The sequence below is a fragment of the Pseudomonas sp. PvP027 genome, from assembly GCF_017833005.1.
Lineage (GTDB): Bacteria > Pseudomonadota > Gammaproteobacteria > Pseudomonadales > Pseudomonadaceae > Aquipseudomonas > Aquipseudomonas congelans.
The window spans coordinates 5,302,856-5,360,526 of sequence record NZ_JAFIBK010000001.1; the positions used below are offsets into that span (position 1 = coordinate 5,302,856).

Here is a 57,671-nt window from a genome sequence, read left to right on the forward strand (position 1 = left end):
TAGGCACCGGCCAGCGTCCGTACCGACACGACCGACCACATCAGCGCCAGCAGCGCGACGAGCCACGTGCCAAACACATCAAACAAGCCCAGATGCAGGGTAGCGCCGAGTTTGAGCGTTGCCAGCGCATACACCCCGAGCGGGAAGGTGAAGGCCCACCAGCCCAGATTGAAACCGATGCCCTGTTTCACGTAGCGCACCGTAATCAGCACGGCCAGCGCCATCCACCACAGACCCAGCCCCCAGAACAGCGTACCGACCAGCACACCGATGCCTGCTGCCACCGTGCCGATGGATGCGAGGCCGTGGGCGGCGAAGATGGCCGGGGCGTCGCTGCCCATCACCAGCATGCCCAGTGCGCCCGTACCGATGGGACCGAGTGCCAGCCAGCTGGACGCCGCCATGCTTTCATGGGGCAGTTTGTGCAACGCCAGGCGCAACAGCAGAATCACCAGAATGCTCAACGCTACGGGCACCGAGTAGGCCCACAGTACGTAGCTGGTGATCAGCACGGTGAACTGCGAGTCCGCGGCCGCAAGATGCGTCGTCAGCGATCCCCCGCAGGCTGCGGCGACTTCTGCCGCCACCACCGGTAACAGCCAGACAGCGGTCATCTTCTCGATGCTGTGTTCCTGACGGGTGAACATCATGAAAGGAATCAGCACGCCGCAGGCCATGGCCATTGCCACGTCCAGCCACCACAAGGCTTCGGCAACCGGGACTATGGCACTGCCCCAGCGCGCCGGCCCGAACACCAGCAAGCCATTGATGATGGTTGCCAGGCCCATGGGGATGGTGCCGAAGAACATCGACACGGTGGAGTGCCCGAAGACCTGCCGTGCTTCATCGAAAAACAGCAACCAGCGGCTGGCGTACATTACGCTGAACAGCGTGAACAGGGCGATGTTCAGGAACCACAACGCTTCGCCCACCGCGCGCAGCGAAGCAGGGCCACCCGGCAGTTGAGCCAGCGCCAGCGACAGAATCCCGGTACCCATGGTGACGGCGAACCAATTGGGAGTGAATTGTCGAATCGCTTCCAGCGGGCTGGTCAGTGCTGCGAAAGGGGCTTTGCCCTTGATGAGGATTGCGAGCCTGCTCATGACAGTCTCCCTGCTGATGGTTTCGGGACGTGCCATCAGTCTACGGATCGACAGTCAATCTTCTAAACGGGTAATCTCTCTCATCGTTACCTGTTTTGCAGGTAGGTTTGCTCCGTGAGAGAAGAAGGCCTTGAGAATCAACCTGCGGCAATTACAGATTTTTTGCGCGATCACCCGCTGTGGCAGCACCACCAGCGCAGGCAGCGCTCTGGCGCTGTCCCAGTCAGCGACCAGCGCGGCATTGAACGAGCTGGAAAGCGCACTGGGTACGCGTTTGTTCGACCGCGTGGGCAAGCGGCTGGTGCTCAATGACAGCGGGCAGACACTGCTGCCCCGTGCCATGAAAATGCTGGAAAACGCCCAGCAGATCGAGGACAGCTTTCTGTTGCCCGACGCGGCGCTGAACGCTCGCCTGCGCATCGGCAGCAGTAGCACCATCGGCAACCACGTGGTGCCGCAGATCGTCGGGGCACTGCGCGGCTCGACGCCGCACCTGCGAATCGATGTGGACATCGGCAACAGCGCGCTGATTGCTCGCAAGGTCGCGCAGTTTGAAATCGACATGGGCCTCATCGAGGCACCTTGTCATCTGCCGGAGCTGATCGCCGAGCCGTGGCTGGTGGATGAAATGGTCATCGTCGCCGGCTGCGCCCATCCGCTGGCCGGTCAGGAACACGTATCACTGGGCGAACTGCAGAGCGCCGAGTGGCTGCTGCGTGAGCAGGGTTCCGGGACACGTGAAGAGGTCGAACACTTGCTGCTCAGACATTTGCATGACCTGCAGGACATGCGCCAGGTAGGCAGTTCGGAAGCGATTATGCGCACTCTCGCGCAAGGCATTGGTATCAGTTGCCTGTCCCGTCGTGTGGTCGCCGACCTATTGGCGAGTGGGCAGTTGCGCACGCTTGCCAGCCCGTTGCCGCCGCTCAATCGTCGGTTCTTCATGATCAGGCACCGCGACAAGTTCATCTCGCCGAGCCTGGAGCGCTTCAGGGAAGCCTGCCGCCAGGCCGCCGATCAGGCGGACACGTTGCGCCACGGTTTGAGCCACAGTGCCAGCCCGACCAGCAGTAGCGCGCCATAGACACAGCTAAGGGTCAATTGCAGCCAGGTGTCGTGCAATGGATGCAGCAGCAGGGCGGCGATAGCCATCAGCAGGGCGGCCAGCAACCAGTGACTGCGCCACGGTAAGACATTCAGCAATGCCTGGCGGCGCATCAGCAGCACGCCGGTGACCAGCGCGCCGCCCAGCGCGGCGAGGGCAATGCCGGTCAGGCCGACTGTAAAAGGCAACAGGCCGAGCAGCAGCGCATTGCACAGACTGCCGATCAGCTCGCAGTTGAGCGGCAGGCGCGTGTCACCGGCCGCGTAGGCATAGCGCGCCAGCAAGGCATTCCAGGCACCGAACATCAGCGGTACGGCAAACCAGGCCAGCAGCCCCGGTAGCGGCCCGCCCTGGGTCTGATCGGGCAGCAACAGTGTCACCAGCGCCCCGGCCGCGCCGATCAGCCCGGCCACCGCCGGCAAGGTCAGCAATGTCGCGCTGCCCAGTCCGCGTTTCAGCAGCGACAGGCGCTGATCGCCGGCACTGCCGCTCATCAGACCGAGCAACACCTGATTCAGGCTCATCAAGGCAATCAACGGCAGGTTGATCAGCTTGCGCGCCAAGTTGACCCAGGTCACCGCGCCCTCGCCGAGCAGCGAAGCCACCATGCGCTCCAGCAAGGCGAGACCCTGGCTGGCCAGGTTGCTGCTCAGCAGCGGGCCGATACGCTGCAACAGCTCACGTATTGCGCCAGCTTCCGCTTGCCACTGCCAGGGCCGCCAGCCCGAACGATACAGGGCTGGCAACAGCAAACCCGGCATCAGCACGCTACCCAGTACGCACGCGCTGGCCAGCCCGGTCGACGTCGAGGCATGGCTGAATGTGGCGAGGTAGATCACCGGCGGCATGTTGAACAGCAGCGAGCCGAGCCCGGCCAGGACGAAGCGCGAACGAGCCTGCAACGGTATGCAGAACAGCGCATGCAGCATGAAGCCCGGTGCGCACCATGCCAGCCAGCGCAGGCCGCTGGCAGCCTGCGCGTAGCCATCGGCGTCCAGCCCCGGACCGATCAGCCGCACCAGCCCTCCGGCGCCCAGCAGCAGAACGACGCTCACTGCCACGCCGGTCAGTAACAGACGCGGTGCCATGCCTCCCAGCCAGCGCTGTTGCCGTTCAACGCTACGCTGCTGATAAAGGGGCAGGGCGGCAGCGCTGAGCAAGCCTGCCGCCAGTGACATGCGCAGCGCTTCGGGCAGGAACATCGACACCAGAAACGCGTCGCTCTGGCCTCCGGCACCCCAAGCCGCCACCAATAGCCATTCGCGGGCAAATCCGGCAGCCAGCCCGGTGAGGGTGGCCAGTGTCAGCCAGAGTGTCGAACCCAGCATCGCCTGCGCTTCTGATCAGTGAAACAAGGTGAACAGGCCTTTGCCGCCCACCTTGTAATTGAGTCCACGGGCGCGCTCGCCCTTGATCTCCGCGTTCGGGCCACTGACGATGGCGTACGGCGGAACCGGTTTGGAGACCACGCTGTTACCGCCCACGACTGCGCCTTCGCCGATGTCGGCGCCGAACGAAAGCAGCGCGCGGCTGCAGATCCAGGCGTAGTCGCCGATCAACACCGGTCCGCCTACTGCCCAGAATTCGGGTTCGTTGAGATCATGTCCGCCGGCGATGATCAGCACATGCGAAGCGATGGTGACGTGATCGCCGATCACCAGTCCGCCACGTGCGTCCAGCTGGCAGTGCCAGCCCACTGTGCTGTCATTGCCGATGCGCAGGCTGTCGACGCCCAGTACTTCGGTATTGCGCCAGACCGTCGACCCCTTGCCGATCTTCGCGCCGCCGATGCGCAACCACAGCAGGCGCAGGGTATGACTGGGAATCTTGCAGATCAGGATGTTGTAAGCCTGCTCCCAGGTGCGCAACATGCGGTCGCGCAGGGTCGGCCAGTTGATCCCGTACAGCGGAATAAGCGCGCCTTGAGTCTCGCTGGCCAGCAGCTTGTAAAAGCGTCGTGCCAGCGGGTGTTCGATTCTCGGCTCGATATTGAGGTAGCAGATGAACGACAGGGTGCGTTCCTTGATACGCGTTTCGAAGCACACTTCGTTGTCCAGCATCCATTGGTAGGCGGCTTCCAGCTCTTCGAGCGGCACCGCCATCTTGCGCGCGTAATCGGGCAGTGCCTCTCTGAGATTATGAGAATGCATCATGCGGTGTTTCATGAGGAGGCTCCCGGCTCGGGTGAGGCGTCAAGGTATCTGGATGGGGTGTCGGGCCTGGCGCGCAGGCGTCGGGTTTCCTGCAGGCTGATGCCGAGCAAGAGCCAGAACACTGCAACCAGCACATTGGTGAAACTGAAGTAATGGTCGAACAGACCGCTGAACAGCGCCGCCAGCACACCGGTGGTGCAGCCCAGCGCGATGGCGTTATCGCGAGTCAGTACGACCCGGCCGCTCGCGGGGCGCACTTCTTTCCACCAACTGAGGGTGATGGCGATGAACAGCAGCATGCCGGGTACGCCGATCTTGTAGATGTAGTTCAGCCACAGGTTGGAAATGCCGAACTCGGTGTAGCCCAATACCGGTGGGTCGGTCTTGAAACCGATGCCGAACGGGAACGTGGCAACTGCGTCGGGGAAATGGCTGTATTCCAGAAAGCGAATCGCGGTACTGGCGTCGTCGTCGCTGAACAGCCCCATCAGCCGGTCTTGCAGAGGCGGATAGAACATCAGCAGAACAATGCCGGCCACCATGCCACCCATCAGCAGCCGTCCCAGGTGCGGAATGCGTCGCCGGGCCATCAGCAGCATCATCGCAATGAGGCTCAACAGCGCGCCGCGTGAGCCGGTCAGCAACAGGCCTACCGCGCCAAGTGCGGCCACCGTGAGGCCCAGCTTGCGAGCCGCGCCGCTGCGCGTCATACCGAAGCAGAAGGCCAGCGGCAGCAGCATCGCCAGCGCACCCCCCGCCACGTTGGGATGCATCCACGGTGAGCCCATGCGACTGGCGAGCGAACGCAGGCTCTCGCTCAGGATGTCGGCACCGCTGTAGCCCAGGCTGCCGAGGATAGGAATGATGGCTGTGGCCGAGCCTTTGGTGACGTAGACCCCGATCGACAGCATCAGCATCAGCAGCGTCCCGCCGAGCAGCGCAATGATCGCGTCTTCCAGCGTCTTCAGGCTGGTCAGCAAGCGTGGCACCAGAAACAGGATCGACAGGTTGAACAGCCAGCGTATCCAGTTGATCGGGCCGTTACCCTCGGCGACGACGGTCAACTGGCCGACCAGAAACGGAAACGCACTGAACAGCATCAGCGCCACCAGCAGCCGTTCGGGGCGCAGCATGTTGGGCAGACGATGGCGTTCCTGAAAGACTGCGTGCAGCAGATAACTTGCCCAGGTCAGCATGATCAGCGCTTCGGACACCGTGGTGCGAATGCCGATCTGAACCGTCGAGTAGGGCAGGAAGGTTCCTAGCAGGCAGAACAGCAGCAGCCCGCGCACCGGCCGACGCATGATCGTGGCAACCGCCACGATACCGATTGCTGCCGCCACCACGAAGGGCGCGGGCAGCATCCAGATCATCACGCCGAACAGCAGGCTGAACAGCAGCCCCAGGGGCAAGGCCAGTGGCATCAGCGCAATTCCTCCAGCGCCGCGTGCACGCGCTCGCAAAAGGCTTTCAACTGGTAGCGCTGCGTCCAGTCCCTGGCAATCGCAGGATCCTCTTCGGGGGCCTGCGACAGGGTGCCCATCAACCTGATCAGATTGCCGCTGTCGACCGGCGAAAAGCGCGGGCTGTCGGGCGGAGCGACTTCGTCCAGCGAGGAGCCCGTGGCCACCGCAACCGGTGTGCCGGTATTCAGTGCCTCAATCACCGGCAACCCGAAACCTTCGCTTCTGGAGGGTTGCCAGAGCCGTTCGGCATTCTTGTAGAGTGCATGCAGTTCGGCGTCGCTCAGGCCGCTGAGCACATGCAGACCCGGTAACTGGCGCTGGGCCTCGGTCAGCGGATCATCGCCACCGACCAGTACCAGCTCCGGAGTATCGACGAATTGCATGCGCGCGGTCTGCCAGGCATCCACGAACCACTTGATGTTCTTGCGCGGTTCGCGGGTGCCCACGCACAGCCAGTAACGCAGCGGCAGTCGCAGGTGAACAATGTCGGCCGGCTCACCCTTGAAGGCTTCCACCAGCAGCGGTATGACGCGCAGCTTGGCCTTGATTCTGGGGAACAGACGCGCTGCTTCGTTGGCAGTGAATTGCGAAGGCACCCAGATCTGGTCGGCAACCTTCAGCGACCAGGCAATCGACAGGTAGTCGGTCATCCGGTAGATCCTGGCTTTCAGTTGCGAACCGTGACTGTTGTGCTGCGTGAGCTGAAACAGATCGTGCAGTTGCAATACGTAGCGCATACCGGCCGGTTTGCGCCCCAGCGGCAGGCCCATGTTGATATTGGCCACGTAGATCTGAATACCGGCGTCGCGCAGGGCAACAGGCAGGAACTGGCCTTCGAAGCGCAGGCGATCCGGCAGCCGCTGCACCGAATTCAGTGGGGCGGCCCAGCGTGGGGTATGTATCAGGCGGCGCACCGGGTGATCGTAGGGGGCTATGCCGAACAGCTGCAATTGCACGTCCGGATGTTCACGAAACGCCTGTTCCAGTGCCAGGTTCTGGCGACCGATGCCGCTGGTGGGGTAACCGGCTGCCGCGCGGTAGTCGAGTCCTATACGCATGAGCGCAATCCTTGCTTGGAGAACGAAAAGCGGGTGTAGATCACTTCCAGCTGAGCGGCCGAAACGGACCAGTCGTGCCGGGCGCGAACATAAACGCGGCCGGCTTCGCCAATCTGCTCGAGCTGCAGTGGTTTGTCAGTGTATTCAGCGATCAGTGCCGCCAGGCCTGAGGCATCCTCGCTGCCCAGGTAATGTTCGCCATGCTTCACCGCCAAGCCGGAAACCCCCTGTGCGGTGGTCACGACCGGCAGGCCGGCGGCCATGGCTTCCAGCGTCTTGAGCTTGGAGCCGCCACCCTGGCGCAGGGGCGCGAAGAATATCGAGGCAGTGGCCTGCAAGGCACGCAGGTCAGGTACAAAGCCCAGCCATTCGATACGCGGGTCAGGCCAGCGCTCGCGCCAGGCCGAGGGCATACCGAAGCCGCCGATGGCAAAACGTACATGGGGTGCCTGAGCCCAGACCTTCGGCATGATCTCGTCCAGCGCCCATTCGATGGCGTCGACATTGGGGCCGTATTCATAATTGCCGATGAACAGCAGGCGATGGCTGTGACGGTCCGCGTGGACGCTGGCGTAGTAATCGCAGTCGACACTGTTGACGACATAGGACGTGGCCCTGCCGCTCAGGCGCGAAAGCGCCTTGGCATCGTCCTCGGTGACGGCGATCAACTCGCCGGTCTGACGAAACACGCGGGTTTCCCAGCGCCGGTAGCGCCAGCGGTCATAGACCGCGAAAGCATTGGCCCAGCGCGGCAGACGGTCGTAGCTGGCGGCACCCAGGTCCGATTCGACATTGTGTTCGGTCAGTACGAAGGGTTTGCCGGAACGCTTGAGCGCGCGCTCGAAGGGCTGAAAGGCATAGGTGTGCTGCAACTGAATAATGTCCCAGTCCTCCTCCAGCAACTGCTCGAAGACTTTTTCAAGGTGCGGCGCGTAGCCGTTCACGCTGGCCAGCATCGGTGGCGCTGCGAACGCCACGGCCAGCACCGTACGCAGGCTGAGCAGCGGGCGGCGGTCGATCACGATCAGGCGTTCCAGCCAGGGCTCCAGCGCCGCGCGTGCGTCGTCGTCCAGCGGGTTCTTGGACTGCACCAGCAGCGTGATGCGATGACCACGCGCTGCCAGGTTGCGCAGCAAATGGTATTCGCGGGTCTTGCCGCCACTGGTGGTGGGCCAGGGCAGGTAGGGTAGCGTCCACAGGATTCGCATGGCTCAGGGCTTCCATTCCAGAATTTGCAGAGTCGGCTTCAACAGCAGGGTGATGCCCCGGCTGCCGGTCAGCGGGGTGCTGCTACCGGTCAATGGGTCGTGGACCACAGCATCGGTGATAGTCGGGAAATTCAATGACGTGCCCGCTGCGCTCCAGAACATCAGTAAATGCGAGCCATCTGCGCGCGTCCACGGAACGGCATAAAGGTCGTCCGGTACGCTGCTCACGGCTGGTGGCTCGGCGGGTTGCAGGCGCGGGCCGGTGATTTTCAGAAAGTTCTGCAGCGCGGTGTAGGCCGGCTTGGGGCTGGCTTGCAGGTCAAGCAGCCCATAGCCCTGATCGCGGGCCGAGGCACGCTCGTCCAGATCACTGAGGTTGAACAGGAAGATGCGCTGGAAATCCATGGCGCTCATCAGCGCCAGACGCCGCAGGGTGTAGTCAGCCTGGCCGGAAGTGCCAATCAGGTGCTGCATCTCCACCGGCCCTGCATAGCTCGACCAGCCCCATTCGGTGGCCCACACCTGCTTGACGCCATTGCTGTGCAACAACTGATTCATCGCATTGGCGCGCACCAGAAAATCGCGATCCGTTGTGGAGTCGCCTTCCGGGTACTCGGAGTAGGGGTGATACGCCGCGACGATATTCTGCTGGCCCAGGCCGTTATCTAGCAGGGTCTGCAGCATGTAGCCGGAGGTGCTGTGCATCTGACTGTAATAAGCCATGCCTGCGGTGACGATCGTCTTGCTCGGCAGGACCGCACGAATCGCATTGGCAGTGGTGGTCAGCAAACGGCCATAGGCAGCCGGGTCCTCTTTGGGCAGCCAGACGATGTTCGGCTCGTTCCAGACCTGCCAGTTGTTGACCTGCGGATAGCGCTGGGCCAGGGCGGTCATGCGTGCGGCAAACACGTTGAAATCCGTCGGCGGATATTGATCGCGGCCCTTTGCATCGGCCGGTGCGCTGCTGGCGAAAGGCGCTGACCCGACCAGATACGCCAGGGTGTTGTAATTGTGCGCCTTGATCGCGGCCATGGCGGCGTCCAGCTCGGTCAGGGCGTAGCGATCCTTTTGCGGCTCGATCAACGGCCAGTGAATGGTCAGTCGCACCCAGTTCAGGCCCAGTTCGTCCAGACGGCTCATCTGCTGTTGATAGATGTCCGGGGCAAAATACTGGAACTGTACGTTGACGCCCAGAAAGTCCGCCCAGACCACTTCGCGGGGAGCCTTGAGGACCGTTGCCGCCTGCGCGGCGCAGCTCAGCGCTGCGCCGAGCAGTACGGTGGTGACGAGTTGCCCGAATCTGGATGGACGCTGCATGTCACTTCTCCTGGCAGGCCTGGCGGAATACATCCCGAAAATGTTCTGCGGTGTGGCTCCAGACTCTGGCCTTGCCCATCTGCGCGGCGTTCTCGGCCCATTGCCTGACCAGCTCCGGTGTTGCGCAGGCACGTGCCAGTGCGCGTGCCAGTCCGTCGACGTCGCCTTGCGGGTAGATCGTGCCGTTGCCATGCGAGACTTCTTCGGCAAACGAGCGTGCATCCGAAGTGATCACGCCTCTGCCACAGGCCACCGCCCACGACAGCGCGCCGCTGGTGCCGCGTAGCTTGCCGAGAATCTTCAGTTTGCTCGACTCGCGATAGGGCAGGACCATGACGTGGTGCGCCTGGATAACCTGCGGAATCTGTTCGGCAGGCAGGTCCAGTTGCCAGTCGATCAGATCGACAAGGCCCAGTTGGCGGATGCGCAGTCGCAGTTGTTCCAGATAACTGCCGGATGGGCCGAAGGCCATTTCCGGCTCGCTGCCACCGGCCAGGGTCAGGCGCACGGTCGAGCGCAGCGCAGGCTGGGCAGTGAATACCCTGGACAGCGCATCCAGCAGGTCCTCGATACCCTTGCCGCGATAAATGAAACCGAAATACAGCAAACGCAAAGGCTTCAAGGGCGGCAACGGCGCGGGGGCGATGTCGAGGTTGCCGTGATTGATGACGGCCATCTGCGCCGCTGTCAGGCCCATGCGCTGGCGCAGGCTCTGGCTGCCCGCCTGGGTCAGCGTCACCAGCCGGGTTATGTGCCGCGCCAGTTGCCGTTCTTCATGCAGGCACAGTGGGTCGGCCAATACCGTGGCGATTTCCGGCAGTGGCGAGCGCATGCCGCTGACGATCGATAATGGCCAGGGCAGCTTCTCGCGCCGCCAGACCAGCCGCTCGGGATCGTGCACCGTCGCGGTCAACGGCAGCTTGGGGAAACGCCGACGCAGTGCGCGCAGGGCTTGAAACTCCGCCAGTCTCCCGCCGCCCAGTTCGGCGTGGACCAGATCGATGCCGCCCCAGTCGGTTTCGGCCACTCGCTGTTCTGCCGCGCGTGGATCGTTGCCGACTCCCTGCAGGGGGGTACTGACCTGCACACCCAGGCCCTCGAGCGCATGCCGCAGATGTCCGGCGTAATCAGCGATGCCATTCTGCTCGGGTGGCAGCGGCGCAAGCAAAGCTATTCGCATCAGCCTCGGCTCCCGATCCGCTTGAGAAAACTCAGGACCTTTTCAGGCACTTCGAAGCGACGACGGTTGATGATGATGCCGTCGACTTTCTTGAATGCGGTGTTGAGGTTGGTCAGCGTGTCTTCCAGCATCGGCACGGTGGTGTCCTGAGCGCGAACCACCAGCACGATCAGGTCAGCCTTGCGCAACAGCACGAAGGCGTCCTGATTCGCCGAAAGTGCCGAAGCGTTGATCAGCACAATTTCGCCCGCAATGGCCGGACTGCGGCCTTCGGTGCGTACCCGATGGCCCTGTTCGATCAGCAGCGCGCTCAACCGCGCGATCACGAACGACACGCCGGCGCCGTACTTGACCGAGGTAAAACCAATGGTCAAGCCGCGCTCTTCCACCTGGTCCAGCGGCAGAATGCCGTACACCCGATGCAGATTCGAGGTGAGGGCTGCACTGCGTTCCTGAGCACGTTCCAGGTCGGGGAGGCTGGTCCAGACCGGAACACCGAAGCTGCTCTCGATCTTGTCGCCGTCGTGAATGCGCTGGTCCAACAGGTAGAAGAAGTACAGCGCCACAGCACCGACCACGACGCTCAACGGGAACGCCAGAAACAGCATCAGCAGGCTTTTCGGAAACACCCGGCTGGGGTTGAAGGTCGCTTCCTCAATGGTCGCGATATTGCTGATCTGGCTGTTGTCCAGTTCACGGTCGATACGCGATTTTTCCAGGCTGTTTTTGTACAGCGCATAACTTTTCTCTGCCGCATCCAGCTCGTTCTGCAGGCGTGAAAGTTCCGGCTCCAGATTCAGTGCCTGCTGGCGGTCGCGTTCCAGTTGCGCGATTTGCTCGTTCTGCTGGATGAACTGGGTTTGCAGGCGTGCGTAGCTGGTCTGCTGGTCGGCATACACGTTCTGCATGCGGTTGTAGATCGGGTTGGGCGTGATGCTTTCGGAACGCTGTACGGTTGCCTCCTGTTCCTTGAGCAGCTTTTTGAGGTTACTGACTTCCTCATTGATCGCACGAATCGGCGGCGCCTCGTCCTTGAACGAGCGGAGCATTTCCTGACGCTCTACTTCCTTGCCGTTGATGCGGTTCTGCAGGTCCTGGCGATTGGGGTTGAGGGCCAGTTCGCGGCCTGCCGAGACGGTCTTGGGCTGCTCTGCCAGTTGTTTTTTCAGCAGGTCCAGACCTGCCTTGGTCGAGGCAATCGAACGGGTGGTGTTGTTGCGCTCGGTGCGCAGGTCGTTGAGCGCCTGCGAGGTGTCCGCCAGGCGCTGGGCGATGCTCACTGCGCTCAACTGATTCAGGTAGTTCTGGATCTGCTTCTTGTACTCGATGATGTTCGCACCGGTGGTCTTCACTTCCCCTTCGTAGAATGCGTACAGGCTGACCCGCCCCAGCGTCTTGGTGCGTTGTGTCTGGTACTCGGTGATCCAGGTCTTGAGCACCGTCTGCGCGACTTCCGGGTCGTTCCAGGTAAACCTCAGCTCCATCACCGATGAGCCAGGCTCATGGCTGACCTTGAAGTTTTTCTCCAGATCCTCGGCCAGACGCTCGGCCTGGGAGCGGTGCTCCACCAGTCCGATGAATTGCAGAACGCTGCGCACGCCGTTGACGAGCGCACCGACAACAGTCTTGATACCGTTCTTCACCGAGGCCAGGGCGCCGGTTTCGGGAGGCACCATGGATAGCTCGGCGAGGTACTTCTCGGACACGGCACGCATGATCGGTCGCCCGCTGAGCATGCGCTCCTCGTCGAGCAGCGGATCGCGCAGGCCGCTCGGAATCACGATGGCCTGACGATCGGACAGCTCGATAGGCACAGTGCTGCTGTCGCGGCCGGGCTTGACTAGCAGCAGGGCGGTGGATTCATAGCGGTTGGGGAGCAGAAACGCACCCAGAAGAATGATGACGAACGTCGCCAGCACGGTAATCCTGACTTCGCGCTGGAAGATGAAAAGCAGGCGCAGCAAGTCGCGGAATGAGCGGATGTTGATCATGTCTGTTTCCCTGACAATTAATTGTTGTTGCGCAGCTCGTAATTCAGGCCCAGGCCGATCGACTTCGCGAAGGGGATCAACTGGTTGAAATACAGGGACACGCCGTCAACCTTGTTGCCGACCGATGACTTGGGAACGAACACGATATCGCCGCGTTTCAACAGTACCGGTGCGGTGGGGCCTCCTGCGCCTCCGGCCCAGAGAAACTTGCTGTAATCGAAGAAGTAGGTCTTGTAGAGCCCGTTTTCTTCCTGACGCAGAAGCGCGACCTGGCCGGCATCGGCATCGAGCGCCACGCCGCCGGCGCCGACAATGGCCTGGTCGAGGTTGGTGGCGACGTTGACCGGCAGGGTGACCGAGTTGCGCACCGCGCCACCGACGAACACCGTATTGCCCGGTGACTGGGAAATGTTGATGGTCAGCGCGGTCTCGCGGTAGACATTCTGCAGCTTGCTTTCCAGCAGGTCGTTCAGTTGCTGGAGGGTCAGGCCTGCGGCTTTGACGGTGCCGATGTAAGGGTATGAAAAGGTGCCGTCGTTGAGCACCTGAAACAGGGTCAGTTCATAGATGGAGTTGGCGGTGAACGCCGAAATCGACGGCGCTTCGCCACTGTTGCGCACGATGCGCAGCGTGTCGCCGGGGCGGATTCGCTCCGGCGGCAGCGGTTTGCCAGCCAGCGCGCGGCCTGCAGCCTGGCCAGCCTCGATTTGCGCACGGTCATCGGGCAGGCCCACCCTGGAAGGGGTATTGCACGCACTCAACAGCAATAAGCTGGCAATCAGCATCATGCTTTTCATTGTTCCTGAACTCCTGTCATGCACAAATACAGCTCCCTCGCGGGTAATAAATTCATGTTGGCGGGTCGTGCCTGTTCCGGGTGCTGTCGATTGCGTGCCGCTTGAATCAAGCGGCGCTTATTGCTGCGCCGATCAGTTCTTCGCGGCCTTGTCGGGTGCACGTCCATAAATATCGGTAAAACGCACAATGTCGTCTTCGCCCAGGTACTCGCCGCTCTGGACCTCGATCATCACCAGATCGATGACACCGGGGTTGACCAGACGGTGCGTGTGGCCCGGTTTGATGAAGGTCGACTCGTTGGTATCCAGCATGAATTCACGTTCGCCGTTAGTGACGCGGGCCATGCCGCTGACCACGATCCAGTGTTCGCTGCGGTGATGGTGCATCTGCAGCGACAGGGACGCCTGCGGGCGAACCACGATGCGCTTGATCTTGAAACGCTTGCCCTCTTCGAGGACGGTGTATGTGCCCCAGGGACGGGTGACCGTGCGGTGCAGGCGGTAGGCATCATGGCCTTGGCGCTTGAGCTCCTGAGCGATGATCTTGACGTCCTGACTGCGACGACCGTCGGCGATCAGCAAGGCGTCAGGGGTGTCGATGATGATCAGGTTGTCGAGGCCGATAGCGCCCACCAGACGCTTGGGCGAGTCGATGTAGCAGTTGCTGACGTCGTGCAGCACGGTTTCGCCATTGCAGTAGTTGCCTTGAGCATCGCCTGGGGACAGTTCACGCACTGCCTGCCACGAGCCGATATCACTCCAGCCAATCTGGCAGGGCACCACGGCGACTTTGTCGGAGCGTTCCATTAGCGCGTAGTCGATGGAAATATCCGGTGTCAGGGCAAACGACTCACTGTCCAGTTCGACTTGCAGCTCACGGTTGCCTTCCTTGCGCGGGCTCGACTCCAGGCACGCGCTGACGGCGCTGAGGACGTCCGGCGCATGGGTGCGCAACTCGCGCAGCACGGCGTCGGCGCGCATGCAGAACATGCCGGCATTCCAGAAATGCTGGCCACTGTCCAGATAGCCCTGGGCGGTGATCGCGTCGGGTTTTTCGACAAAGCGGGCGACCTGACAGGCTTCGGCAGTGAGCGCGGGGCCTTTCTCGATGTAGCCGAAACCGGTTTCCGGCGCGGTCGGCAGGATGCCGAACGTCACCAGCCAGCCTTCTGCGGCCAGCTTCTGTGCGGCGCTCACTGCTCTGGAGAATTCCGCCATGTCGGTAATCAGGTGATCGGCCGGCAACACCAGCAGTTGCGCATCGTCGCCATACAGCTGGCTGACATGCAGTGCCGCAGCGGCGACGGCAGCGGCCGTATTACGGCCGAAGGGTTCGAGGATGAAATCCAGGCGGGCATTGCCTTTGTTCAACTGGCGGTAGTCGTCCACCGTGCGGAAGTACACTTCCCGGTTGGTAACCGTCAGCAGACGCTCGACGCCGGGCAGACCGACCGCACGCAGAAAGGTCTTCTGCAACAGGCTCTGACCGTCCGGCAGGCGCATGAACGGCTTGGGCATGGCTTCACGCGAAACCGGCCACAGGCGAGTGCCGGAGCCGCCGGCAATAATGCAGGGAATGAGAGTGCTCATCAGTAAGCCTCACGGGTGAATAGCACTGCAGGCACAGTGCGCATAAGGATGTAGAGGTCGAACCAGACGGACCAGTTTTCTATGTACTCAAGGTCGAACTCGACGCGTTTTTCGATTTTTTCAACGGTGTCGGTTTCACCCCGATAGCCGTTGATCTGCGCCAGCCCGGTAATGCCTGGTTTGACGCGATGCCGTGAGGTGTACTCCTTCACCGCCTGCTCGAACAGAATCCCGGCAGCCTTGGTTGCCGTGGCATGCGGGCGCGGCCCGACCATCGACATGCTGCCCGCCACCACGTTGAACAGCTGTGGCAGTTCATCCAGGCTGGTTTTGCGAATGAAGCGACCGACTCGTGTGATTCTGGCGTCGCCGCGGGTGGTCTGCCGTTCGGCGGTGGCATCGGCCTGGTGCTGATGCATGGAGCGGAACTTGAATACTTCGATCAAACGATTGTTGTACCCGTAGCGCTTCTGACGGAAAAACACCGGGCCTGGCGAATCGAGCTTGATCGCCAGCGCGACCAGCAGCATCAAGGGTGACAGTGCGAGCAATGCCAGCGATGACAGCACGATGTCTTCAGCACGTTTGATAAACGGCGACCAGCCATTGAGCGGCAGATCCGAGGCGTTGAACATCGGCAGCCGGGCGACTTCGGTGATGCGGTTGTGGGTGTGCCGGAAGGCGATCATGTCCGGCACCAGCAACACATTGACCGGCAGCCTGCGCAATTCGCGGATGATGTAGTCCATGCGGTTTTCTGCCGTCCAGGGCAGGGCGACCAGCACCTGAGTCACTTTCTCTTCGCGGATCAGCCGTTCCAGATCGCTGGTATTGCCCAGCAGCGGCAGGTTGGCCACGGTCTTGGGCATGCGGCCGATACGGTCGTCGATAAAGCCGGTCACACCTGAACGAATGTCCTGATGCTCAAGCAGGTATTCGGCCAGACGCTGACCATTCTCCGTTGCGCCGAGAATCACGGCGTGCTGCAGGAAGACGCCCTTGCGCATCTGACGTTTGAACAGCATCAGCAGCAGCAGGCGGACAATGCCGAACAGCGCAAGGCTGGTCAGGTACCAGATCAGCAGTTCTTCGGGTGGGAGGTAGCCGAACAGGCCCATCGCCTGCTGCATGAACAGCAGCAGGCCGAAGGCAGCGGTCCAGGCCAGCGCCATCGCGCCCATGCGCAGATCGTTGCTGAACAGCGCTTCGGAATAGACGCCCATGGCCTGAAACACCAGCACCCCGACGAAGCCGAAAAACAGCAGCATGGTCAGGTAACCCTGTTGTGTTTCGGCGCCGCCGTTGTTGACCAGCAGCATGATCACGAAGCCCGGCAGAATGCAGGCGATGCCGTGAGCCAGGCGGATGCCGAAAAGAAAATATTCGACCAGGCTGGTGCGGGTCAGCGAAAGACTGTCGACGGGCTGCAACCTCATAGAAATCCCTTACTCCCTGTATGCGCCTGAATTCTTCTGATCCTGGACGTCTTTCTATTGTCTGCCTGCAACACCCTTGAGGTGTTTCTATGTGGGCTGTATCCAAGCGTAGCCAGTTACACGTCGTGCTGATGAGGAATCCGGACCGTCTTTTGTGAATATCACTTTATATGTGTCGTCCCTTACCGGATTTTATTTAAGCCTTTTCAATCATTTGTGAAGGAAATTTCCCTCAAGTGAGGGTGGTGCTGTCAGTAAAGCTCATGAAACGAATAGCGACAGCACAAAAGTGCTTCAGTCCTGGCGCAGGCATTGATCCGTACAGCCCGTTGCGTGCTTCTCCCCAGTACCGGCGGGGGCGAATGAGCTGTTGCCAGGGTGAAAAAAATTTCCGCAACAGATGGGCTTTTTCCGGCTGACCGGGGTCACAGTCATGCGTCGTGCGAAATGTGTGCGGACGCCGATTACACAAAGAGCGTTGCTCGCAGGCTTCAATTCGTAGGGTTCGGCAGGGGAGGTGTCATGACACAACGCAGGGCAATGCTCATTCTTCACGGTAAACAGGCACTCAACGAAGACGTGCGTGATGCGGTGACAGACAAGCGCAAGCAGGGTTGGGAACTGGACGTGCGTCTGACCTGGGAAGCTGGCGATGCTCAGCGCCTGGTCAACGAAGCCCTGGCCGCCGGCCATCGGCACATCGTTGCGGGTGGCGGCGACGGCACCTTGCGGGATATCGCCGAAGCCCTGGCACTCGCTGAAACCAAGGCCAGCCTGACTATTCTGCCACTGGGGACTGCCAACGACTTTGCCCGTGCGGCCGGCGTGCCTCTGGAGGTCTCCAAAGCCCTGCAACTCATGGACGTGGCTCCGCGTGCCGTCGATCTGGGTGAGGTCGGCGGCAAGCTGTTCCTCAACATGGCGACCGGCGGGTTTGGCAGCCAGGTCACGGCGAACACCTCCGAGGACCTGAAGAAGGTCCTGGGTGGGGCTGCCTACCTGTTCACCGGCCTGACCCGATTCAGCGAGCTGCATGCGGCCCATGGCGAGCTCACCGGGCCGGATTTTCACTGGCGCGGTGATCTGCTTGCACTGGGTATTGGCAATGGTCGGCAGGCGGGTGGTGGACACGAGCTGTGCCCGACCGCGCTGGCCGATGATGGTCTGCTCGACATCAGTATCCTGCCAGCGCCTCAGGAGGTGGTCGGCACACTGAGGAGCCTTCTGGAGGGTGGCCTGGGTATCGATAACATGTTCATTCGAGCGCGCTTGCCGTGGGTAGAGCTCAAGTCCGCCCAAGGCCTGGATATCAATCTTGACGGTGAGCCGCTGTCGGGCGAGGACCTGCGTTTCGAGGCCCGGCCGGGCGCGCTTCAGGTGCACCTGCCAGCGGACTCGCCGGTACTGGGCGGCGCACCGAAGCTCAATCGTCCAGACTGATAATCCGTTCGCGAACGCAGAACAGCACCAGTCCGGCCACGTCGAATATCTGCAGGCGCTTCATGACCTGGGCACGGTGAGTCTCGATGGTCTTGACGCTCAGCCCCAGGCCATCGGCGATCTCGCGCGTGGACTTGCCGCGTACGATCAGGCGCAGGATTTCGAGCTGGCGAGCGGTCAGGCGATAGCGCTCTTTCGCCGCCCAGGCTCTGTCCGAAGGTGTACCGCGCAGTGCGCACTCGATGACCATCTCTGCGATGGCCGGGCTCAGATAGCGCTCGTTGTTACGCAACGCCCCCAGTGCCTGTTCGAGTTCCGCAGCCGTAGTGTCCTTGAGCAGGTAGCCATGCGTGCCGATGTCCAGCGCACGCATGATCATGTCCGGATCATTCTGCATCGACAGGATCAGCACCTTGCAGCGCGGTTGCATCTTCAACAGGTGCTCGAGTGCATCCAGGCCGTCGATGCTTTTCATGCAGATGTCGAGCAGGATGATGTCGGGCTTGAGCTGCTGAGCAAGGCTCGCCAACTGCGTACCGTCAGCCGTTTCGCCGAGGATGGTGTATCCAGGCATGTCTGCAACCAGCGCTCGCACGCCGGCTCTGATAAGGGAGTGGTCGTCGACCAATAACAGATTGCAGGTCATTGTGATTTCTTGTGCAAATGGGACGCGCTCAAGCGCGTGTGCAGTCTCTGGTCAAGCTCGAAGACGATGTTAACGGCATTAAAGACAATGAACGGAAAATGCTGACGCGACAACACTGCCTCAATGACATCGCGATGCGATTCTCAGCGGCCTGACGTGATGGCGTGTTATTGGCGGGTTGCATCTTTCGGCAAGGCCGATTGCGCGGAGACGCTGGCCAGTTTTTCCAGCAGCTCAAGCTGTTCGTGGTCGTCCATCGTCAGCTCTCCTGTTTGCGGATCGAGAAGCTCGACTTGCCAGTACATCAGTGTCAGGCAGTTCTTGACTGCCAGCAGAGCTTCCTGCGAAAGCTCACTGGTCTGGCTGCCGGTTTTCAACAGCTGGCACAGCTGGCGGGAAAAATCGGCAATGCACGGCACAGGAACGGCCTCTGCCTCTTGCGCGAGTTTGCGAAGGGTTGTCAGCAGGCAGCCGGTAGCGTCCTCGTCGTTGGGGATCAGTTCCAGATGCGAAAGACATTCTTCCGACTTGTGCAGAAGTGCCTGAGACAGGCTCAGAAACTCGTCGTGCTTGTGCTGCCAATCGTTGTGACTCAGCATCCTTTGTCTCCACTGATCATGGATAGCGAACTTCCGCCCGCGGCGAATAGCTGACAGTTAATGTCGATTTCAAACAAAAGTATGTAGGGCGTTTCTGAATGTTGCCAGCGCCGCTCGATTGCAAGGATTGGAAAGCGGACACAAACCTGACGCCATTCATATAATGAGAATGGCGTCACGATAGTGGCAAAGAGATGTCGATCATATCAGGTTATCCCTGATTGACTTTTTGCGGTTGTTTGATCTGGCTTTGGGCGCAAAGAGGCACCGAGGCATTTTCGGTGCTGGTTTGTGGCTGCATCTGCGTGTCTGGAAAGCGACATCAGTAAAGCATGATGCTAAAGTGACATCAATGCTTGAGGGTGGCCGTTTATCGCCATTAAGGTCCGGCTGATTTCAGCCGATACAGGCTCAACAGAATCAACGCGACCATCGCTTCAGGAGCTAATAATGGCAGGCATTCTCGACACAGTAGATCAGCGCACACAACTGGTGGGCGAGAATCGCCTGGAAATCCTCATGTTTCGCCTTGCCGGTCGGCAGTTGTTTGCGATCAACGTGTTCAAGGTCCAGGAAGTATTGCAGCTACCCAAGCTGACCCTCATGCCGCAACGTCATTCGTTTGTGTGTGGCGTGGTCAATCTGCGCGGCCAGACCCTTCCGGTGATCGACCTTTCCCAGGCCATCGGCATGCGCCCGCTAGTGCCGGGCCCGGGCAGCACGATCATCGTCACCGAGTACAATCGGTCGGTTCAGGCCTTTCTGGTCGGTGGTGTCGACCGCATCGTCAACATGAACTGGGACGCGATCATGCCGCCGCCGGTCAGCGCCGGTCGTCAGCATTACCTGACCGCCATCAGCAAAGTCGATGATCAACTGGTTGAAATCATCGACGTTGAAAAGGTGCTCGCCGAGATCGTGCCGTACAACGCCAAGGTGTCCCGCGAAAAACTCGAAGACCCGGTACTGGAAAATGCCCGTGGTCGCGAAGTGTTGCTGGTCGACGACTCCAAGGTCGCGCTGGCGCAGCTGCGCGACACGCTGTCCCAGCTGGGCCTCAAGCTGCACGTAGCCAGTGACGGCCTCAAGGCGCTGAACATGCTCAAGGCCTGGGCGGATGCCGGCGAGAATGTGCATGAGAAGCTGTTGATGGTGTTCACCGATGCGGAAATGCCGGAAATGGACGGCTACCGTCTGACCACAGAGATTCGCAACGATGCGCGCCTGCGTGGTCTGTACATCGTCCTGCATACCTCGTTGTCCGGCAGCTTCAACGAGTCGATGGTCAAGAAGGTCGGCTGTGACAACTTCCTCTCCAAGTTTCAGCCCGACAAGCTGGTCGAGGTCGTGCGCGAGCGTCTTTTGATGATTGTCTGACACCGCGCTCGATTCTTCATCGCGAGTGCCGCCGGCTTCGGCTTCGGATAAGCTTTGCTGTCTGCATCAAAGCTTATCCAGCCCTCAAAGGAATCGGCGCCCATGTTACGTCTCAGCTCGCTCTATCGTTTCCCCCTCAAATCCTGCAAGGCCGAGTCGATGCAGCGCGCATCCTTCGATGCGTTGGGGTTGGCGGGCGATCGACGCTGGATGCTGGTCGACGCCAGCAATGGCCGGTTCTTCACTCAGCGTGCTCTGCCGCACATGTCCCAACTGTCGGTGTTGTGGAGCGCCAGCGGCGGTGTGACGCTTTCGGCACCTGGCTTCGAGCCTCTGGATGTCGCGATTCCGCTGGATATCGACGTGAACCTGCGTGGTGTGACGGTCTGGCGCGACTCGTTGCAGGTGCCGGATGCAGGCGATGAGGCCGCCGAATGGGTCAGCCGGTTTATCGGCAAGCCCACGCGTATGGTCTACCTGCCGGCGGAGCGTGCGCGCTGGATCCCTGGCGGCTATCAGACGGTCAATGATCGGGTGAGCTTTGCCGATGGTTTTCCATTGCTGCTGATCGGGCAGGGTTCGCTCGACGACCTGTCAGCGCGCATGGGCAGGCCGCTGGAAATGCTGCGTTTCAGGCCCAATCTGGTGATTGAAGGCGCCGAGGCCTTTGCCGAGGATGGCTGGAAGCGCATCCGCATTGGTGACATCGAGTTCCAGCTGCTGACGCCTTGCGCGCGCTGCATCCTGACTACCGTCGACCCGGCAACCGGCGAGCGCAGCGCAGACCGCGAGCCATTCGCCACGCTCAAGACTTATCGGGAAGTGGAAGGCAACGTGCTGTTCGGTCAGAACGTGGCAAACGAGGGGTTGGGCGAGCTTGAAGTGGGGATGTCAGTCGAAGTGCTGGAGTAGGGGCGGGCATCGCTGTTGTCCGGCAGGAGTGCTGTACGCAGCACTCCTGCCGACCGGTCACTGGTCGTCGAAAAACCGCTCGTGCCAGTCCACCAGAGGCTGCGGCGAGTTGAGTTTCTGGCCGTAGATCACCGAGTACGACAAGACGTTCTGCACGTACTGACGGGTTTCGTCGAACGGAATGCTCTCTACCCACACATCGAAGGCCAGATGGTTGGCGCCTTTGAGCCATTGGCGTACGCGCCCCGGCCCGGCGTTATAGGCCGCTGAGGCTAGCACACGGTTGCCGTTGAACTGCGCGTGCACTGAGCTCAGGTAGGCGGCGCCCAGCTGAATGTTGGTGTCCGGGTCCAGCACCTGCTGAGGCGAGGCCAGCGGGATGCTGTACTTGCGCGCGGTCTCCTTGGCGGTGGCAGGCATCAGTTGCATCAGCCCGCTGGCACCGACGCCCGAGCGGGCATCGTCCATGAAGGCGCTTTCCTGGCGCGTGATGGCGAACACCCAGCTCGAATGCAGGCCACGCACCTTGGCTTCGCGTACCAGGGTGTCGCGGTGCGCCATCGGGAAGCGAATATCCAGGTCGTCCCAGTATTGCGCCTGGCTGATGGTTCGGATTGCCGGGAAATACCATTGCATGTCGTAGGCCAGCTTGGCCTGCGCAACCATCTCGTCACGATTGAACAGACGGCTCACGTGATACCACTCTCGTCGACCATTGACGATCTCGCCGCGGTCATGAAACTCCAGTGCGCGACGCACGCCGGGTGTGTTGCGCACCTTGTTGATCAGTGCCTGGCTCAGCACCAGCGGCTTGTTGTTGAGCTGGTACGGGCTCTGGGTGCGGTCGGCGGCCAGAAACCCATAGAAGTCACGTTCCTTGGCTACATCCTTGTACAGCGCGGCAATCAGCGGGCTATTGGGTTGCGCCAGTTCCAGAGAACGGGCTTCCCAGTAGCGCCAGCGATTGGTGGCTGCGAGGTCCTTGGGCAGTCGGCGCGCGAGCTCATAGGCGTCCTCCCAGCGACCCAGGCGCAGCAGCAGGCGCAGGCGCCATTCGGTCACGGTGTCGTCACGCAATTCAGGGTCGTATTTGGTCATGACCTCCAGCGCGCGGTCGTCATAACGACGTGCCAGGGTCAGACCGATTTCCTTGGCAATCTCGACCTGCTCTTCGCGGGAGAAATGCATGGTCGCGGCATAGCCATCGAGCATCGACAGGGCTTTCTGCGGGTCCTGCTTGGCGAGCCGGCGCAGGCCGAGACCGACCACGTCGGACATCGCTTCGTCTACCGGGGCAAATTGCGACGGATTGTTGACCATCTCCGGTTTCTGCGCGACAGCCAGCAGCAGGCGTCCTTGCGGTGCCAGCGAGTTAAGGCTGTCGACCAGCGTGCTGGCCAGGCTGTAATTGCGCGTCTGCGCCGCCAGCTTGGCGCGCTGCCAGCGCTTCTGTTCAGTCAGCTGGCCAGCGGCCGCCCACTGGGCAAAGAAACCGTCACAGGCGGCGGGTAATGTCTTGCCGGTCATCCAGAGCTTTTCGGCACTGGCGAAGCCTTCGGCGCGTTTGTTGCTGTTCAACTGGTACTGCCCGTACAGGCAGTCCAGCTCGACGAACTTCATCTTCGGGTCGTAATACTTGACGAAGGTCTGCCAGTCGCCACGCTCGGCCAGCCAGCGCAACCAGCGCAGCTTCATCCAGTTGGCTTGCGGCAGGTCGCCGTGTTCGGCAAGAAACTTCTCGATCTCGGGATTGCTTGCCGTTTTCAGGCGCGCTGTCAGTTCGTCGTATTCGAGGTAAGGCTCCAGCGGATAGTCGGCCAGGGCCGTGGCGTACATCTGGTAGGGGCCTGAATCGCCCTTGGCCAGTGCGCGCTTCGCTTCGTCGTAATACTTGCGTTGTTGGTTGAGGTCTACCGCATGAGCAGTCTGGACGGCGGTGGCGGAGAGGAGCAGGCACGATAAAAAGCTGAACAAACGACTGCGCATGAGACTTCCGAGCAGATGAGTCGGTGAAAAGTATTGCTAGCTTAGCCTTTTGCCAGCTCTTGGTGAAAGCATTGCCGACGAGCTTGTCTCATATGGAAATAATTGGCGGTCATAAAGTCTTGTCGAGGCGCGGGGCGGTGCCATGAATGCCGACATCCGCCTGCTATCTCAGGTAGAATGCGCGCCCGGTTTTTGGAGAAGCTCATGACCCTGCTCAAATTCAGCGATGTGTCCCTTGCTTTCGGCGCCATGCCGTTATTGGACAAGGTGTCCTGGCAGATCGCCCGTGGTGAGCGGGTGTGCATCATCGGCCGTAACGGCACAGGCAAATCCAGCATGTTGAAGCTGGTAAAAGGCGTTCAGAAGCCTGATGAAGGCGCCGTCTGGCGCGCGCCAGGCCTCAAGATCGGTGAATTGCCCCAGGAATTGCCGGTAGCCGACGAACGGACCGTGTTCGACGTGGTGGCCGAAGGTCTGGACGGCGTCGGTGCCTTGCTTGCTGAATATCATCACCTGGCACAGAACTGCGTCACCGAGGAAGACCTTAACAAGCTGATGCATGTTCAGCAGGACCTCGAAGCCCGCGATGGCTGGCGCTTGCAGCAGCTGGTCGACAGCACCCTGAGCCGCTTGCAGTTGCCTGCCGACAAGACCCTCGCCGAATTGTCCGGCGGCTGGCGTCGTCGCGTCCTGCTGGCCCAGGCGCTGGTTTCCGAACCGGACCTGCTGCTGCTCGACGAACCGACCAACCACCTGGACATCGGCGCCATCGCCTGGCTTGAAGAAGCCCTCAAGGATTTCCAGGGTGCGGTGTTGTTCATCACGCACGACCGGGCATTCCTGCAAAACCTCGCCACCCGCATTCTCGAACTGGACCGTGGTGGCCTGATCGACTGGAACGGCGATTACGCAAGCTTCCTGGTTCACAAGGAAGCTGCACTGGCCGCCGAAGAGACCGCCAACGCACTGTTCGACAAGCGTCTGGCTCAGGAAGAAGTCTGGATCCGTCAGGGCATCAAGGCTCGTCGTACCCGTAACGAAGGTCGCGTGCGGGCGCTCAAGGAGCTGCGTGTAGAGCGCAGCGAGCGCCGTGAACGCACCGGCAAGGCCAACATTCAGCTGGACACTGCCGAGAAATCCGGCAAGCAGGTCATGATCCTTGAGAACGTCAGCTTCGCTCATCCGGGCGGGCAGACCCTGATCAAGGACTTTTCCATGGTCCTGCAGCGTGAAGACCGTATCGGTCTGCTCGGTGCCAACGGTACCGGCAAGACCACGCTGCTCAAGCTGATGCTCGACAATCTGCAGCCGACTGCCGGCAAGGTTGAAGTCGGTACGCGTCTGGACGTGGCCTATTTCGACCAGTTGCGTCACCAGCTCGATCTGGAAAAGACCGTGATCGATAACGTTGCCGAAGGTCGTGATTTCATCGATATCGATGGCCAGAGCCGTCATGTCCTGAGCTACCTGGGTGACTTCCTGTTCAGCCCGCAGCGTGCCCGCACACCGGTCAAGGCGCTGTCCGGTGGCGAGCGTGCACGTCTGTTGCTGGCCAAGCTGTTCAGCAAGCCGGCCAACCTGCTGGTACTCGACGAACCGACCAACGACCTGGACGTCGAAACCCTGGAGCTGCTTGAAGAGGTTCTGCTGACCTTCAAGGGCACCGTGCTGATGGTCAGTCACGACCGGGCATTCCTCGACAACGTCGTCACCAGTACTCTGGTGTTCGAAGGCGAGGGCAAGGTTCGCGAGTACGTGGGGGGTTACCAGGACTGGTTGCGTCAGGGCGGTTCGCCGCGTCTGCTGGGCGTCGCCGACACCAAGTCGGGCAAGGCCGAGCTGGCCAGCGCTGTGGCGCAGGCCGCACCGGTTGCCGCTCAGGACATGCCGGTGGCGAAGAAGAAGCTCAGCTACAAGCTTCAGCGCGAGCTGGAGGCGTTGCCTGCGCAGATTGATGAAGTGGAAGGCAAGATGGCCGCGCTGAATGCGGAAATGGCCGAGCCGGGCTTCTACCAGCGCTCTGCAGAGCAGACTGCGGCCGTGCTGGCGCAGCTGGAAAACCTGCAGGCCGAGCTGGACAAGCTGCTGGAGCGTTGGGCCGAGCTGGACGAGTAATCGCCCGGCGCGTTCCTGACATGCACAAAAGCCCGGGTTAACCGGGCTTTTCGCTGTAGCGGGCCAGCTTACTCGGGTTTCTTGAGGCTCACTGCCAGCACATCGCAGGGTGCGCCGTGCAGAACGTCGTTGGCTGTCGATCCGAGCAGCAGGGCCAGGCCGTGACGGCCATGGCTGCCGACGACGATCAGGTCGCACGCTTCGCTCTTGGCCAGCTTGTGAATTTCCTGGCGGGGCTGGCCGAACACCATGTGGCTTTCGCTGTTCTCCAGTTGCGGATACTTGAGTTTCAGCTTATCGAGTTTATCCCGGGCCTGATCGATCTGTTGCTGTTGCAGCTGTGAAAGGTCCATCGGCACGTCGCCGCCGAACGCCATCGCGATCGGTTCGACAATGTGCACGACCGACAATTTTGCCTCGCTGGCCTTGGCCAGCTTGCTGGCGCGACGGATGACCGGGTCACACTCATCGGTGAGGTCGATGGCAACCAGAATGTGTTCGTACGGCATGAGGGTGTCCTCCGGGAGAATGCAATGATGGGAGTATGGCTCTTTCGTTCGCATCTGGGCAGGCCCATGTGCAAGTCATTGTTTTCAAGAATGTTGTAAAGAGCCTGAAATCGGGTGGGGGCAAGAAATATGACGTTCTGGATAGTCCTGTCAATCATTGGTGTGATGCTGAGTCCGCTGGTATGGTTACGTCCCTCACGTCAGCAGAGCGGCAGGATGGCGCTGCGCATGCAGGCGCGGCGCCTGGGCATGGGCATGCAACTGACCCCGCAGGAATGGCCGCACTGGCTGAGCAAGGAGCCGCCCAGTCCTTGCGCGCAGTACCATCGTCCGCGTCTGGGCTCGCATGCAGATGCCTGGGTGTACTGGCAAAGCGAGCCGGGCGTGTGGCGCAACCGCTGGCGCGAACCTTGCGAAGACGCAAAGCTGCTGCCTTATCTGCAAACGCTGCCCGGGGATGCCTACAAGGTCGAGGCTGACGGGCAGTTGATTGCGGTTTACTGGGCCGAGCGGGGCGAGGCAGAAGTGTTACAGCGTATTGACGCGGTGCTCAAGGCGCTGGCCTGACCCTGAATCGCAGGCATTAAAAAGCCCGATAACAACATCGGGCCGGGGTTGGCCAGGCAGGCCGATAATTCGTCGCGTGCCGACAGGCTTTCGCCGCCATGTCGGCTTTCGCTGTTGCGCACCCGCAAATCAGCTGCATTGCGAGCCTCTTGTGGCGCAGTGTTGCGACTCTAGACCTTTTGCTCCTTTTTGTCGCGATTCCTGCAAATATTTTTTGCGCGTGCCCTCGTGCGGTGCGTTCCTGGCTGATTTTTCCCTGTACCTATCGAATGTCACGCGGTGTGGCTATCGTCATGCAGATGCCCGCCAGGCCTTGCGTGGCAGCGTATTATGGCGTGCCCCGTGCGGCAGCTGCAGGGCATTCGAATGGCCACTATCATTGGTGCGAATGATGGAGGATCGTAGGTCTACGTGGGCATTATGAAGCCTGCGCATGCTCCTGTTAAAACGACGATTTTCAGACGTTTTGTCGAATTGACAATCGTGTGGTTATGCCTGATGGTGTGCGTACCCAAATCAAACGGGCGTATGAAATGAGCGTTTGGTCGTCAGAGGGCTCTGACAGAATCCCGACTACCACGTCGCGGCGGTAAGCGTGTGATTTGGCGTGTTCATCGACGGCGACGTCGTAGCCCCGTCGGACATTGAGGTCCGGCGGGTATTGTTCAGCTTCCATATTGTGGAGATCAGTTGATGATTTACGAAGGTAAAGCCATCACGGTTAAGGCTCTTGAAAGTGGCATCGTCGAATTGAAATTCGACCTCAAGGGTGAGTCCGTCAACAAGTTCAACCGTCTCACCCTCAATGAGCTCCGTCAGGCAGTCGATGCGGTCAAGGCTGACGCGTCGATCAAGGGCGTGATTGTCACCAGTGGCAAAGATGTATTCATTGTCGGCGCGGATATCACCGAATTCGTCGAAAACTTCAAGTTGCCGGAAGCTGAACTGGTCGCCGGCAATCTGGAAGCGAACAGGATTTTCAGTGATTTCGAAGACCTGAACGTGCCGACTGTCGTGGCAATCAACGGAATCGCGCTGGGCGGCGGTCTGGAAATGTGCCTGGCCGCAGACTATCGAGTCATCGCCAGCAGCGCTCGTGTCGGTCTCCCCGAGGTCAAGCTGGGCCTGTACCCGGGTTTCGGCGGCACCGTGCGTCTGCCACGCATCATCGGCGCTGACAATGCAATCGAGTGGATTGCCTCGGGCAAGGAAAACGCTGCGGAAGATGCTCTCAAGGTCGGTGCCGTGGACGCGGTGGTAGCGCCCGACAAGCTGCAGGCTGCTGCCCTTGATTTGATCCAGCGCGCCATTTCCGGCGAGTTCGATTACAAGGCCAAGCGCCAGCCGAAGCTGGACAAGCTCAAGCTCAATGCCATCGAACAGATGATGGCATTCGAAACCGCCAAGGGCTTCGTCGCAGGTCAGGCCGGCCCGAACTATCCGGCCCCTGTCGAAGCTATCAAGACCATCCAGAAAGCCGCCAACTTCGGTCGTGACAAGGCGCTGGAGATCGAAGCCGCCGGTTTCGTTAAAATGGCCAAGACTTCTGCCGCGCAGAGTCTGATCGGCCTGTTCCTGAACGATCAGGAACTGAAAAAGAAAGCCAAGGGCTACGACAGGATCGCCAAGGACGTGAAGCAGGCTGCCGTACTGGGCGCCGGCATCATGGGCGGCGGCATTGCCTATCAGTCGGCAGTCAAAGGCACGCCGATCCTGATGAAGGATATCCGCGAAGAAGCCATTCAACTGGGTCTGAACGAAGCGTCCAAACTGCTTGGCGGTCGCCTCGAGAAAGGTCGTCTGACCGCTGCGAAGATGGCCGAAGCGCTTAACGCCATTCGTCCTACGCTGTCCTACGGCGATTTCGGCAACGTCGATCTGGTAGTGGAAGCGGTCGTCGAGAACCCCAAGGTCAAGCAGGCGGTACTGGCCGAAGTCGAAGCCAACGTGGGTGAGAACACCATTCTGGCGTCCAACACCTCGACCATTTCGATCAGTCTGCTGGCCCAGGCCCTCAAGCGCCCGGAAAACTTCGTCGGCATGCACTTCTTCAACCCTGTGCACATGATGCCGCTGGTGGAAGTGATCCGTGGCGAGAAGTCCAGTGAAGAAGCAGTCGCCACGACTGTTGCCTATGCCAAGAAAATGGGCAAGAACCCGATCGTGGTCAACGACTGCCCGGGCTTTCTGGTCAACCGCGTGCTGTTCCCGTATTTCGGCGGCTTCGCCAGACTGGTCAGTGCGGGCGTGGATTTTGTGCGCATCGACAAGGTCATGGAGAAATTCGGCTGGCCGATGGGCCCTGCCTACCTGATGGACGTAGTCGGTATCGACACCGGCCACCATGGTCGTGATGTCATGGCCGAAGGCTTCCCTGATCGCATGAAGGACGATCGTCGCTCTGCGATCGACGCGCTGTACGAAGCCAAGCGCCTCGGGCAGAAGAACGGCAAGGGTTTCTACGCCTACGAGACCGACAAGAAGGGCAAGCCCAAGAAGGTCAACGACCCGGCGGTGCTGGATGTGCTCAAGCCGATTGTCTACGAACAGCGCGAAGTCAGCGATGAAGGCATCGTCAACTGGATGATGATCCCGCTTTGCCTGGAAACGGTCCGCTGCCTGGAAGACGGCATTGTCGAAACCGCTGCCGAGGCTGACATGGGCCTGATCTACGGCATCGGTTTCCCTCCGTTCCGTGGCGGCGCGCTGCGCTACATCGATTCCATCGGTGTTGCCGAATTCGTTGCCCTGGCTGACCAATACGCCGAACTGGGTGCCCTGTATCAACCGACCGCGAAGCTGCGTGAGATGGCCGCCAATGGCCAGAGCTTCTTCGGTCAAGCGTCTTCCGAGGAATGAACCAATGAGCCTTAATCCAAGAGACGTCGTGATTGTCGACTTCGGTCGCACCCCGATGGGCCGCTCCAAGGGCGGTATGCACCGCAACACCCGCGCCGAAGATATGTCCGCGCACCTGATCAGCAAATTGCTCGAGCGCAACAACAAGGTTGACCCGGCTGAAGTCGAGGACGTGATCTGGGGCTGCGTCAACCAGACCCTGGAGCAGGGCTGGAACATCGCGCGTATGGCGTCATTGCTGACCCAGATCCCGCACACCTCGGCCGCGCAGACGGTAAGCCGTCTTTGTGGTTCGTCCATGAGCGCACTGCACACCGCTGCTCAGGCAATCATGACCAACAACGGTGACGTGTTCGTCATCGGCGGTGTCGAGCACATGGGCCATGTCAGCATGATGCATGGCGTTGACCCTAACCCGCACATGTCCCTGCACGCCGCCAAAGCCTCCGGCATGATGGGCCTGACCGCTGAAATGCTCGGGAAAATGCACGGCATCACCCGCGAGCAGCAGGACGCTTTCGGTCTGCGTTCCCACCAGCTGGCTCACAAGGCGACGCTGGAAGGCAAGTTCAAGGACGAGATCATCCCGATGCAGGGTTATGACGAAAATGGCTTCCTCAAAGTCTTCGACTACGATGAGACCATCCGTCCGGACACTACTCTGGAAAGTCTGGCGGCACTCAAGCCTGCCTTCAATCCAAAAGGTGGCACCGTGACCGCCGGTACGTCCTCGCAGATCACTGACGGTGCGTCGTGCATGATCGTCATGTCGGCCCAGCGTGCCCAGGACCTCGGTATCCAGCCCATGGCGGTGATCCGCTCGATGGCCGTGGCCGGTGTCGACCCCGCAATCATGGGCTATGGTCCGGTTCCGGCGACCCAGAAAGCGCTCAAGCGCGCCGGTCTGAGTATTGCCGATATCGACTTCTTCGAGCTCAACGAAGCCTTCGCTGCACAGGCCCTGCCGGTGTTGAAAGATTTGAAAGTGCTCGACAAGATGAACGAGAAGGTTAACCTGCACGGCGGCGCCATCGCTCTGGGGCATCCTTTCGGGTGTTCCGGTGCACGCATCTCCGGCACTTTGCTCAACGTCATGAAGCAAAATGGCGGCACCTTCGGTGTGTCGACCATGTGTATTGGTCTGGGTCAGGGTATCGCGACCGTTTTCGAACGCGTCTGACTTCCCGAGTGTGATGCGAGCCGGGGCTTGGTGCCCCGGCTTTTGTTTTTTGAAAAAATGGTTTCAGGCAATTTTTTTGGACGTGTTACAAAGGGGACCGCAACATGCAGCTGCAACCAGGGCTCTATCGCCATTACAAGGGCCCGCACTACCGGGTTTTCAGCGTTGCAAAACATTCCGAAACCGAAGAGGAGGTCGTGTTTTATCAGGCTTTGTACGGCGATTTCGGGATGTGGGTACGTCCCTTGGACATGTTTCTCGAGTCGGTCGAGGTTGACGGCGAGCACGTCCCGCGCTTTGCTCTGGTTGAGGCTGAACCCAGCCTGTTTTCCCGAACATGAGAGGGGATTGCACAACAGGCTGTGCTTGACCTCACCTTGTAGCCACTATATATAGCGTGGCCTTTACAAGCTCCTCACTGTCTTTCATCTAGTATTCAGGAATTTTCTGATCCATGGGCAAATCGCTGGTCATCGTGGAATCCCCGGCTAAGGCCAAGACCATCAACAAGTATTTGGGCAACCAGTACGTGGTGAAGTCGAGTATCGGCCATATCCGAGACCTGCCCACCAGCGGTTCGGCTAGTGCCGCCAAAGATCCTGCCGCCAAGCGTGGCAAGGCTGCTGCGGGCGAAGGCCCGGTACTGACGCCGAAAGAAAAGGCGCAACGCCAGCTGGTCTCACGCATGGGAGTCGATCCGGAACACGGCTGGAAAGCCAAGTACGAGATCCTCCCTGGCAAGGAAAAGGTCATTGAAGAGCTGCGCAAGCTCGCCAAGGATGCCGACATCATCTATCTCGCGACGGACTTGGACCGCGAAGGGGAAGCCATTGCCTGGCACCTGCGCGAAGCCATCGGTGGTGATGACAGCCGCTACAAGCGCGTGGTGTTCAACGAGATCACCAAGAAAGCCATTCAGGAAGCGTTTTCCAAGCCTGGCGAACTGGACATCGCCCGGGTCAACGCCCAGCAGGCGCGCCGCTTCCTCGACCGCGTCGTCGGCTACATGGTCTCGCCGCTGCTCTGGCAGAAAGTTGCCCGAGGCTTGTCCGCCGGACGTGTGCAGTCGGTCGCAGTAAAGCTGGTGGTCGAGCGCGAGCGTGAAATCCGTGCGTTCAACCCTGAAGAGTACTGGGAGATCCACGCCGATCTGGGCACCGCGAAGGGCGCCAATGTGCGTTTCGAAGTGGCGCGGGAAAACGGCGAAGCATTCAAGCCGCTGAATGAAACCCAGGCCATGGCCGCCCTTGAAAAGCTCAAGGCGTCCAGCTATAGCATCGTCAAGCGTGAAGACAAGCCGACCAGCAGCAAGCCATCGGCACCGTTCATCACTTCGACCCTGCAGCAGGCGGCGAGCAATCGTCTGGGCTTCGGCGTAAAGAAAACCATGATGATGGCGCAGCGCTTGTACGAAGCGGGCTACATCACTTACATGCGTACTGACTCTACCAACCTGTCGGCTGACGCAGTCAGTATGGCGCGTGACTACATCGAAACCGAGTTCGGCAAGAAGTACCTGCCGGAGTCGCCCAACGTTTACAGCAGCAAGGAAGGCGCGCAGGAAGCGCACGAAGCGATTCGTCCTTCCGACGTCAACACTCATCCGAGCAAACTGGCAGGGATGGAGCGTGACGCCGAACGTCTTTACGAGTTGATCTGGCGTCAGTTCGTGGCCTGCCAGATGCTGCCTGCGCAATACCTGTCGACCACTGTCACGGTCGCCGCGAGCGACTTCGAGCTGCGCGCCAAGGGCCGCATCCTGAAATTCGACGGCTACACCCGTGCGTTGCCGCAGATGGCCAAGCCGGGCGATGACGATGTTTTGCCGGACATGGCGCAGGGTGAAACCCTGAAACTGAACAAGCTCGACCCAAGTCAGCACTTCACCAAGCCGCCTGCGCGTTACTCGGAAGCGAGCCTGGTCAAGGAGATGGAAAAGCGTGGCATCGGCCGTCCGTCGACCTACGCAGCGATCATCTCGACCATCCAGGACCGTGGCTACGTGGCGTTGCATAACCGCCGCTTCTACTCGGAAAAGATGGGCGACATCGTCACCGGACGTCTGTCCGAAAGCTTTTCCAACCTGATGGATTATGGCTTTACCGCCGGGATGGAAGAAAACCTCGACGACGTTGCTCAGGGTGAGCGCGACTGGAAAAACGTACTGGACGAGTTCTACGGCGATTTCCGTAAAAAGCTCGACGTGGCCGAGGCTGCCGATGGCGGCATGCGCGCCAACCAGCCGGTGATGACCGATATCCCGTGCAAGGTGTGCGGCCGTCCGATGCAGATCCGTACCGCCTCGACGGGCGTTTTCCTGGGGTGTTCCGGTTACAGCCTGCCGCCCAAGGAGCGCTGCAAGGCGACCGTCAATCTGACTCCCGGCGACGAAATTGCCGACGATGATGAGGGTGAGTCCGAGTCGCGGGTTCTGCGCGGCAAGCATCGTTGCCCGATCTGCAGTACTGCGATGGATGCCTACCTGCTGGATGAGAAGCACAAGCTGCATATCTGCGGCAACAACCCCGATTGCACCGGCTACGAGATCGAGGAAGGCACTTACCGCATCAAGGGCTACGAAGGTCCTAGCCTGGAGTGTGACAAGTGCGGCAGCGAGATGCAGCTCAAGACCGGCCGTTTCGGCAAGTTCTTCGGCTGCACCAACCCGGACTGCAAGAACACCCGCAAACTGCTGAAAAGCGGTGACGCGGCGCCGCCGAAGATGGACCCGGTGAAAATGCCGGAGCTCAAGTGCGACAAGGTTGACGATACCTACATCCTGCGTGATGGTGCTTCGGGTCTGTTCCTGGCCGCCAGCCAGTTCCCGAAGAATCGCGAAACCCGCGCACCGCTGGTCATCGAGATCGCCCCGCACAAGGACGAAATCGATCCCAAGTATCACTTCCTTTGCGAAGCGCCGAAGAAGGATCCGGACGGTCGTCCAGCAGTGATCCGCTACAGCCGCAAGACCAAAGAGCAATACGTCCAGACCGAAGTAGAGGGCAAGCCTACCGGCTGGCGTGCGTTCTACGACGGCAGCGCCTGGAAGGTTGAAGACAAGCGTTGATCGCAAGCGCCCGGCTCAAGAGAGTCGGGCGCTGTTTTCGATAGGCATCCGCCTGTTTCGCCGGACTGTCCAGTCCCCGCAGGCTATGCTGTTCTCTATCCCATCGTTGTGGAGAGTGTCGCCATGGCTCATGAGCTCTATACCCGTACCAACCAGAAACTCTATTTCGCAGGGCTCTCGCTCGAAGCGTTGGGGAGGGCGGAGAAGGGGCAGGCGGTGAACTCTCCTGCGTTGTTGCAGGCAGAGCGCGAGTCCGCGCTGTTTCATCTGTATGGTGCGCTGCTGGGCCTGTGCCACGAGATCGCGGGCTACTACCGTCTGCCGCAAGCCGGTGCGCGTCGTGCGGAAGAATTGTTGACGCAGGAAGTGCTGAACGCCATCGCCATTCCCGAAATGGCCGAGCTGGTAGAGCTCGCCCAGAATCGCCAGACGTGGCTTGCGCAATTGCTGGCGGCCTATAACGCGCTGTATGAGCCACCACGTGCGCCGAAAAAGCTCAAGGGTGATGTTACGCAGCCGATGATACAGGCAGTGAACCTGGACGCCGAGCCGGAGTCTGAACTCTCACGTGAAGAGCTAGAAAATTGGCGTCAACAACTCAAAGGGTTGGCCATCCGTTTTCGTGAAGGCCTGAGCGAGTGCTGAAAACCAATGAAGTAAGGGCTGGCAGGCTGTTACAATGCCGGCTTATCGCGGAGTAACTGTACCAATGCCTACCTCTTTCCTGGAAATTGTCGAACTACCTGACGGACGTATCGAGCTGCGTCGTGCCGATGACGAGGGTTCCCTGGTAACGCTTGATTTCTCTGCGGATGCCAAGGCGTTCATGCAAGGTCAGCATGTCGAAGTCGCCAAAGCCATGTTGAGTGTGGGTGTGCAGATGGCTGGCCGCCTGGCTGAAGGCGAAATCGAAAAGGATGATGTGCCACACGTTCTGCACTGATCGACGACTGGGCTTCAGCCCAGCCGGATGTTCAGGCTCTGTGCTTCCCCGATTTTTGCTGCACTGATCAATTGCTGACGCGCTATGGCGCCCAGCGGGTTGATCCAGCTCACCACCGTATGACTACGGCCCAGTCGAAGTGCTTCGCGAGTCAGCTCCAGTACGCTTTGTGCGCCGCGTGGCTGCAGCAGCAGAATCCGCTCCCTGTTGAGTCCCGCATCGCGCAGCCATGTCTGCGTCAGGCTGGATGGCGGTGCGATCAGTGTCAGCCAGCGTGCATCCAGCTCCTCGCTCAGTTCCCGAAGGATGGGCGCAAGAAGATTGAGGCAGTTCCCGGCGGCGCCGCGCAATGACAGTTCACTGAAGGGCTCTGGCTCATCGCTCCACGGCGTTTCGACTGCATCTGTGAGCAGTGGGGCGATGGGCTGCGCCAGAAATGCCTCGAACAACGGCAATTGCGAATGCGGTGCTTGATGGAACTGCATAACGTCTCCTTAGCGGCGAATGACGCCGACGCTCAAACCTTCGATCACCAGTTCCTGATCCTTGAGATCGACCTCGATGGGTGCGAAATCAGGGTTCTCCGCCAGCAGCCAGACCTTGCTGCCTTCACGCTTGAAACGCTTGACGGTCACTTCATCGCCTATCCGGGCCACCACGATCTGGCCGTTGCGGGCCTCGCGTGTGGTGTGCACGGCGAGCAGATCGCCATCCAGAATGCCGACGTCCTTCATGCTCATGCCATGAACGCGCAACAGGTAGTTGGCGCTGGGGTGGAAGAAGGAGGGGTTGATGTTGCAGGACTCTTCGATGTGTTGCTGGGCCAGGATCGGTGCACCTGCTGCAACGCGGCCGATGACTGGCAGGCTGCTGTCATCCGGCCGCGCTTCGAAGCCGGGGATGCGAATGCCGCGTGAAGCACCCGGAGTCATTTCGATGGCGCCTTTACGGGCCAGGGCCTTGAGGTGCTCTTCCGCCGCGTTGGGCGACTTGAAGCCCAGCTCCTGAGCGATTTCCGCACGTGTCGGCGGGAACCCGTTGTCTTCCAGGCAGCGTTTGATGAAACCCAGGATTTCAGCCTGGCGTGGCGTCAGTTTGATCATGAGGGGCGCTCTGGCTTTTTATACAGTGACTGGGATTATATACAGTGAAGGCGCGTTGGCAATCATCCATTTCATTTTCGTCGCCGGACGGTGGTCAACCCAGACAGCGCCTCTCGTCAAAAACCGCAGCAATATTCACGTTTTGTCATTTAACATCCATTAGCGTGACTGTTCGGCCACAAAATGAACGGCCTGGCTTGACAATCGAGGCGTTTGATACGTATGTTTCAAACGTTCGTTTGTTAGGCAGAGAGCCATGGCCCAGTCAGAAACCGTTGAACGCATTCTTGATGCTGCAGAGCAGTTGTTTGCAGAGAAAGGCTTTGCCGAAACGTCCTTGCGTCTTATCACCAGCAAGGCGTCGGTCAACCTGGCTGCGGTGAATTATCACTTCGGCTCGAAGAAGGCGTTGATTCAGGCCGTGTTCTCGCGTTTTCTGGGACCGTTCTGCATCAGCCTCGATCGCGAACTGGAGCGTCGCCAGGCAAAACCCGAACACAAGCCAAGCCTTGAGGAACTGCTGGAGATTCTCGTCGAGCAGGCACTTGTGGTGCAGCCGCGCAGCGGTAACGACCTGTCGATTTTCATGCGCTTGCTGGGGCTTGCCTTCAGTCAGAGCCAGGGCCACCTGCGCCGCTACCTCGAAGACATGTACGGCAAGGTGTTCCGTCGCTACATGACGCTGGTCAACGAAGCGGCCCCGCGCATTCCGCCCATCGAGCTGTTCTGGCGTGTGCACTTCATGCTCGGTGCTGCCGCGTTCAGCATGTCCGGGATCAAGGCCCTGCGCGCCATTGCCGAGACCGATTTCGGCGTCAATACCTCCATCGAGCAGGTCATGCGCCTGATGGTGCCGTTTCTGGCCGCTGGCATGCGCGCTGACACCGGCGTCAGCGACCCCGCGATGATCGCCGCCCAACTCAGGCCGCGGACCAAAAGCAGCACCAGCACACCTGCGGTCGCCAAGGCCTGAAGCCTCTGCCGTTAATCAGCCTGCTCTGAATCAGGCTGCACCGGCGTGTCGGATTGCGTCGGGCTTCAGGATCAAGCACCATGCCCGGATTGTGAACGAGCACTGGTGTGTAAGGGTTTTTCTATGAGTTCTGGCCTGCAAGGCTCCCTGATGGTCGATGTCGCCGGCACCTGGCTGACCAGCGAAGACCGTCAGTTTTTGCGTCAGCCCGAAGTGGGCGGTTTGATCATCTTTGCCCGAAACATCGAGCATCCCCGTCAGGTTCGTGAGTTGAGTGCGGCTATTCGTGCCGTGCGCCCGGACCTGCTGCTGGCCGTCGATCAGGAGGGCGGCAGGGTGCAGCGTCTGCGTGAGGGTTTCGTACGCTTGCCGCCTATGCGCTCGATCGCCGACAAGCCTGAAGCCGAGCTTCTCGCCGAACACTGTGGCTGGCTGATGGCGACCGAAGTGCTGGCGGTCGGGCTGGACCTGAGTTTTGCCCCGGTACTGGACCTCGACTACCAGCGCAGCGCTGTGGTCGGCACGCGTTCGTTCGAAGGCGATCCGCAGCGCGCGGCGTTGCTGGCAGGGGCGTTCATTCGTGGGATGAACGCTGCCGGCATGGCTGCCACCGGCAAGCATTTCCCTGGCCACGGCTGGGCTGAGGCCGACTCTCATGTGGCTATCCCGAATGACGAACGCAGCCTGGAAGAGATCCGCGCCAGTGATCTGGTGCCGTTTGCACGCCTGAGTCAACAGCTGGCCGCAGTGATGCCAGCTCATGTCATTTACCCGAAAGTCGATTCGCAGCCCGCCGGCTTTTCAAAGCGCTGGTTGCAGGACATTCTGCGCGACGAACTGCAATTTGACGGTGTTATTTTCAGTGACGACCTGTCGATGGCCGGCGCTCATGTCGTCGGCGATGCGGCCAGCCGTATCGAGGCGGCGCTGACAGCCGGATGCGACATGGGCCTGGTGTGCAACGACCGGGCGGCCGCAGAGCTTGCGCTTGGCGCTGCGCAGCGCTTGAAGGTCAAGCCTTCGCCACGTATCGCGCGCATGCGCGGTCAGGCGTCTGCCAGTACTGACTATCGGCAACACCCGCGCTGGCAGGCCGCGCTCCAGGCTCTACGTGCTGCTCAACTGATCGATTAAGGATTTGCGATGACTGTTTACGCGATTATTGGCGGTACTGGCCTGACCCAGCTCGAGGGCCTGAGCATTCGGCAATCCCTGCCGATGAACACCCCTTATGGCGCACCTTCCGGCGAAATCCATATCGGCGACTATGCCGGTCGCGAAGTGATGTTTCTGGCGCGCCACGGCCACCCGCACCGCTTGCCGCCGCATCAGGTCAACTACCGGGCCAATATCTGGGCACTGAAGCAGGCGGGTGCCGAAGCGATTCTTGCGGTCAACGCAGTCGGTGGCATTCATCCCGCCATGGGCACCGGGCATTTCTGTGTGCCGCATGATCTGGTCGACTACACCAGCGGTCGTCAGCACACGTTCTTCGCCGATGACCTGGAAGAGGTCACGCACATCGACTTCAGTTATCCATACAGCGAAGCGCTGCGTGCCCGGCTGATTGCTGCGTTGGCCGCCGAGGGATGCGCGTTCTCCGACCGTGGTGTCTATGCCTGCACTCAGGGACCGCGTCTGGAAACTGTTGCCGAAATCATCCGCCTCGAGCGTGATGGCTGCGACATTGTCGGCATGACCGGCATGCCCGAGGCCGCGCTGGCTCGAGAGCTGGAACTTGAATACGCCTGCCTGGCGCTGGTGGTCAACCCGGCAGCGGGCAAGTCGACGACCGTCATTACCATGGCGGAAATCGAACAGGCCCTGCGCGAGGGGATGGGCAAGGTGAAGGCCACGCTTGCCCGGGTTCTTTCGGCGTCCTGAGTTACAGCATGCGCTTGAGGGTGTTGTCCTTGCGCACAAGATGGTGCCAGAGCGCGGCGAGCACATGCAGGCCGATGACATAGTAGAAGATCGAGCCCAGCAACTTGTGCACGTCTTCGAACGTCTCGGCCAGGCGGTCCGAGGTGGCCAGCGGCCAGGGAATCTGCAGGTCGGTAAGAGGGATGGGCAGCGCGCCTTTTTCCACCATCACCGTCAACAGCCCCAGTAGAGGCTGGGCAAACAGGAACGCATACAGCGCGTAATGGGTGACGGTTGCGACGATGCGCAACGCCCCTTCAAGCGGCGGTGTAATGCCGGGCGGACGATGACGTCGACGCTCGGCGACACGGAAAAACGCCATGATCAGAATCAGAATGCCGACCCAGAAGTGGCTCTGCACAACCAGCAACCGATATTCCGAGCCCTTGCCGAACTGAGTGCGGCTCAGAATCAGGGTGTACGCCAGCACGATCAGAATGGCCATGAGCCAGTGCAGCCATCTGGCCCGGGCGGTGTAGCGTTGAGAAGTCGATGCATCCACGGTTGGATTCCTTGTCTCTTTTTTTGCAGGGCTGGTAGACAGCTTAGGCTGTCGATCAGGCGCCTGCGTTTCATGTTGGCCTGATTTTTTTCGCGTGCCTCTCCGGCCACTGAATATGGCAAATACACAGCACGTGAGATACGCGACGGAACCTGTGCCCACGGGTGGCTTCATATGCCGTGAATATTCACCCGGGAGCAAGTCTTGACCAGTGCCAATCCGCCTGTCGGCCCAGCAACACCAGTGTCCGCCAGTGTTTCATTGAATGTACTGACCATGAACATGCACATGGGCTTTGGCATTTTCAATCGCCGCTTCATTCTGCCGGAGCTGCGTGAAGCTGTGCGCACTGTATCGGCCGATATCGTGTTTCTTCAGGAAGTACACGGCGAACATCAGAGCCACGCGCGCAGGGTCAAGGACTGGCCGACGATTTCGCAGTACGAGTTTCTTGCTGACAGCATGTGGAGTGATTTTGCCTACGGCCGCAACGCGGTGTATCCGGATGGCGATCATGGCAACGCGTTGCTCTCCAAATACCCGATCATCCAGCATGAAAACCTCGACATTTCCATTCATGGCACCGAGCAGCGCGGCTTGTTGCATTGCATACTTGACGTCCCACACGCGGGTCGGGTGCATGCGGTCTGTGTGCATCTGGGATTGCGTGAAAGCCATCGGCGTCAGCAGCTCAAACTGCTTAACGAGCTGATGGCGCGTATTCCCGAGGGCGAGCCGGTCATCGTTGCCGGTGACTTCAATGACTGGCGTCAGCGCGCCGATGAGTCGCTCCAGGGGAGCGGGCTGCACGAGGTTTTCGTAGAGCGCTTCGGGGCACCGGCGAAAAGCTTTCCGGCCCGTTGGCCAGTGCTCCGCCTGGACCGGATCTATATCCGCAATGCAACGTCGCATCGGCCGAAAGTACTGTCCAGTCGACCGTGGTCCCACCTTTCCGATCATGCACCGCTGGCGGTGGAGTTGACCTTATGAGCAATACGACAGGGCAGTGGCGTGACGGCAACTCGGTAGAGTTGCTGATCAATGGCGAGGATTTCTATGCCCGGGTATTCGAGTGCATACGTGCCGCGCGCAAAGAAGTGCTGATCGAGACCTTCATTATTTTTGAAGACCGGATCGGCGAGAGCCTGCAACAGGCGTTGCTCGAAGCCGCCGCAAATGGCGCGAAAGTCGTCGTCACGGTGGATGACTACGGCACCTCGGACCTGAGCTCGACGTTTGTCAAAACCATGATCGACGCCGGTATCCAGATTCAGCTGTTCGATCCGCGTCCCCGGTTCATGGGCATGCGCACCAACCTGTTCCGCCGCCTGCACCGCAAGGTGGTGGTGATTGACGGCGAGCTGGGCTTTATCGGTGGCATCAATTACAGCGTCGATCATATGACCGACACCGGTCTGACGGCCAAACAGGATTACGCCGTTCTGGTACGCGGGCCGATTGTTGGCGATATTCACCACAGCGCGATGAACATGCTCAGCAAGGTCGTTCGTGACAAGTTGCCGCCCATTGCACTCAAGCTGGACCGCGCCGGTGACGCCAGCATGCTGCTCGCCGAGCGCGATAATGACGAGCACAGCACCGATATCGAAGAGCAGTACCTCGAGGCGATTCGCGCTGCGAAGCAACGCATCACCCTGGCCAATGCGTATTTCTACCCCAGCTACCGCTTTCTGCGTGAGCTGCGTAATGCCTCACGGCGGGGCGTCAAGGTCACCCTGATCCTGCAAGGCCAGCCCGACATGCCGTTCGTGCGGGTCTGCTCACGACTGACTTACACCTACTTGCTGCGCGACGGCGTGGTCATTCATGAATACAAGCAACGTGCATTGCACGGCAAGGTCGCGCTGATCGACCAGGACTGGTCCACCGTGGGCTCCAGCAATCTAGACCCGCTGAGCCTCGCACTGAACCTGGAAGCCAACCTGTTCATTCGTGATCGCGCGCTCAATGAGCATCTGCAAAGTCATCTGATGGAGCTTGCCGCTGCGCACAGCAAGCAGATGAGCCTCAAGGGTGCGGCGCGCGGCCAGTGGTGGCGTGCGCCAATGATCGTATTGAGTTTCTTCTTCCTGCGCCGTTTCCCGGCCATTGCCGGTTTGTTCCCGGTTCACGGTGTGCGCCTCAAGCCCCTGCGCGCCGGTGACGTAGTGCCCGAAGCGAAAGTGATCGAACAGCAGCAGAATAACCATCCGATGGACCAGGAGAAAACCCTATGACCCAAGCCACGCATGCAGCGCCGCAAAGTGCGCAGGGAACCAGGTGGAAATGGGCAAAGCGGGTATTCAACCTGTTTTTCTTCATCGCCGTACCGGTTCTGTTGTTTCTGCTGGTCAAGAACCTTGACTGGCAAGAGGTGAAACAGGCGTTGGCGTCCTACAAGGCCAGCACCCTGGCCATCGCTGCGGTGGTGGCCTTTGCGAGCTATGCGACCTACTGCTGCTTTGACGTGTTGGCGCGTTATTACACCCGGCACAAATTGTCGATCAAGCAGATCGTGCCGGTGACATTCGTCTGCTACGCGTTCAACCTCAATCTCAGTTCCTGGGTCGGCGGCATTGCCCTGCGTTACCGCTTGTATTCGCGACTGGGGCTCGATGTTTCGACCATCACGCGGATACTCAGCCTCAGCCTGATTACCAACTGGCTGGGTTACATGCTGCTGGCCGGTTTTGTGTTTTCGATGCGCTTTCTGGAGTTGCCCAAGGAGTGGTCGATCGGCACCACGACCCTGCAACTGATCGGCTTTGGACTGTTGGTAGTGTGTTTTGCCTACCTGCTGGCCTGCCGGTTTTCCAAAAAACGCTCATGGACCATTCGTGATCAGGAATTCAATCTGCCGACGCTGAAGCAGGCCCTGATGCAGGCCAGTCTGGGGGCACTGAACTGGTCGTTGATGGCTGCGGTGATTTATACCCTGCTGCCGGACAAGGCGTTCTATCCGGCGATTCTCGGCGTACTGCTGATCAGCAGCATTGCCGGTGTGATCACTCACATTCCAGCGGGCCTCGGCGTGCTTGAGACAGTGTTCATCACCTTGCTGGCGCACCAGTTCTCCAAGGGCAGCCTGCTCGCAGCACTGATCGGCTACCGCGCGATCTACTTCCTGCTGCCGCTGCTGCTGGCACTGGTGGTGTATCTGGTGCTGGAAAAACGCGCGAAGAAAATGGGCGAGAAAAACCAGCAGCGGATGGGCGAGGAGGCCAAGTCCTGAGGGCTCAGCCCTCAGTCGTCGAATCCGACCTGCTCGTGAATTTCGTCAACCTTGAGTTCCAGGCGATACGCCACCGCAATGAATAGCGCCTGGCACAGGCATAGCGTGGCGCTCAGCGAGCGGAAGGCGAACGAGCTGCCCTCGTTGACCAGCAACACCGAGTCGGCGCGCTTGGCCAGCGGCGACAGGTTGCTGTCGGTGATGATCAGCGTCTTGGCCTGATGGTGCTGGGCGATGCGCAGACAGTGTTGGGTCTCTTTGCCATAGGGCGTGAAGCTGATGGCAATCACCAGGTCATTGGCGCGCACACTGCGCATTTGCTCGCGATAGCTGCCTCCCAGGCCGGATATCAGATGAATGCGCTTGTTGGTGTGTTGCAGGTTGTAGACCAGATAATCAGCCACCGCGAACGAACGGCGCACGCCCACGACATAGATGTTGTCGGCGTTGACCACCAGGTCCACGGCTTTTTCGAATTCATCGTCATCCAGCTCGACACTCAGGCGTTCCAGGCCGGAGAGTGTGGCGCTGACGCATTCGCGTGCCAGATCGCCTGCGTTGGCCTTCTGTGACTTGTTGGCGATCAGGCTGCGGATACGCTGCTGGTAATTCTGTACCGGCGTGGTCTTGTGCGTATAAGCCTCGCGAAACAACGCCTGCATCTCGCTGAAGCCGCTGAACCCGAAACGCTGGGAAAATCGCACGATGGCCGAGGGGTGGACTTCACACTCGCGGGCGATGTCACTGATCCGGTCAACCATGATGCGGTCGCTCTGCTGGCTCATATAGCTGGCAATCCGTTTGAGCTGACGCGGCAGTCCTTCGTATTCATCAGTGATCAGCCGCAACAAGCCTTCGGCACTGTTCGGCGGCATGTCGACGCTCGTCCCGGGCAGAGTGGGCTGATCGGCGCTGGTCATATTCAAATCCTTTCTGCTTGTTCTTTTTCAGGGCAATGGCGTGCAGAGCACGACCCTTGTGGGCCTGACGGTGGAGGCTGCCTTGGGGCAGGAACGACGACTATATCCTACCCGCCTGCGCAGTGTGCCAGCACTTGAGTGGCGGTATGGAAAAAATATTCCACTAAAAATAATTATAGAAAAAATATTGATTGATGTGTCTTGACGTTTTACGCTGCATTCACAAAGCAGCGTGTACACATGATGCAAGCGCTGCAGGCTGATAAAAATAACAGGAGCCACCATGGGCCAGACACGCTTTGCCACTGGGCGTCAGTTGGATCTGATTTGCCTCGGACGCCTGGGCGTCGACCTTTATGCGCAACAAGTGGGGGCACGGCTGGAAGACGTTTCCAGTTTCGCCAAGTACCTGGGCGGCTCGTCGGCCAATATTGCCTTTGGCACGGCCAGGCTCGGGCTCAGGTCGGCCATGCTGAGCAGGGTCGGCGACGACCACATGGGCCGCTTTCTGGTCGAATCCCTGGCCCGCGAGGGCTGTGATGTCAGCGCCATCAAGCGTGACCCCGAGCGTCTGACGGCGATGGTGCTGTTGGGGTTGAAGGACCGCGAAACCTTCCCGCTGGTGTTCTACCGGGAAAACTGCGCTGACATGGCCCTGCGCGCCGAGGACATCGACGAGCAGCAGATTGCCTCGAGCAAGGCGCTGCTGATCACCGGCACGCATTTCTCCACTGATCAGGTGTTCAAGGCCAGCAGTCAGGCGCTCGACTATGCCGAGAAGCACGACGTCAAACGCGTACTGGATATCGACTACCGCCCTGTGCTCTGGGGGCTGGCAGGCAAGGCCGATGGCGAGACCCGGTTCGTTGCCGATCAGAAGGTCAGCCAGCATGTGCAGCGCATCCTGCCGCGCTTCGACCTGATCGTCGGCACTGAAGAAGAATTCCAGATTGCCGGCGGTTCCACCGATTTGCTCGTTGCCCTGCGCAAGGTGCGTGAACTGACGGCCGCGACACTGGTGGTCAAGCTCGGCCCGCAAGGCTGCACGGTGATTCACGGGGCCATTCCTGCGCGGCTGGAAGAGGGCGCCATCTACCCCGGCGTGCAGGTCGAAGTGCTCAACGTGCTCGGTGCGGGCGATGCGTTCATGTCCGGTTTTCTCAGCGGCTGGCTCAAAGAGGCCAGCGACGAGCGCTGCTGCCAGCTGGCCAATGCCTGTGGCGGGCTGGTGGTATCGCGTCATGCCTGTGCGCCCGCGATGCCGACCCCAGCCGAACTCGATTACCTGTTCAACAGCCCGGAACCCATCACCCGCCCTGATCAGGATGTCGCCCTGCAACGGCTGCATCAGGTCAGCGTGCCGCGCAAGCAGTGGCGGGAGTTGTTCATCTTCGCCTTCGATCATCGCGGCCAGTTGGTCGAACTGGCGCAACAGGCCGGGCGTGATCTGGGCAGCATCAGCCAGCTCAAGCAGCTGTTCGTGCAGGCGGTCGAGCGGGTCGAAACCGACCTGTGCAAGCGCGGTATCGAAGCCGACGTCGGTCTGCTTGCCGACCAGCGCTTCGGTCAGGACTCACTCAACGCCGCGACCGGTCGCGGCTGGTGGGTGGCGCGTCCGGTGGAAGTGCAGGGCTCAAGGCCGCTGGCATTCGAGCACGGTCGCTCCATCGGCAGCAATCTGCTCGCCTGGCCGCAGGAGCAGATCATCAAGTGCCTGGTGCAATATCACCCCGATGACGAGCCGATGCTGCGCCTGGAGCAGGAAGCGCAGATCAAGGCGCTCTATGACGCTTCGAAAGTCAGCGGCCATGAGTTGCTGCTGGAAATCATTCCGCCCAAGGATCATCCGTCGCCGCATCCGGACGTGATGCTTCGCTCGCTGAAGCGGTTGTACAACCTTGGCATTTACCCGGCGTGGTGGAAGATCGAGGCGCAGAGCGCGCAGGTCTGGCAGCAACTGGACGAACTGATCCAGCAACGCGATCCGTATTGCCGCGGCGTGGTACTGCTCGGCCTCAATGCGCCTGTCGAAGACCTTGCCGCCGGCTTTGCCGAAGCACGCAACAGCCGCGTCTGCCAGGGCTTTGCCGTCGGCCGGACAATATTCCGTGAGCCAAGCCGGGCCTGGATGGCCGGAGAAATAGACGATGCAACGTTGATCAGTCGGGTGCAGAGCACTTTCAACTGGTTGATCGAGTCCTGGCGCGAAAGCCGCGCCTGATGGGTTCCGGATTTCGACGTCACGACAACAACGTCGCGATAACAACAAAAAAGGTGCAGCCATGCCCGTTTCGACTTCCATACCCAGGATCCGCATCGGCATCAATCCGATCTCCTGGAGCAACGATGATTTGCCGGCCCTTGGCGGAGAAACTCCGTTGAGCACGGCACTGAGCGAAGGCAAAGCCATTGGCTACGAGGGCTTCGAGCTCAACGGCAAGTTTCCGAAAGATGCCAAGGGCGTCGGCGATGTGTTGCGGCCCCATGATCTGGCGCTGGTTTCCGGCTGGTACTCCAGCCGTCTGGCGCGGCGTTCGGTGGCCGAGGAAATCGAAGCCATCACTGCGCACGTGCAACTGCTCGCCGAAAATGGCGCTTCGGTGCTGGTGTATGGCGAAGTCGCCGACTCGATTCAGGGGCAGCGTATTCCGCTGGTCGAACGACCGCGTTTTCATACCGATGCCGCCTGGCATGAGTACGCTGAAAAACTCACCGAGCTGGCACGTTTCACCCTGTCCCGAGGCGTGCGCCTGGCGTATCACCACCACATGGGCGCCTACGTCGAGTCGGCGCAGGACATCGACCGGCTGATGGCGCTGACCGGCGAGGAGGTCGGGCTGCTGTTCGATTCCGGGCATTGCTACATGGGCGGTGGCGACCCTCTTCAGGTGTTGAGCAAGCACATCCGGCGTATCTGTCATGTGCATTTCAAGGACGTGCGCAAGCCGGTGGTGCAACTGGCGCGTAACAATCTGTGGAGCTTTCCGGACTGCATCATCAACGGCACCTTCACGGTGCCAGGCGACGGCGATATCGACTTCTCGGCGCTGCTCAAGGTCTTGTTGCAGGCCGATTACAACGGCTGGCTGGTAGTCGAGGCCGAACAGGATCCAGCCGTGGCGCCGAGCTATGCGTACGCCAAAAAAGGCTATGACACGTTGCGCCAACTGCTGGCCGATGCACGATAAGGAGGACTGAAACATGAACCTGCTGACCAAGAGCAAATCCAGCGGCCGCGACGTCGTGGCGCTGGCCCCCGGCTCGCTGGAATACGTGAACTTTGCCGCCTACCGCCTGGAGGCCGGAGAAACCCTGCCGCTGAGCGCAGAAGAAAACGAGCTGTGCGTGGTGCTGCTGACCGGACATGCCAGCGTCACAGGCGAAGCGCCGGGGCAGGGCGCTTTCAGCTGGGAAAACATCGGCGATCGGCAATCGGTGTTCGAAGAAAAATCGCCGTTTGCGGTCTACCTGCCGCCGCATAGCCAGGCGCAGTTTGTCGCGCGCAGCGCGGTGCAGCTTGCCGTATGCACGGCACCTGGCGATGCCGGCAAACGTTTTCCGGCACGCTTGATCATGCCCGGCAGCATGAAGCGCAGTGTACGCGGCAAGGGCGCCAATACCCGTTATGTGTGCGACATATTGCCGGACAGTGAAGCGGCTCATTCGCTGCTGGTGGTCGAGGTGCGTACACCTTCCGGGCATTCCTCCAGTTACCCGCCGCACAAGCACGACCGGGACAACCTGCCGCACGAGAGCTTCCTCGAAGAAACCTACTACCACCAGGTCAACCCGCCGCAGGGCTTCGTTTTCCAGCGGGTTTACACCGACGACCGCAGCATCGATCAGGCCATGGCCGTGGAAAACAATGACCTGGTGACCGTGCCCAAGGGCTATCACCCGGTCTCCGTACCCTATGGCTACGAATCCTGGTACCTGAACGTAATGGCCGGCCCGACGCGCGCCTGGCAGTTCCACAACGATCCGCAGCACAGCTGGCTGCTGGATCTCTGATTTCCCATTTTTGTTCTGGAGGCATGAGATGAACGAGTCACCGGTGATCGGCCACTACATCAACGGACACCTGAACAATGGCGAGGGTGAGCGTTACAGCGATGTCTTTAACCCGGCAATCGGCACGGTCCAGGCGCGTGTGGCGCTGGCCAGCGTGAAGACCGTGGATGAAGCGGTTGCGGCGGCAAAGGCGGCGTTTCCGGCCTGGGCCGAGCAGTCCTCGTTGCGCCGGGCGCGGGTGATGTTCAAGTTCAAGGAGCTGCTTGACCAGCACCACGACGAGCTGGCGCAGATTATCTGCCGCGAGCACGGCAAGGTGTTGTCCGACGCGCGCGGTGAGGTGGTGCGCGGGATCGAGATCGTCGAATTTGCCTGCGGTGCTCCCAGCCTGTTGAAGAGCGATTTCAGCGACAATATCGGCGGCGGTATCGATAACTGGAACCTGCGTCAGCCACTGGGCGTCTGCGCCGGGGTCACGCCGTTCAACTTTCCGGTCATGGTGCCATTGTGGATGATTCCCATGGCGCTGGTGACCGGCAACTGCTTCATCCTCAAGCCTTCCGAGCGCGACCCGTCGGCCAGCCTGCTGATGGCGCGCCTGCTCAAGGAAGCCGGTCTGCCCGATGGCGTCTTCAATGTGGTGCAGGGCGACAAGGTGGCGGTCGATGCGCTGCTGCAGCACCCTGACATCGAAGCCATTTCCTTTGTCGGCTCGACCCCGATTGCCGAATATATTCATCAGCAAGGCACTGCCCACGGCAAGCGCGTGCAGGCGCTGGGCGGGGCCAAGAACCATATGATCGTGATGCCCGACGCTGATCTGGATCAGGCCGCCGACGCCTTGATCGGGGCGGCTTATGGCTCGGCTGGGGAGCGCTGCATGGCGATCTCGATTGCCGTGGTGGTCGGCGATGTCGGCCAGCGCCTCATCGACAAGCTGTTGCCGCGTATCGATCAGCTCAAGGTCGGCAACGGCATGCAGGCCGATTCTGACATGGGGCCGCTGGTCACCGCAGCGCACAAGGCCAAGGTCGAGGGTTTCATCGATCAGGGCGTCAAAGAGGGCGCCAGGCTGCTCGTCGATGGGCGCCACTTCAAGGTGCCGGGTGCCGAGCAGGGCTTTTTCGTTGGCGCGACGCTGTTCGACCACGTCACGCCGCAGATGCAGATCTACAAGGAGGAAATCTTCGGCCCGGTGCTGGGCATCGTGCACGTCGCGGATTTTGCCAGCGCCGTTGCGCTGATCAACGCACACGAGTTCGGCAATGGCGTGTCGTGCTTCACCAGCGATGGCGGCGTGGCGCGCGCATTCGCTCGCAGCATCAAGGTCGGCATGGTCGGCATCAACGTACCGATCCCGGTACCCATGGCCTGGCATTCGTTTGGTGGCTGGAAGCGTTCGCTGTTCGGCGATCACCACGCCTACGGCGAAGAAGGCCTGCGCTTTTACAGCCGCTACAAAAGCGTCATGCAGCGCTGGCCGGACAGCATCGCCAAAGGCCCCGAGTTCAGTATGCCGACTGCCAAATAGTCTTCATCAATGGAATGTTGCGGAGAACAAAAACAATGAACCACCCTCTGCGTTTCGCCCTTAATCGAATGGTCGCGCCACGCCTGTCTCTGGAAAGTTTCGTCGACCTGGCGGTTGAGTTGGGTGCCGATGCCATCGAGATTCGCAACGACCTCAAGGGCATCGAGATCGAAGACGGCACTGCCCCCGAGGTCGTCCGTGATCTTTGTGCTGCCAAGGGGGTAGAGGTGTTGTCCATCAACGCCCTGTACCCGTTCGATGTCTGGAACCAGGAGCGCGCTGCCCAAGCGACCAAGCTGGCGCAGTACGCCCGCGACTGCGGTGCCCGCGGTCTGGTGCTGTGCCCGCTCAATGACCGTGCCGATCCGCGCAACGGCGCGCAGCGTGCTGCGGGGTTACGCACCGCATTGACGGCCTTGGCCCCGATTCTTCGCGAGCACGGAATTCTCGGCTTCGTCGAACCGCTCGGCTTTGAGGAGTGCTCGCTGCGGCTCAAGCGTCAAGCGGTGGATGCGATCAAGGCTGTCGGCGGTCTGGATGTTTACCGACTGGTTCACGATACCTTTCACCACCATCTGGCCGGCGAGGTCGAGCTGTTCCCGGAGCTGACCGGGTTGGTACATATCTCCGGTGTCGAGGATGCGCAGACACCGCTCAACAGCATTCGCGATGGTCATCGCGTGCTGGTCGGCGAAGGCGACATTCTGGGTAATGCGTCGCAGATCGAGCGCTTGCTGGACAGCGGCTATGAGGGGCATCTGTCGTTCGAACCGTTTGCTGAAAGCGTTCACGTGCTGGATGACATTCCTCAAGCAATAGCGGCAAGCATGACGCATTTGTCACGAGCCGTTTCGCAGCGTCACTGACTTCAGCCGTCAGGCCGGCTTAAACCCTGGCCACCTCAAACAAGAACAAGGTGCGAACATGAGTACAACCCGACTGACCATGGCCCAGGCCCTGGTGAAGTTTCTCGATAACCAGTACGTCGAAGTCGACGGCGTACAGAGCAAATTCGTCGCCGGCATTTTCACCATTTTCGGGCATGGCAACGTGCTGGGGCTTGGGCAGGCACTGGAGCAGGACAGCGGCGACCTGGTAGTCCATCAGGGCCGTAACGAGCAGGGCATGTGCCACGCCGCCATCGGTTTTGCCAAGCAGCACCTGCGTCGCAAGATATACGCGTGCAGTTCATCGGTCGGCCCTGGCGCAGCGAACATGGTCACCGCTGCCGCAACGGCCTCAGCCAACCGCATCCCGTTGCTGCTGTTGCCGGGCGATGTCTACGCCAGCCGCCAGCCCGATCCGGTGCTGCAGCAGATCGAGCAGTTTCACGACCTGAGTATCAGCACCAACGACGCGTTCAAGGCGGTGAGCAAATATTGGGACCGTATCAACCGTCCCGAGCAGTTGATGAGCGCTGCGCTCAATGCCATGCGCGTACTGACCGATCCGGCCGACACGGGTGCCGTTACCTTGGCGCTGCCTCAGGATGTGCAGGCCGAAGCCTACGACTACCCGGACAGCTTTCTGCAAAAACGCGTGCACCGTATCGACCGGCGTCCGCCAAGCAAGGCCATGCTTGACGACGCGTTGCAACTGATTGTCGGCAAGCGCAAGCCGTTGCTGATCTGCGGCGGCGGGGTGCGTTACTCCGGCGCGGCGGATGCCTTGCAAGCCTTTGCCGAGCGCTTCGATATCCCGTTCGCCGAAACCCAGGCCGGCAAGAGTGCGATCGTTTCGGCGCACCCGTTGAACATGGGCGGCATCGGCGAAACCGGCACGCTGGCGGCCAATCGGCTGGCCAAAGAGGCTGACCTGATCATCGGCGTCGGCACCCGTTACAGCGATTTCACCACCGCGTCGAAATGGCTGTTCCAGAACCCGGATGTACAGTTTCTCAACCTCAATGTCGGTGCCTTCGATGTGCAGAAACTGGACGGCGTGCAGGTCCTGGCCGATGCGCAGACGGCATTGCAGGCGCTGACCGAAAGCCTGCAAGCCAGCGGTTATCGTGCGGCCTGGGGCGATGCGCCGCAGTCGGCACGTGCCGAGCTGGACGCCGAGGTGGATCGCCTGTACGCGGTCGAGTACCAGCGTGAGGATTTTGTCCCGGAAATCAACGACCACCTGGATCCTGCCGTGCTGCGCGATTTCATCGAGCTGACCGGTTCGTGTCTGACTCAGAGTGGTGTATTGGGCATCCTCAACCAGAGCCTGCCTTCCGATGCGGTGATCGTTGCAGCAGCGGGCAGTTTGCCGGGTGACCTGCAGCGTGCCTGGCGCAGCACTGGTGTGGACACCTATCACGTCGAGTACGGTTATTCGTGCATGGGCTATGAAGTCAACGCGGCACTGGGCGTGAAACTCGCAGCGCCGCATCGCGAGGTCTTTGCGCTGGTCGGCGATGGCTCTTACATGATGCTCCATTCGGAACTGGCCACCTCGATCCAGGAACGGCGCAAGATCAACGTGGTGTTGCTGGACAACATGACTTTTGGCTGCATCAACAATCTGCAGATGGAGCACGGCATGAACAGCTTCGGCACCGAGTTCCGTTTCCGCAATCCGGAAACCGGCAAGCTCGACGGTGACTTTGTGCCAGTGGATTTCGCCATGAGTGCTGCCGCCTATGGCTGCAAGACCTACAAGGTGAGTACCGCCGAACAACTGCGCCAGGCGCTCGCCGATGCGCAACGTCAGACGGTGTCGACGCTGATCGATATCAAGGTCCTGCCCAAGACGATGATCCACAAATACCTGTCTTGGTGGCGTGTCGGGGTTGCCGAAGTGTCGACCACCGGCACTACCGCTCAGGTGTATGAAAAGCTCAACCGCGAGCTGGTCAAGGCTCGTCAGTACTGATCACTTTTATCGTTCAGCGCTCGTGATCCGTTCACGGGTACATCCAATAACAAAAAAGGAACATGAAAATGGCATTGAAACTCGGCGTGATCGGTACAGGCGCAATCGGTCAGGATCATATCCGGCGTTGCAGCAAGACGCTGGTCGGCAGTCAGGTGGTGGCCGTCACCGACATCAATCTCGAACAGGCAGCGAAAGTGGTTCGCGATCTGGACCTCGGCGCCGAAGTGTATGCCGACGGGCACGCATTGATCGCCGCTCCGGATGTCGAGGCGGTACTGGTCTGCTCCTGGGGGCCCAGTCACGAAGAATATGTGCTGGCGGCCATCGCTGCGGGCAAGCCGGTATTCTGCGAAAAGCCGCTGGCAGTCACTGCCGAAGGCTGCCGGCACATTGTCGAAGCCGAGATCGCCAGTGGCAGACGTCTGGTACAGGTAGGGTTCATGCGTCCTTATGACCAGGGCTATCGCGCGCTCAAGGCAGTGATCGACAGCGGCCAGATTGGCGAGCCGCTGATGCTCCACTGCGCGCACCGCAACCCGCGTGTAGGCGAGAATTACAAGACCGACATGGCCATCACCGATACTCTCATTCACGAACTCAACGTGCTGCGCTGGCTGCTCGACGAGGACTATGTGTCGGTGCAGGTGGTATTCCCGCGCAAGACCAGCAAGGCCCTGGCGCACATGAAGGACCCGCAGATCGTGATGCTGGAAACGGCCAGAGGCACACGCATCGACGTCGAAGTATTCGTCAATTGCCAGTATGGCTACGACATCCAGTGTGAAGTCGTCGGCGAGACTGGCATTGCCAGACTGCCGGAGCCCTCTCAGGTCCAGTTGCGCAGTGAAGCGAAGCTGTCCAACGCGATTCTGATGGACTGGAAAGACCGCTTTATTGCTGCTTACGACGTCGAGTTGCAGGACTTCATCGACGGCGTCAAAGCGGGGACCCTCTACGGCCCTTCGGCCTGGGACGGCTATGCCGCCGCCGTGGCCGCCGATGCCTGCGTGTTGGCGCAGAACACGGGTGCAGTCGTGCCGATCACCCTCGCCATGCGTCCGGTGTTCTATAGCTGACCATCTTGCGGTTAACCAGGACATCTCTTGAAAGGAATAAAAGGGAGGCATCATGCGTATTGCACTAGACCCTTACATGTATCGCCATCTGTCCCTGGGGGCGATGGTCGATAAAACCGCGCAGCTGGGTTATGAGTACATCGAGCTGTCGCCGCGTGAAGATTTCATGCCGTTTTACAAATACCCTCGGGTAGATCGGGCGCGGATCAGGGAGTTTCGCAAGGCCCTGAGCGATGCCGGGGTGAAACTCTCCTCGCTGCTGCCGTTGTACCACTGGGCTGCGCCAGATGAAGACCTGCGTATTGCAGCGGTTCGCAACTGGAAACGTGCCATTCAGGTCGCCGTTGAAATGGACTGCGACCTGATGAATACCGAGTTCAGCGGGCAATCCGACCATGCGCTGGTCTGTGAAAACCAGTTCATGAAATCCATGGATGAATTGATGCCGCATTTCGAGCGCGAAGGTATAAAGCTCGATATTCAGGCGCACCCCTACGATTTCTGCGAACGCAACAACGAGTCGGTGGATATCATTCGCGGGCTCGATCGGGACTGGATCAACTACCTGTACGCGGCACCACACACTTTCTTCTACGACGATGGCGTTGGCGATATCGCTTCGATGCTGCGCTATGCCGGCGACAAGCTCACGCATCTGATCATTGCCGACACCTATAATCACCGTGCTTCTTCCAACCTTCGCTACATCGTCAACCCGCCCGGCGTGACGGCGACTGTGCATCAGCACCTGGACATCGGCCAGGGCGAGGTGAACTGGGAGGCGTTCTTCTCGACGTTGCGGGACATCAAGTTCGACGGTATTGCCACAGTGGCGGTATTTGCCTGGGAGGAACGCGCAGATGAATCGAGCCGATTCATGCTGGAGCGGGTCAAAAGCGAGCTGCTCCGTTGAAACGGCGGCATCAACCACACAACCGACGGCTGCGGCCATGAGGTTCATGGACTACAGGAGACATGCATGCGAGCAGGGCTGGTTGGCTATGGCAAAGGCGGGCGTTACTTTCATGCGACGCTGATTTCAAGTTTGCCGGGTGCTACGTTTGTGGGCGTGGTCACACGCTCTGCAGAGCGCAAACAGGAAGTTGCCAAAGACCATCCCGGCGTGGCGACCTTCGACACGCTGGCCGACCTGGTCGCTGCCGGGGTTGATGTGGTGGTGATTTCCACACCGCTGGCCTCGCGGCGAGCACTGATCCTCGAAGCGATAGAACTGGGTGTCGGGGTGGTCAGCGACAAGCCCTTCGCCAGTGATGCAGCGCAGGCACGCGAGCTGGTGGACGCAGCCGAGCGCCGTGGCGTGCTGCTCAGCGTTTATCAGAACCGCCGCTGGGATTCGGACTTCCTCACTGTGCGCAAGTTGCTCGACAGTGGCGCGCTGGGCGCTGTCAGCCGATTCGAGTCCAGCATCGAGCGTTATTCGCCACGTTCTGTCGGCAAGGCCAGCGGCGGTGGTGTGCTGCGTGACCTGGGCAGTCATCTGGTGGATCAGGCGCTGGTGCTGTTCGGTCCGGTCGAACGGGTGTACGCCGAACTGCAATTTGCTACGCCTCAGGACGAACTGGACCACACGTTCTTCGTGTCCCTGAGCCATGCCGGTGGCGTGACCTCGCACCTGTCCGGCAGTTGCCTGCAAAACAGTGCCAAGCCGCGCTTCAGGGTCAGTGGAACGAAGGGTTGTTACAGCGTCGACGGGCTGGACGGCCAGGAAGAGGCCGCCTTTGCCGGGCTGACACCAAAATCCGAGGGTGAGCGCTGGGGTGTCGAGGAGCATCGTCGCTGGGGCTGGTTCGAGCAGGGCGAGCATCGCGAGCGTGTGCCGTCGGAGCGCGGTTGCTGGCTCGAGTTCTACCGCCAGTTGCAAAGCGCCGTTGACGAGCAGGGCTGTAATCCGGTCAACCCACAGGATGCGATAGCCTCGGCGCAGGTCATGGATGCCGCGCGCCTGAGCGCTAAAGAAGGAAGGGTTATAGTGCTGTAGTCATCGTGCGCTGCAGCACACCTGTCAGTCCGTCATCGAAGAGAGCCTGACGCTTGCCATGCGTCGGGCTCTGTCGTTTCTGCAACCGAATAAAATGAAATGGAATAAAATTCTAAAACCAGTTGAATTGGAAAATATTTTCCAATAGAGTCGTTTTCAGGTTACCGACTATCGAATCACTCGCGCTTTGAAGGTTTTTCAGATCACGAGAAGCAAGCCCGACAAAAACAAAACAAAAGATAGGTACTGTCGATGAAAACCCCTACCTCTGGCGTCACCGCCAAGCGTTCTGCCACCTCGTCATTCTGGATCCGGACCATGGAGCGATTTCTCACCGTCGTCGCCCGGGGCCTGTGTGTGCGCCATAAGGATGCGCAACTGTTCTGCATCCCCGGTGCCACCGGGATCCGCCTGTCACGCTGATTCGCTGCATCCGTACAACAACAATAATTTGGAGACAGATCCTCATGAAGACCAAGATTGCTTTGACCTCATTGGCGATGGCGCTGATGCTGGGCAGCGGTGCAGCTTTGGCCGATCTCAAGATCGGTGTGGCCATGTCGCAGTTCGACGACACCTGGCTGACCTACCTGCGTGACGACATGAATGCCAAGGCCAAAGTCATGTCCACGACCGAGAAAGTGGACCTGCAGTTCGTCGATGCCCGCGCGGACGTCAACAAGCAGCTCGATCAGGTCAAGGACCTGATCAACAAGAAAGTCGACGCACTGATCGTCAATCCGGTCGACACCGCTGCGACTGCGCGGATCACCAAGGAAGCGGTCGCTGCCGGTATCCCGCTGGTTTACGTCAACCGTCGCCCGGACGATCCGAAACTGCCTGCAGGCGTTGCCACAGTGACGTCGGATGATATGGAGGCCGGTCGACTTCAGGCGCAATACATCGCTGACAAGATGGACCACAAGGGCAGCGTCATGATTCTGCTGGGTGATCTGGCCAACAACTCCACGCAAAACCGCACCAAGGGCATCAAGGAGGTATTGGCCAAGTACCCGGACATCAAGATAGATCAGGAACAGACCGGTACCTGGCTGCGCCAGAAGGGTATGGACCTGACCAACGACTGGCTCACCCAGGGGCGCAAATTCAACGCGGTGCTGGCCAACAACGATGAAATGGCCATTGGCGCGGCGATGGCGCTGAAGCAGGCCGGCGTCGGCAAGGGCAGCGTTTTTGTCGCCGGTGTCGACGGTACGCCTGACGGGCTCAACGCCGTGACCAAGGGCGACTTGGCCGTATCGGTCTATCAGGACGCGAAAGGACAGGCCGACGGGGCGATCGATGCCGCGGTGAAACTGGCCAGGAAGGAAAAGGTCGAGCCCCAGGCGATCATCATTCCTTATCGTCTGATCACCCCTGAAAACGTCGCCACCTTCAAATAACAACGATCGCCAGACCCGGGAGGGCACGCCAATGTCCTCCCGCAGTCTGCCGCTTGAGGAGTTGTGATCATGTTCGGTTCTGCTACTGCCAATCCGCCCGCGCAACGCGATCTGCCGTCCGGCGACGGGGGTGGCGGGGCGCCTGACGCCCAGGCCCCGTATCTGCTGGAAATCAGCCATGTCAGCAAGGGCTTCCCTGGCGTCATTGCGCTCAACGATGTGCAACTGCGCGTTCGCCCTGGCAGCGTGCTGGCGCTGATGGGCGAGAACGGAGCCGGAAAATCGACCCTGATGAAAATCATCGCGGGCATCTATCAGCCGGATTCGGGCGAGATCCGCCTGCGTGGCAAGCCGGTCCGCTTCGATACGCCTCTTTCCGCGTTGCAGGCAGGCATCGCCATGATCCATCAGGAACTGAATCTTATGCCGTTCATGAGCATTGCCGAGAACATCTGGATCGGCCGCGAGCAGCTCAACGGCCTGCACATGGTCGATCACCGCGAGATGCACCGCTGTACTGCCGAGCTGCTGGAGCGCCTGCGCATCAAGCTCGATCCCGAGGAACTGGTCGGTACGCTGAGCATTGCCGAGCGGCAGATGGTGGAAATCGCCAAGGCCGTGTCATACGACTCGGACGTGCTGATCATGGACGAGCCGACCTCGGCGATCACCGAAACCGAAGTTGCTCACCTGTTCTCGATCATCAGCGACCTGCGTGCCCAGGGCAAAGGCATCATTTACATCACCCACAAGATGAACGAAGTCTTCGAAATCGCTGACGAAGTGGCGGTGTTCCGCGACGGCGCCTACATCGGCCTGCAGCGCGCCGAAAGCATGGACGGCGACAGCCTGATCACCATGATGGTGGGCCGTGAACTGACCCAGCTGTTTCCCGAGCGGGAAAAGCCGGCAGGCGACGTGCTGCTGTCCGTCAACCAGCTGAGCCTGAACGGCATTTTCAAGGATGTGAGCTTCGACCTGCGTGCCGGGGAGGTGCTTGGCATTGCCGGGCTGATGGGCTCTGGGCGCACCAATGTGGCCGAGACGCTGTTCGGCATAACCCCCAGCGACAGTGGCGAGGTGCGCTTCGATGGCAAGGCGGTGCACATCGGCGATCCTCATCAGGCCATCGAACTGGGTTTTGCGCTGCTCACAGAGGACCGCAAACTGACCGGCCTGTTTCCATGCCTGTCAGTGATGGAAAACATGGAGATGGCGGTGCTGGCCAACTATGCCGGTAACGGTTTCGTGCAACAGAAGGCCTTGCGCGCACTGTGCGAAGACATGTGCAAAAAGCTTCGGGTCAAGACGCCGTCGCTGGAGCAGTGCATCGACACATTATCCGGAGGTAACCAGCAGAAGGCGCTGCTGGCGCGCTGGCTGATGACCAACCCCCGGGTGCTGATTCTGGATGAGCCCACACGCGGTATCGACGTGGGTGCCAAGGTGGAAATCTACCGCCTGATCTCCCTGCTGGCCAGTGAGGGCATGGCCGTCATCATGATTTCCTCGGAGTTGCCGGAGGTTCT

The 57,671-nt window shown here is 60.2% G+C and carries 50 protein-coding genes (2 of these 50 running past the window's edge); 30 read left to right on the forward strand and 20 right to left on the reverse strand.

Annotated elements, in window-relative coordinates:
• On the reverse strand, positions 1–1,103 hold the 5' portion of the coding sequence (locus tag JOE33_RS23125; RefSeq protein ID WP_187625410.1) for a TDT family transporter. 58 nt of this gene lie to the left of the window's left edge; 1,103 of the gene's 1,161 nt are visible here — the first part of the coding sequence; its start codon is at positions 1,101–1,103; the stop codon falls past the left edge of the window.
• A gap of 130 nt (positions 1,104–1,233) precedes the next feature.
• On the opposite strand from JOE33_RS23125, the gene JOE33_RS23130 reads away from it, so the two are divergent.
• Complete coding sequence (locus tag JOE33_RS23130; RefSeq protein WP_032611623.1) at positions 1,234–2,187, forward strand: LysR family transcriptional regulator; 954 nt, start codon at positions 1,234–1,236, stop codon at positions 2,185–2,187.
• Here the strand turns inward: JOE33_RS23130 and JOE33_RS23135 are convergent.
• The 11 genes from JOE33_RS23135 to JOE33_RS23185 all read right to left on the reverse strand — a co-directional run bounded on the left by JOE33_RS23135 (position 2,121) and on the right by JOE33_RS23185 (position 16,404).
• Complete coding sequence (locus JOE33_RS23135; protein ID WP_122694434.1) at positions 2,121–3,536, reverse strand: lipid II flippase MurJ; 1,416 nt, start codon at positions 3,534–3,536, stop codon at positions 2,121–2,123. The two genes, JOE33_RS23130 and JOE33_RS23135, sit on opposite strands and share 67 nt — an antisense overlap.
• 15 nt (positions 3,537–3,551) lie before the next feature.
• Entirely contained in the window at positions 3,552–4,373 is an 822-nt protein-coding gene (locus tag JOE33_RS23140; protein ID WP_010430888.1) for an acyltransferase, read from the reverse strand.
• Positions 4,370–5,785 carry an O-antigen ligase family protein gene (locus JOE33_RS23145; protein ID WP_187625409.1) on the reverse strand — a complete coding sequence of 472 codons (1,416 nt, stop codon included), beginning with the start codon at positions 5,783–5,785 and terminating at the stop codon, positions 4,370–4,372. The genes JOE33_RS23140 and JOE33_RS23145 overlap by 4 nt, the downstream gene beginning before the upstream one ends.
• Positions 5,785–6,885: a glycosyltransferase family 1 protein gene (locus tag JOE33_RS23150; RefSeq protein ID WP_187625408.1), complete on the reverse strand. Its 1,101-nt coding sequence runs from the start codon at positions 6,883–6,885 to the stop codon at positions 5,785–5,787. The genes JOE33_RS23145 and JOE33_RS23150 overlap by 1 nt, the downstream gene beginning before the upstream one ends.
• Positions 6,876–8,093, reverse strand: coding sequence for a glycosyltransferase family 4 protein (locus JOE33_RS23155; RefSeq protein WP_187625407.1), 1,218 nt, complete (start codon positions 8,091–8,093; stop codon positions 6,876–6,878). The genes JOE33_RS23150 and JOE33_RS23155 overlap by 10 nt, the downstream gene beginning before the upstream one ends.
• 3 nt (positions 8,094–8,096) lie before the next feature.
• Entirely contained in the window at positions 8,097–9,410 is a 1,314-nt protein-coding gene (locus tag JOE33_RS23160; RefSeq protein WP_187625406.1) for a cellulase family glycosylhydrolase, read from the reverse strand.
• A 1-nt stretch (position 9,411) separates the two neighbouring features.
• Entirely contained in the window at positions 9,412–10,590 is a 1,179-nt protein-coding gene (locus tag JOE33_RS23165) for a glycosyltransferase (protein ID WP_187625405.1), read from the reverse strand.
• On the reverse strand, positions 10,590–12,581 hold the full coding sequence (locus JOE33_RS23170; RefSeq protein WP_010430869.1) for an exopolysaccharide transport family protein: 1,992 nt from the start codon (positions 12,579–12,581) through the stop codon (positions 10,590–10,592). Before JOE33_RS23170 ends, JOE33_RS23165 begins: the two co-directional genes overlap by 1 nt.
• 17 nt (positions 12,582–12,598) lie before the next feature.
• On the reverse strand, positions 12,599–13,378 hold the full coding sequence (locus tag JOE33_RS23175; protein ID WP_010430866.1) for a polysaccharide biosynthesis/export family protein: 780 nt from the start codon (positions 13,376–13,378) through the stop codon (positions 12,599–12,601).
• Positions 13,379–13,510: 132 nt separating this feature from the next.
• The gene (locus tag JOE33_RS23180) at positions 13,511–14,968 is read right to left on the reverse strand and encodes a mannose-1-phosphate guanylyltransferase/mannose-6-phosphate isomerase (RefSeq protein WP_032611607.1); all 1,458 of its coding nucleotides are present in this window, start codon (positions 14,966–14,968) and stop codon (positions 13,511–13,513) included.
• Positions 14,968–16,404 carry an undecaprenyl-phosphate glucose phosphotransferase gene (locus tag JOE33_RS23185; RefSeq protein WP_010430860.1) on the reverse strand — a complete coding sequence of 479 codons (1,437 nt, stop codon included), beginning with the start codon at positions 16,402–16,404 and terminating at the stop codon, positions 14,968–14,970. The genes JOE33_RS23180 and JOE33_RS23185 overlap by 1 nt, the downstream gene beginning before the upstream one ends.
• Positions 16,405–16,926: 522 nt before the next feature.
• Here JOE33_RS23185 and yegS point away from each other — a divergent pair.
• Entirely contained in the window at positions 16,927–17,844 is a 918-nt protein-coding gene (yegS, locus tag JOE33_RS23190) for a lipid kinase YegS (protein ID WP_032611605.1), read from the forward strand.
• On the opposite strand, the gene JOE33_RS23195 is transcribed toward yegS, so the two are convergent.
• Positions 17,828–18,490 carry a response regulator transcription factor gene (locus JOE33_RS23195; RefSeq protein ID WP_010430855.1) on the reverse strand — a complete coding sequence of 221 codons (663 nt, stop codon included), beginning with the start codon at positions 18,488–18,490 and terminating at the stop codon, positions 17,828–17,830. The two genes, yegS and JOE33_RS23195, sit on opposite strands and share 17 nt — an antisense overlap.
• A 167-nt stretch (positions 18,491–18,657) precedes the next feature.
• Complete coding sequence (locus JOE33_RS23200; protein WP_054994324.1) at positions 18,658–19,089, reverse strand: hypothetical protein; 432 nt, start codon at positions 19,087–19,089, stop codon at positions 18,658–18,660.
• Positions 19,090–19,539: 450 nt separating this feature from the next.
• On the opposite strand from JOE33_RS23200, the gene JOE33_RS23205 reads away from it, so the two are divergent.
• Both JOE33_RS23205 and JOE33_RS23210 read left to right on the forward strand, forming a co-directional pair.
• On the forward strand, positions 19,540–20,466 hold the full coding sequence (locus JOE33_RS23205; protein WP_003315817.1) for a chemotaxis protein CheV: 927 nt from the start codon (positions 19,540–19,542) through the stop codon (positions 20,464–20,466).
• A 102-nt stretch (positions 20,467–20,568) separates the two neighbouring features.
• Entirely contained in the window at positions 20,569–21,378 is an 810-nt protein-coding gene (locus tag JOE33_RS23210) for an MOSC domain-containing protein (RefSeq protein ID WP_187625404.1), read from the forward strand.
• A gap of 57 nt (positions 21,379–21,435) precedes the next feature.
• On the opposite strand, the gene JOE33_RS23215 is transcribed toward JOE33_RS23210, so the two are convergent.
• Entirely contained in the window at positions 21,436–23,364 is a 1,929-nt protein-coding gene (locus tag JOE33_RS23215; RefSeq protein ID WP_003412171.1) for a transglycosylase SLT domain-containing protein, read from the reverse strand.
• Positions 23,365–23,568: 204 nt separating this feature from the next.
• On the opposite strand from JOE33_RS23215, the gene JOE33_RS23220 reads away from it, so the two are divergent.
• Positions 23,569–25,479, forward strand: coding sequence for an ATP-binding cassette domain-containing protein (locus JOE33_RS23220; protein ID WP_187625403.1), 1,911 nt, complete (start codon positions 23,569–23,571; stop codon positions 25,477–25,479).
• A 68-nt stretch (positions 25,480–25,547) separates the two neighbouring features.
• On the opposite strand, the gene JOE33_RS23225 is transcribed toward JOE33_RS23220, so the two are convergent.
• Positions 25,548–25,988 (reverse strand): universal stress protein, encoded by a 441-nt coding sequence (locus JOE33_RS23225; protein ID WP_010430840.1) that lies wholly within the window; start codon positions 25,986–25,988, stop codon positions 25,548–25,550.
• A gap of 129 nt (positions 25,989–26,117) precedes the next feature.
• Between JOE33_RS23225 and JOE33_RS23230 the strand changes: the two genes are divergently transcribed.
• The 7 genes from JOE33_RS23230 (at position 26,118) to JOE33_RS23260 (ending at position 34,604) form a co-directional block, all read left to right on the forward strand.
• The gene (locus JOE33_RS23230; RefSeq protein WP_187625402.1) at positions 26,118–26,555 is read left to right on the forward strand and encodes a hypothetical protein; all 438 of its coding nucleotides are present in this window, start codon (positions 26,118–26,120) and stop codon (positions 26,553–26,555) included.
• A gap of 693 nt (positions 26,556–27,248) precedes the next feature.
• On the forward strand, positions 27,249–29,414 hold the full coding sequence (fadB, locus tag JOE33_RS23235; protein WP_187625401.1) for a fatty acid oxidation complex subunit alpha FadB: 2,166 nt from the start codon (positions 27,249–27,251) through the stop codon (positions 29,412–29,414).
• 4 nt (positions 29,415–29,418) lie between these two features.
• Complete coding sequence (gene fadA / locus JOE33_RS23240; protein WP_003370497.1) at positions 29,419–30,594, forward strand: acetyl-CoA C-acyltransferase FadA; 1,176 nt, start codon at positions 29,419–29,421, stop codon at positions 30,592–30,594.
• Between the two features lie 104 nt (positions 30,595–30,698).
• Positions 30,699–30,935 (forward strand): DUF1653 domain-containing protein, encoded by a 237-nt coding sequence (locus tag JOE33_RS23245; RefSeq protein ID WP_010430827.1) that lies wholly within the window; start codon positions 30,699–30,701, stop codon positions 30,933–30,935.
• A gap of 113 nt (positions 30,936–31,048) precedes the next feature.
• Positions 31,049–33,661, forward strand: a complete 2,613-nt coding sequence (topA, locus tag JOE33_RS23250; RefSeq protein WP_010430824.1) for a type I DNA topoisomerase — start codon at positions 31,049–31,051, stop codon at positions 33,659–33,661.
• Between the two features lie 123 nt (positions 33,662–33,784).
• Complete coding sequence (locus JOE33_RS23255) at positions 33,785–34,306, forward strand: DUF6586 family protein (RefSeq protein WP_010430821.1); 522 nt, start codon at positions 33,785–33,787, stop codon at positions 34,304–34,306.
• 64 nt (positions 34,307–34,370) lie between these two features.
• Complete coding sequence (locus tag JOE33_RS23260; RefSeq protein ID WP_003315798.1) at positions 34,371–34,604, forward strand: hypothetical protein; 234 nt, start codon at positions 34,371–34,373, stop codon at positions 34,602–34,604.
• Between the two features lie 14 nt (positions 34,605–34,618).
• Here the strand turns inward: JOE33_RS23260 and sulA are convergent, their stop codons facing one another.
• Positions 34,619–35,089, reverse strand: a complete 471-nt coding sequence (gene sulA, locus JOE33_RS23265; protein ID WP_010430818.1) for an SOS-induced cell division inhibitor SulA — start codon at positions 35,087–35,089, stop codon at positions 34,619–34,621.
• A gap of 9 nt (positions 35,090–35,098) precedes the next feature.
• Positions 35,099–35,707, reverse strand: coding sequence for a transcriptional repressor LexA (lexA, locus tag JOE33_RS23270; RefSeq protein ID WP_003315796.1), 609 nt, complete (start codon positions 35,705–35,707; stop codon positions 35,099–35,101).
• Between the two features lie 256 nt (positions 35,708–35,963).
• Between lexA and psrA the strand changes: the two genes are divergently transcribed.
• From psrA to JOE33_RS23285, 3 genes are all read left to right on the forward strand, one after another.
• Positions 35,964–36,680: a transcriptional regulator PsrA gene (psrA, locus tag JOE33_RS23275; RefSeq protein WP_003403692.1), complete on the forward strand. Its 717-nt coding sequence runs from the start codon at positions 35,964–35,966 to the stop codon at positions 36,678–36,680.
• Positions 36,681–36,803: 123 nt separating this feature from the next.
• On the forward strand, positions 36,804–37,814 hold the full coding sequence (gene nagZ / locus JOE33_RS23280) for a beta-N-acetylhexosaminidase (protein WP_122590147.1): 1,011 nt from the start codon (positions 36,804–36,806) through the stop codon (positions 37,812–37,814).
• A 9-nt stretch (positions 37,815–37,823) separates the two neighbouring features.
• On the forward strand, positions 37,824–38,564 hold the full coding sequence (locus tag JOE33_RS23285; RefSeq protein WP_187625400.1) for an S-methyl-5'-thioinosine phosphorylase: 741 nt from the start codon (positions 37,824–37,826) through the stop codon (positions 38,562–38,564).
• Between the two features lies 1 nt (position 38,565).
• Here the strand turns inward: JOE33_RS23285 and JOE33_RS23290 are convergent, their stop codons facing one another.
• Positions 38,566–39,105, reverse strand: a complete 540-nt coding sequence (locus JOE33_RS23290; protein WP_054992606.1) for a cytochrome b — start codon at positions 39,103–39,105, stop codon at positions 38,566–38,568.
• 204 nt (positions 39,106–39,309) lie between these two features.
• Here JOE33_RS23290 and JOE33_RS23295 point away from each other — a divergent pair, with 204 nt between their 5' ends.
• From JOE33_RS23295 to JOE33_RS23305, 3 genes are read left to right on the forward strand one after another with little or no spacing between them, the layout of a single operon-like run.
• Complete coding sequence (locus JOE33_RS23295; RefSeq protein ID WP_187625399.1) at positions 39,310–40,095, forward strand: endonuclease/exonuclease/phosphatase family protein; 786 nt, start codon at positions 39,310–39,312, stop codon at positions 40,093–40,095.
• On the forward strand, positions 40,092–41,342 hold the full coding sequence (gene clsB / locus JOE33_RS23300) for a cardiolipin synthase ClsB (protein WP_054992607.1): 1,251 nt from the start codon (positions 40,092–40,094) through the stop codon (positions 41,340–41,342). Before JOE33_RS23295 ends, clsB begins: the two co-directional genes overlap by 4 nt.
• Positions 41,339–42,337 carry a lysylphosphatidylglycerol synthase domain-containing protein gene (locus JOE33_RS23305; RefSeq protein WP_187625398.1) on the forward strand — a complete coding sequence of 333 codons (999 nt, stop codon included), beginning with the start codon at positions 41,339–41,341 and terminating at the stop codon, positions 42,335–42,337. Before clsB ends, JOE33_RS23305 begins: the two co-directional genes overlap by 4 nt.
• A gap of 11 nt (positions 42,338–42,348) precedes the next feature.
• On the opposite strand, the gene JOE33_RS23310 is transcribed toward JOE33_RS23305, so the two are convergent.
• A complete protein-coding gene (locus JOE33_RS23310; RefSeq protein WP_010430794.1) occupies positions 42,349–43,257 on the reverse strand; it encodes a MurR/RpiR family transcriptional regulator in 909 nt (302 codons plus the stop codon).
• A 283-nt stretch (positions 43,258–43,540) separates the two neighbouring features.
• Between JOE33_RS23310 and iolC the strand changes: the two genes are divergently transcribed.
• The 12 genes from iolC to JOE33_RS23370 form a co-directional block, all read left to right on the forward strand.
• Positions 43,541–45,478 carry a 5-dehydro-2-deoxygluconokinase gene (iolC, locus tag JOE33_RS23315; RefSeq protein WP_187625397.1) on the forward strand — a complete coding sequence of 646 codons (1,938 nt, stop codon included), beginning with the start codon at positions 43,541–43,543 and terminating at the stop codon, positions 45,476–45,478.
• Positions 45,479–45,539: 61 nt separating this feature from the next.
• On the forward strand, positions 45,540–46,445 hold the full coding sequence (gene iolE / locus JOE33_RS23320) for a myo-inosose-2 dehydratase (RefSeq protein ID WP_122694427.1): 906 nt from the start codon (positions 45,540–45,542) through the stop codon (positions 46,443–46,445).
• A gap of 13 nt (positions 46,446–46,458) precedes the next feature.
• Entirely contained in the window at positions 46,459–47,268 is an 810-nt protein-coding gene (gene iolB, locus JOE33_RS23325; protein WP_010430785.1) for a 5-deoxy-glucuronate isomerase, read from the forward strand.
• A gap of 28 nt (positions 47,269–47,296) precedes the next feature.
• The gene (locus JOE33_RS23330) at positions 47,297–48,799 is read left to right on the forward strand and encodes a CoA-acylating methylmalonate-semialdehyde dehydrogenase (RefSeq protein WP_122529848.1); all 1,503 of its coding nucleotides are present in this window, start codon (positions 47,297–47,299) and stop codon (positions 48,797–48,799) included.
• Between the two features lie 35 nt (positions 48,800–48,834).
• Positions 48,835–49,665, forward strand: coding sequence for a TIM barrel protein (locus JOE33_RS23335; protein WP_032611570.1), 831 nt, complete (start codon positions 48,835–48,837; stop codon positions 49,663–49,665).
• A 58-nt stretch (positions 49,666–49,723) separates the two neighbouring features.
• Positions 49,724–51,661 carry a 3D-(3,5/4)-trihydroxycyclohexane-1,2-dione acylhydrolase (decyclizing) gene (iolD, locus tag JOE33_RS23340; protein ID WP_122529847.1) on the forward strand — a complete coding sequence of 646 codons (1,938 nt, stop codon included), beginning with the start codon at positions 49,724–49,726 and terminating at the stop codon, positions 51,659–51,661.
• Between the two features lie 68 nt (positions 51,662–51,729).
• Positions 51,730–52,740: a Gfo/Idh/MocA family oxidoreductase gene (locus tag JOE33_RS23345; RefSeq protein WP_187625396.1), complete on the forward strand. Its 1,011-nt coding sequence runs from the start codon at positions 51,730–51,732 to the stop codon at positions 52,738–52,740.
• Between the two features lie 52 nt (positions 52,741–52,792).
• On the forward strand, positions 52,793–53,653 hold the full coding sequence (locus JOE33_RS23350) for a sugar phosphate isomerase/epimerase (RefSeq protein WP_010430771.1): 861 nt from the start codon (positions 52,793–52,795) through the stop codon (positions 53,651–53,653).
• A gap of 66 nt (positions 53,654–53,719) precedes the next feature.
• The gene (locus JOE33_RS23355; protein WP_187625395.1) at positions 53,720–54,739 is read left to right on the forward strand and encodes a Gfo/Idh/MocA family oxidoreductase; all 1,020 of its coding nucleotides are present in this window, start codon (positions 53,720–53,722) and stop codon (positions 54,737–54,739) included.
• A gap of 252 nt (positions 54,740–54,991) precedes the next feature.
• Positions 54,992–55,162, forward strand: a complete 171-nt coding sequence (locus tag JOE33_RS23360; RefSeq protein WP_156357939.1) for a hypothetical protein — start codon at positions 54,992–54,994, stop codon at positions 55,160–55,162.
• Between the two features lie 44 nt (positions 55,163–55,206).
• The gene (locus tag JOE33_RS23365) at positions 55,207–56,142 is read left to right on the forward strand and encodes a sugar ABC transporter substrate-binding protein (protein WP_010430766.1); all 936 of its coding nucleotides are present in this window, start codon (positions 55,207–55,209) and stop codon (positions 56,140–56,142) included.
• A gap of 69 nt (positions 56,143–56,211) precedes the next feature.
• Positions 56,212–57,671, forward strand: partial view of a sugar ABC transporter ATP-binding protein gene (locus JOE33_RS23370; protein ID WP_122579137.1) — the 5' portion only. 118 nt of this gene lie beyond the right edge of the window; only the first 1,460 of its 1,578 coding nucleotides appear in the window; the start codon lies at positions 56,212–56,214; the stop codon falls past the right edge of the window.

Excerpts from the sequence above, each read along its gene's own strand:
- JOE33_RS23135 (WP_122694434.1), bottom strand. The coding sequence starts at position 3,536 with ATGCTGGGTTCGACACTCTGGCTGACACTGGCCACCCTCACCGGGCTG.
- JOE33_RS23140 (WP_010430888.1), bottom strand. The coding sequence starts at position 4,373 with ATGAAACACCGCATGATGCATTCTCATAATCTCAGAGAGGCACTGCCC.
- JOE33_RS23145 (WP_187625409.1), bottom strand. The coding sequence starts at position 5,785 with ATGCCACTGGCCTTGCCCCTGGGGCTGCTGTTCAGCCTGCTGTTCGGC.
- JOE33_RS23150 (WP_187625408.1), bottom strand. The coding sequence starts at position 6,885 with ATGCGTATAGGACTCGACTACCGCGCGGCAGCCGGTTACCCCACCAGC.
- JOE33_RS23155 (WP_187625407.1), bottom strand. The coding sequence starts at position 8,093 with ATGCGAATCCTGTGGACGCTACCCTACCTGCCCTGGCCCACCACCAGT.
- JOE33_RS23160 (WP_187625406.1), bottom strand. The coding sequence starts at position 9,410 with ATGCAGCGTCCATCCAGATTCGGGCAACTCGTCACCACCGTACTGCTC.
- JOE33_RS23165 (WP_187625405.1), bottom strand. The coding sequence starts at position 10,590 with ATGCGAATAGCTTTGCTTGCGCCGCTGCCACCCGAGCAGAATGGCATC.
- JOE33_RS23170 (WP_010430869.1), bottom strand. The coding sequence starts at position 12,581 with ATGATCAACATCCGCTCATTCCGCGACTTGCTGCGCCTGCTTTTCATC.
- JOE33_RS23175 (WP_010430866.1), bottom strand. The coding sequence starts at position 13,378 with ATGAAAAGCATGATGCTGATTGCCAGCTTATTGCTGTTGAGTGCGTGC.
- JOE33_RS23180 (WP_032611607.1), bottom strand. The coding sequence starts at position 14,968 with ATGAGCACTCTCATTCCCTGCATTATTGCCGGCGGCTCCGGCACTCGC.
- JOE33_RS23185 (WP_010430860.1), bottom strand. The coding sequence starts at position 16,404 with ATGAGGTTGCAGCCCGTCGACAGTCTTTCGCTGACCCGCACCAGCCTG.
- yegS (WP_032611605.1), top strand. The coding sequence starts at position 16,927 with ATGACACAACGCAGGGCAATGCTCATTCTTCACGGTAAACAGGCACTC.
- JOE33_RS23195 (WP_010430855.1), bottom strand. The coding sequence starts at position 18,490 with ATGACCTGCAATCTGTTATTGGTCGACGACCACTCCCTTATCAGAGCC.
- JOE33_RS23200 (WP_054994324.1), bottom strand. The coding sequence starts at position 19,089 with ATGCTGAGTCACAACGATTGGCAGCACAAGCACGACGAGTTTCTGAGC.
- JOE33_RS23205 (WP_003315817.1), top strand. The coding sequence starts at position 19,540 with ATGGCAGGCATTCTCGACACAGTAGATCAGCGCACACAACTGGTGGGC.
- JOE33_RS23210 (WP_187625404.1), top strand. The coding sequence starts at position 20,569 with ATGTTACGTCTCAGCTCGCTCTATCGTTTCCCCCTCAAATCCTGCAAG.
- JOE33_RS23215 (WP_003412171.1), bottom strand. The coding sequence starts at position 23,364 with ATGCGCAGTCGTTTGTTCAGCTTTTTATCGTGCCTGCTCCTCTCCGCC.
- JOE33_RS23220 (WP_187625403.1), top strand. The coding sequence starts at position 23,569 with ATGACCCTGCTCAAATTCAGCGATGTGTCCCTTGCTTTCGGCGCCATG.
- JOE33_RS23225 (WP_010430840.1), bottom strand. The coding sequence starts at position 25,988 with ATGCCGTACGAACACATTCTGGTTGCCATCGACCTCACCGATGAGTGT.
- JOE33_RS23230 (WP_187625402.1), top strand. The coding sequence starts at position 26,118 with ATGACGTTCTGGATAGTCCTGTCAATCATTGGTGTGATGCTGAGTCCG.
- fadB (WP_187625401.1), top strand. The coding sequence starts at position 27,249 with ATGATTTACGAAGGTAAAGCCATCACGGTTAAGGCTCTTGAAAGTGGC.
- fadA (WP_003370497.1), top strand. The coding sequence starts at position 29,419 with ATGAGCCTTAATCCAAGAGACGTCGTGATTGTCGACTTCGGTCGCACC.
- JOE33_RS23245 (WP_010430827.1), top strand. The coding sequence starts at position 30,699 with ATGCAGCTGCAACCAGGGCTCTATCGCCATTACAAGGGCCCGCACTAC.
- topA (WP_010430824.1), top strand. The coding sequence starts at position 31,049 with ATGGGCAAATCGCTGGTCATCGTGGAATCCCCGGCTAAGGCCAAGACC.
- JOE33_RS23255 (WP_010430821.1), top strand. The coding sequence starts at position 33,785 with ATGGCTCATGAGCTCTATACCCGTACCAACCAGAAACTCTATTTCGCA.
- JOE33_RS23260 (WP_003315798.1), top strand. The coding sequence starts at position 34,371 with ATGCCTACCTCTTTCCTGGAAATTGTCGAACTACCTGACGGACGTATC.
- sulA (WP_010430818.1), bottom strand. The coding sequence starts at position 35,089 with ATGCAGTTCCATCAAGCACCGCATTCGCAATTGCCGTTGTTCGAGGCA.
- lexA (WP_003315796.1), bottom strand. The coding sequence starts at position 35,707 with ATGATCAAACTGACGCCACGCCAGGCTGAAATCCTGGGTTTCATCAAA.
- psrA (WP_003403692.1), top strand. The coding sequence starts at position 35,964 with ATGGCCCAGTCAGAAACCGTTGAACGCATTCTTGATGCTGCAGAGCAG.
- nagZ (WP_122590147.1), top strand. The coding sequence starts at position 36,804 with ATGAGTTCTGGCCTGCAAGGCTCCCTGATGGTCGATGTCGCCGGCACC.
- JOE33_RS23285 (WP_187625400.1), top strand. The coding sequence starts at position 37,824 with ATGACTGTTTACGCGATTATTGGCGGTACTGGCCTGACCCAGCTCGAG.
- clsB (WP_054992607.1), top strand. The coding sequence starts at position 40,092 with ATGAGCAATACGACAGGGCAGTGGCGTGACGGCAACTCGGTAGAGTTG.
- JOE33_RS23305 (WP_187625398.1), top strand. The coding sequence starts at position 41,339 with ATGACCCAAGCCACGCATGCAGCGCCGCAAAGTGCGCAGGGAACCAGG.
- JOE33_RS23310 (WP_010430794.1), bottom strand. The coding sequence starts at position 43,257 with ATGACCAGCGCCGATCAGCCCACTCTGCCCGGGACGAGCGTCGACATG.
- iolC (WP_187625397.1), top strand. The coding sequence starts at position 43,541 with ATGGGCCAGACACGCTTTGCCACTGGGCGTCAGTTGGATCTGATTTGC.
- iolE (WP_122694427.1), top strand. The coding sequence starts at position 45,540 with ATGCCCGTTTCGACTTCCATACCCAGGATCCGCATCGGCATCAATCCG.
- iolB (WP_010430785.1), top strand. The coding sequence starts at position 46,459 with ATGAACCTGCTGACCAAGAGCAAATCCAGCGGCCGCGACGTCGTGGCG.
- JOE33_RS23330 (WP_122529848.1), top strand. The coding sequence starts at position 47,297 with ATGAACGAGTCACCGGTGATCGGCCACTACATCAACGGACACCTGAAC.
- JOE33_RS23335 (WP_032611570.1), top strand. The coding sequence starts at position 48,835 with ATGAACCACCCTCTGCGTTTCGCCCTTAATCGAATGGTCGCGCCACGC.
- iolD (WP_122529847.1), top strand. The coding sequence starts at position 49,724 with ATGAGTACAACCCGACTGACCATGGCCCAGGCCCTGGTGAAGTTTCTC.
- JOE33_RS23345 (WP_187625396.1), top strand. The coding sequence starts at position 51,730 with ATGGCATTGAAACTCGGCGTGATCGGTACAGGCGCAATCGGTCAGGAT.
- JOE33_RS23350 (WP_010430771.1), top strand. The coding sequence starts at position 52,793 with ATGCGTATTGCACTAGACCCTTACATGTATCGCCATCTGTCCCTGGGG.
- JOE33_RS23355 (WP_187625395.1), top strand. The coding sequence starts at position 53,720 with ATGCGAGCAGGGCTGGTTGGCTATGGCAAAGGCGGGCGTTACTTTCAT.
- JOE33_RS23360 (WP_156357939.1), top strand. The coding sequence starts at position 54,992 with ATGAAAACCCCTACCTCTGGCGTCACCGCCAAGCGTTCTGCCACCTCG.
- JOE33_RS23365 (WP_010430766.1), top strand. The coding sequence starts at position 55,207 with ATGAAGACCAAGATTGCTTTGACCTCATTGGCGATGGCGCTGATGCTG.